Below are 57,671 nucleotides of genomic sequence, written 5' to 3' on the forward strand. Positions count from 1 at the left end.
ACCTCCAATATATGCAATCGTTCCATATCTGTATACCGAAGAGAGTATTCCGATAGTATCTATTATTAACACCTGAGTATCCCCCAAGTCTGTCTCGTTAGGGTTTGTATAAAGCATCGATTTAATGCCAATCTTTGCTCTGAATTTTTCGATATCCTGTGGGTTAATCTCGTGTGGGGCTAAAATCAACTTAAGGTTATGGGGGTTTTTCTTTAAGTACTCTAGTATCACCTCCTCATCCTTTTGCCATGTGCTTCCAGCAACCAGTACTTTAGAATTTAACGCAAACTTCTCAAGTAAAGAAATTGTTTTAGCGGCTTGGGCATTTGCCATTACCCTATCAAATCGGGTATCACCTGCTACAGTTACATTACTAATACCAATACTGGCAAGTAATTCCTGGGATTTTTTATTCTGTACAAATAGATGTTCAAAGTTGGAAAGAAAACTACGATACCACTTCCCGTAGGATTTAAAAAAAACTTGTTCTTCTCTGAAAATAGCAGATATAATATAGGTTGGAATATTCCGCTTCTTAAGTTGATTAAGGTAGTGATACCAAAATTCGTACTTGACAAAAATGGTTGCTATTGGATTTACTATTTCAATAAATTTAATGGCATTTCTCCTTTTATCTAGCGGCAAATAGAATATATAATCGGCTTTAGGGTAGTTTTTTCTGATCTCATAACCAGAAGGTGAGAAAAAAGTAAGAAGTATTTTAATGTCAGAATATTTTTCACGGAAAGCCTCAATCACAGGTCGACCCTGTTCAAACTCCCCAAGCGATGCGCAATGAAACCACACAATCCGATCATCTTTTTTTATCGTTTCTCTGAGACGGCTCTCCCATCTATTCCTCCCTTTTTTCCAGAGTTTTGCTTTTCTATTAAAGGGAGAAACAACTGTAACAATAAGTTGATAGATTAATATTCCTAGGTTGTAAACAAATACCATTTGATAAATATTAGGGTGTAAATTTAATTCCTGTACTTTACATTAACAATAAAACTTTTTAACAAACCGTTAGTATTTATAAAACATTGATAATTAAACAGGTGTAAATTATCTCTCAAACTCATTTATGACTATGATGTTAGGATTTATTTCCTATAAAAAATGGGTGTATTTTCGTATGTTCGTTAATAAAAATTTATATCGCTTGATCCGTATAGCCCAATTAACATTTTTGATTTTAATAAACATCAGTTTATTTGCTCAATCATATACGAATAAGCGAATTATAAAAACTGTTGCCATTTCCGATACGATAAAACTCGATACGCTCAGCATTATTCCCAGTTCATTTTTTATGATCGATAATAATGGTAGAACTATAGATTCTACTTATTATAAACTGATGTATTCCGAATCAATTCTTATTCCATCAACCAAACTTAAAGAACAGTCAAATACATATAGCGCTGTTTATCGCGTATTTCCTTTATCTTTTTCGAAAGAATATTTCAATAAAGATAGGAGTAAGTTTTTCTCCCCTGATAGTTTAATTGGAAAACAAATAATTAAATACACCGTAAATAATACGTATCAAAAGCCATTCGGAGACAATATCGAATCATCAGGTAGCATTTCAAGGGGAATAAGTTTTGGAAATAATCAGGATCCAGTTGTGAATTCTGGGCTTAATTTACAGATTAGCGGTAAATTAGATAATAATATTAGTATTGAAGGAGCTATTTCGGATAAAACCATTCCTTTTCAACCACAAGGGAACACACAACGGTTGAAAGAGTTTGATCGTATTTATCTTAGGGCGTATACTTCAAATTTTGAAATTCAGGCTGGGGATATCGAGGTTAAATCGCAGAACAATGGGTTTCTAAGATATAAAAGAAAGGTTCAAGGACTTTCTTTATCGACTAACCAAGATTATATTTCAGTAGGTGATACTTCTAGTATAAAAGCCTCTATGGCTGTTGCTAAAGGGATATTTTCTAGAAATTCATTTACTGGTATCGAGGGTAACCAAGGACCATACAAATTAAAGGGATCCGAGGGGGAGACCTATATTATTGTAATTGCAGGGAGTGAGCGGGTTTATATTGATGGGAAAGCATTGACAAGAGGGGCAACAAATCAGTATACAATTGATTACAACACAGCTGAGGTTTCGTTTACACCAATGATGCGAATTACTGGGAATAGCAGAATTAGCGTTGAGTTTGAATACACAAATAGAAGTTATGCCCGGTTTGTACTTGCATCTGAAGTTGAGCAAAAAATTAAAAGAACTAATATTAGAGTTAGTGTTTTTTCGGAAAAGGATAGTAAAAACCAGCCTGTCGATCAGGATATATCCAAAGAGCAAATCGGTTTACTCCAAAATATCGGCGATAATATCAGCCAGGCATACATTCCACAAATTGACTCGGTTGACTTTAACCCCGATAAAATACTATATGAAAAACGAGACACGGTAGTAAATAACACAACCTATATAATATATAAGCACTCAATAACGCCTCTATCATCTCATTTTCAGTTGAATTTCACGTACATGGGAGAAGGTAAAGGGAGTTATGTTCCATTGTATAGCAATGCTAATGGTAGGGTATACACATGGGTTGCGCCTGTAAATGGTAAATCGATGGGTAACTATGAACCTGTTAAAACTTTGGTTCCCCCAAAGCAGAAGCAGATGGTAACTGTTTTTGTTGAAAGAAGAATATCTAGCGATGAGTTTATTAGTTCTGAGGTTGCCTTGAGTCGAAATGATATTAATACATTTTCATCGAAAGACAAGGGGAATGACATTGGGCAAGCACTTAGGATTGAGTTTAAGAAAAATATATTTAAAAGAGATACTATTCGAAGCACATGGATATCTGGTAATGGGGCAATAACATCGTATAACTTTTCAAACATTGATAGATACCGAGATGTTGAGTTTGAGCGTGATTGGAATATTAATCGACCTACAACGGGTGGTGATGAGAAAGAGTTTTCAATGGGAATTGGGTTTAAGAGCAAAAAGTGGTTTTTATCCGGCATATCGCAAGGACTTGCCCTTACAGATGATTATTGTGGGTTAAGGAATACTATTAAAGGGCAGTATAGAACAATGAAATTGAGAAATGAGTTTGAGGTTAGTAATCTTTCATCTAAGGACTCACTTAAAACATCTGATTTTAATAGATTAAGAATCGTATCTGATATCAATATTAAAAAAATAGTTTTTGGTTTAAATTTTGAGGGAGAGGATAATAGCCAAAAGGACAAGAATACTAACAAACTACTACAAACAAGTTTCAGATGGTTTCAGTCAGAATTCAATATAGGGTTACCCGATTCATTACCGAGAATGGTTAGTTTAAATTATAAATTTAGGAAGGATTGGAAAACTCCTGAAACACAGTTAAAAACTTATTCTTTTTCACAAGATATAGGTCTAAAGGTGCGATTAGCTAAAAGGCAAAACAGCAGGCTAAATTTTTATGCGGGTTATCGGCTATTCAACCCAATTGATACAACATATGCAAAATCGTTGAAAAAGGAAAACACCCTTTTAAGTAGAGTCGACTATTCGTTTATAATTGTCAAGGGTTTAATGTCTACAAATGTTGGATACGAATTAGGGAATGGCCTTGAACCAAAATATCAATACTACTATGTAGAAGTCCCTGCGGGGCAAGGTGTTTTTACTTGGATTGATTATAATGGCAATGGAATTAAGGAACTTGATGAGTTTGAGATTGCTGCTTTTAAAGATGAGGCAAAGTATATACGTATTAACCTACCATCAAATCAGTATGTCTCAGTAAATAACAACGCTTTTAGTGTTCAAAGCGATTTTCGTCCAGAGAATGCGATTAAAGACACCATTGGTTTAGGCCTATTTATTAGAAAGTTATCAAATCAGTTTGCATTTAGTGCAAGACAAAAGAATAACTATCCTCAATTATCATCAACTATGAACCCTTTCAGAAACAATGTTTACGATTCAAATATTGTGAGTATAAATCAGAATTACAGGAACTCTATAGCATACAACCGGTTTAGTCGGACATTTGGTGTGGAATGGGTAAATAGTAGATCTGAAGCAAAACAGATTCTTGCAAATGGGTATGAAATTTCCAAACTAAGAAATAATCAGTTTGTAGCGTGGATAGGTATTTCACAGGGGTTTAGCATTAGAATAAACTATAATTCAGAAAGTAGAATTCAACTTTCAGAGTTTTTTAACCAACGCAACTTTAATTTAAAGAAAGATATTCCGGCAATTAAAATCAGGTATATCGGGATGTTGGGATTAAATGTTGAGGTTGGCTATGAGTATGAGTATGCAAGAAATAAAATCGGGTCGGAGATGAAGAGAGGGCATACAATATTGTCGGAAATAGGTTATAGCATAAGAAACAAATCCTGGATTAACATATCATCAAATATTTCAAAAATAAGCTATGCGGGTGATTTAGGAACTCCAATAGAATATGAACTTCTCAAAGGGTTTAAACCTGGAAATAACGCAACATGGGAGTTAAAGCTACGAAGAAAGATATCCAATTACTTCGAAATGGATATTAGCTACAACGGTCGATATATTTCAACAGGCACCACGGTTCATACAGGCAGTATGCAAATTAGAGCCGTGTTCTAAATTAGACCAATAGACAACTGAAAAAGGACTCCCGTTTTGATATGAGTTTACTTAAAAAATAATCGAGTCCTATAAAAAACAATCCTCCAGAAGCAATCATCAGAGCATATTTACTTAATGCTAAAAATGATATAATACTTGAAATATTGGGGAGGAAGTCCAATTTAATTTGATAGGTTATACTAGCAAGATTAAGCGCATAAAGCATCAACCAAACCAGCAGTACGCAAGGAACTATCGCTAAGATCCAGAATAATGGCGAATTGCTTAAAGGGTTTGGTTCAACCTCAATCTGCTTTATAACTTTTTGTGTAAAATTTTGAGGCGGTTCAATCTGTATTAATTTAAGGTTATCGGTAAGCCAATCATCATGCAGTTCATCACCTATTTTATCGAAATTATTGAGATCCTGATTCATAGTTATTTGGTATTAAAGTAACATTGCAACCTCTTCTTTAAGCAAAACCTCAAGTTGAGTGTAAAGTTTTTTTCTTCCTCTATAGAGTTTAACCTTAATATTTGATTCGGTTAAATTCGTTATTGTAGCAATTTCGTTTATGTTGTTACTATCAACATAATAAAGAGTTAGTAGTGCAGATTCTTCGGGTTCAAGCATTTCCATCGCCTTGCCAAGGTACTTGCTTCGATCATTTGCCGATAAACTTTCTAGAGCACTCGTTGTTTCGCTTGGAATATCAAATCTAGTTTCAACCTCAACCTGCAAAGGCTTGTACACTCTCGCCTTCGAAATGGCATTGTTGTAACAGATACGGTATAGCCAAGTAGAAAACTTACAATCGAACCGAAATGAATCAAGCGCATTGAAGGCTTTTATAAATGTGTCCTGAGCAGCCTCCTCCGCATCAAGTTGGTTTTTAAGAATACGATATGATAGTGTAAAAACCATCCCCTTATACCTATCAACAAGTGATGTTGTGGCACGAGAATGGTTTTTAACCGCCAAACTAATGAGCTCTTCGTCGGAGAGTTTACTAAACTCCGTCTGGATCATTCTTCTTTACAATAAAGAAATAAACTAACAATCCTAAACCGCCAAATAGAAAAACCATTGCGAATTGAGCACCCTCTTCAAGATCTGTGCTCTTCTCAATCAATGAAGCAAAAAACAGTCCTAATGCAAGACCGATTAAAAGCAAACTCCATTTTAATGCGGCAAGTTTATTTGTTGTTGGTTTTGGGTAAAAAACTTTTGGATCAACCCCCTTCTCCAACATTGCAAGTCGTTGTTTGTTGCGAGTAAATAGGTAGTAAAAAACTAATCCAAACGTTGTACCAAATGTGAATACTATCGCAATTATTGGTATCCATACTTCTTTTGCATCCATGATAATATTTTTTTAAGTTCACAGGATATGACGCAGACAATTCGAAGGTGGTTACAAACTTTTTAAAAAAGCGGTCAATATTCCATTTAATGTTTGAATCTATTTGAAAAAGGAATGATGAATTATTGGATTCTAATTTCTCTCTTCCAATATCCCATCACTCCTACTAAATCTAATGCTGTAATGTTTAAACTTACGAGTTTAGGGGTTCGATTTAACCACTTCTCCTGCAAAAGCATCTATAGTTTTAGAATCAGTAGCGCCATAAAAATCATAATAATACTCAATAAGATACTTTTTAATTGACTCATCATTCATTTTCTGACGTTTAAGTATGGGTAAAATGGTCTTGAATTCATTACGAAGCGTCTCCTTATCTACAAAAACAAGTGTGAGTTTGGTAATCTCCTCGCTTGAACGAGAGGATTTCTCATATAGGTAGACAGTAAGATCAGTCACCTCATTACCATTAATCGGACCTGCTTTAGTTGAGAGAATTTTATCTTTCTCTATCTTAATAGTTTGCTGCTCATAACCAAGCATTTTAGATACAGGGCTGTTATTAACCTTGTAGTGAAATACAATAAATTTATTATCGCTTAGTGGATATTTTGCCGAGTTAAGAGCAATGTCAACATTATCGCCAATAACAGAGAACTTATCTGTTCCGAAATAATTTTTAAGGTCGGTTACTTCCTTTTCATTAGGATTAAAACGAACAGACATTAGGCTTCGCCTTTTAGTAACAAGAGCAATATCCCTAACCATTGCGGTCAATACTCGATTTTGCTTTGCGGCATTTGTCTGTGGAGTGGGTAACTTAAGCATGAATCGAGCCATCTTCTGGTTGATGGTGATAACATACGCCTCAAAGTTTTCGAATTTAACCTGATCGCTAGGGTTAAGCACATCCCCGGGCTTAACTAGTTTTCCTGTCTTAACAAAGGATACATTTCCGTTCACCTTTGTAACATTGTATGTATCCTGAGCTTGAACTCCAAGAACAAGCATCAGAAGCAGGGCAACAATTGAAGTAGTTGATTTCATGGTATGTGGAATTAGCATTTGTCGAATAATGATTTTATGATAATTGAATAATATATAACAAGTAGCATACCAAAAATAGCTAAAAAATGATTAACCTAGCAAAACCTCATTTCTTTTTGCCTTTGGCAATGATGCTAATACCAAATCGTAGGATAAATCTATTAGTTCTTTAATCAAGTTTTCGGGCAAAGATCTATCCATGTAAACGGTATTCCAATGGAGTTTACTCATATGGTATCCAGGTATTATTGCTGAGTATTGCTCCCTTAGCTCAACGGCTTTTTCAGGATTACATTTAAGATTAACGCTTGGCTCACCATCAAGATTGGTTAGGGCAAACATTTTACCCCCAACTTTAAAAACCAGAGTTACCTCATCGAAAGGAAATCCCTCGGTTACCCCTTTTTTTGAGATACAGTATTCCCTTAATTCCTCAATATTCATTTGGGTTTATGTTGATATTTCAACTGATATCTTTTTGTTGGCAAATTAATAATTTTATTGAAGAACTTCATTTTTGTAAGACTTTTGTACTAATAAATACTTTGATTTGAATTAATGCATATCTGCAAAAATTTCAAAGTTCGTTACACTTTTTCCTTAGAAAAATCAATGACCAATTAACCTACGAATAGTATCGGGATATCTGTTTGTACGATTGGTGCTGTACTTAATGATGGCATATTGATTTACATTTCTTAAATAACGTGAGTTCGATGTAAGAAATAATGTATTAACCTATATATCAGTCAATTTAATTTATTTGAATCAATGGAAAACTGGAATAATGGAACCGAGCTTGCGAGTTCGACGAAGTCAAAACTGGAAGATATAAGCAAGAATCTAACCTCTTGTTTTCCAATATTGGCTACGCAGAGTTTCGCTTCGCTCTAGCTCCATTATTCCACCATTCCATTCATAAATATTGTATTTGTAAATAATTGTTTATTATATTGTTAATGTGACTTCTTATATCGAGTCCACGTTAAATATCCTATTTGCCTTAAACGAAATTTTAATAAACCCTTGGCGTTTCTGTAAATTGTCAAATAATCTGAAAAATATTGGCGCATCACAAATTACCAAGCATTATAAAGGAAAAGAATGATAAAATTGACATTTAGCGTATTACGCAAGGAGTAATTGAATTTTGCTTTTATTCAAATAAATTCTATTATCTTTTTACTCATTACAATTTAGTAATATTGCACCATATCATTTCATCAGTAAATTGATGCAAAAGCAATTCAAAAATTTACTAAAAGGAATTTTAATTTATGGTTTTGGCAACGTTTCCATAAAACTTGTTGGACTCGTACTACTTAAACTTTATACCAATCCAAAATACCTTTCAGTTGAGGAATACGGCGTTTTCAGCATGTTGGAGGTTTCTATGATGGTTGTAGTCTCTCTTTTCAGCCTTGCGCTTAATAATGCGTATATCAGATGGTACTGGGATAAAGATTATATAAACCAAAGGAAAAGCATCCTGTTTTCATGTTTAGCAGTACTATTAGGAACGGGAATCATACTCTCCTTTTCGGGTTACTTTAGTTCAAAAACCATTTCTATTGTACTATTCGGTAAGGATACCTTCGCCTTACCCATAACATTGATGGTTATTGGTGCATCCATTCAATTCTTGATCGACCTTGTCCTTGCACAAATGAGGGTTGAGGAGAAACCTACTTTTTATATCTCATCAAACATCCTAAGGTTAACTGTTTCTTTGATTGCCACAATTTACCTGCTAAAATATGCGCATCGTGGAGTGGTCGGTATACAAGAAGCTCTACTACTTGGTAATTTTGCATTTGTTTTCATTACTATTCCATACTTACTAAAACATATCGAGGCGAAATTTAACCTAGCGGTTATTAAAGATATGCTGCATTTCAGTCTACCCTTGGCTATTGGTTCCATTTCGGGTGTTCTGCTAAACGTATTCGATCGATATGTGCTTAACTTTTCATCGACTTTACTCAATGTTGGGTTGTATACCCTTGCATTTAAGATAGCGAATACAACCAAAATATTCATCATCAGTTCAATTCAGATTGCATTAACCCCAACCTATTTTAAGTTGATGAATCATCCAGATCATAAATCCATTTACTCGAGGATTATGACATGGTTTACGATTGTAGTGGTTTACGCTTCGCTATTCATTTCTCTTTTTGGGCTTGAGATTACAAAACTTTTCTCGACAGGAACGATTTACTGGGATGCTTACAAGATTATACCCATTCTCAGTCTTGGGATAATCTTTGCCACGTTAAAAGATACTTCAGTTATCGGACTTCAGGTTGTTAAGAAGACAAAGATTATAGGGATTACACTTTCTGGTATAGCTGTGCTGAGCTTAGGCTTGAACCTTTTATTGGTCCCTTTTTTGGGTCCCATTGGAGGTGCTATTTCATCATTTTTAGCACAGTTTATTTACTTCACAATTATTCATTACTACGCCCAAAAGCACTATCACATACCCTACAGGCTTGATCGCATATTCATAGTTATTCTTGTTGGAATAATCCTTTATATTGCGGGAAGTTTATTTAACAACTACTCCTTGGAGATTAGAATACTCTCAAAATCAATTTCATTATTCCTTTTTCCGTTTTTACTCTTCTTTTTTAGAGTGTTCGATAAGTCTGAGGTTGATGTCTTAAAATCATTTATTACTAGCATTAGGAATATATTCATCAATGCTGCACCCAAAGAAATTGATGAACAAATTTCAGAAGTTGAAGAACCACAATAAATAAAGGAATCTGTTATGAGGATTGGAGTTATTCTTGATAATGAATTCACGATAGATATAAGGGTTTCGAATGAAGTTAACTACCTTAGATCTATTGGTTATGAGATTCATATACTTTGCCCAAACTATAATAATCAAAAGGAGTTTGAGGTCATTAATGATATTTCAATCCATCGCTTTAGATTAAGTAAATCAACAAAAAATAAACTTTTCGGGTTAATGAATACCCTCCCTTTATATGAGATTCTTTGGATAAAGAAAGTGCGTACTTTTGTAAATGATATTAAACCTCAATACCTCCATGCCCATGATTTATATATGGCAAAAATAGCCTACAAAGGAGGGGAAGGGGTTCTGCCTGTCATTCTTGATCTTCACGAAAATTTCCCAGCAGCAATATTATCCTATAAATGGTCCTCCAAATTTCCTTACAATTTATTGAGTAGACCCAAAGCATGGCAAAAGAAAGAGTTTAAATACCTTGAATATGCAAGTAAAATAATTGTTTTGAGTAAATCTTTTAAATCTGCTTTAACCCAAAGATACCCTAAATTAAAACCCCAAAATATTTTTATTTACCCTAACGTTCCTGATGTTAAACAAATGTTTGTGTTTCCAATAAAAGCTGATATATTTCTAAAAAAAGAACGATTTATTCTATTCTACTTTGGAGGAATTAGTGAGCGAAGGGGGATTTTCACCTGCTTTGAGGCCATTAAAATCCTTTCTAATAAGATTCCATCTATCCATCTCCTACTAATAGGACCCATTGATGGACATGAGCAAGCAACATTCGATCAATACATGAACAATCCTACTCTAAAGGAAAGAGTTACACACTACCCTTGGAAAGACATTAGCGAATTCTCTTCGTATGCCATTGCTAGCAATATCTGTCTATCTCCCATTTTTAAAAATGAGCAGCATGAATCGGGGGTGGCAAATAAGGTTTTTCAGTACATGCTTTTCAGTAAACCGCTAATTGTATCGGATTGTACGCCACAAATCGAAATTGTTGAAGGGAGTAACTGTGGATTAGTATTCAGGAGCAACGATGCAATCGATCTAGCCGAAAAAATTAAGTATTTATACGACAATCCAAAACTTTGCGCTGAAATGGGAGTCAGAGGAAATCAATCGGTTTTAGATGAGTATAATCTGATAAAGTGTGGGGAGCAACTAAAAAATCTATACAAAAGCCTTTCTTAATTTCCTTTACTTAATTCCTTTGGCTTTTAGTACTGCAAAGAAGTTAGAACCATATTTCTTTTTATATAATCTAGGAGAAATAATGCGAACAACCCCTTCCGTAAAGTAATATAGTTGCCAGAATAACCTTAGGTGAATTTTTTTAGATTTTACCCTCAACAGCCTATTCTTTGAATAGGTTTTGAAAAATATTTTATCGAAATGGGCATTATCTGTAAAATAGTTGATGATCTCAAAACCTCCTCTGTCAATTAGCTTTTTTGCATCGTTTAAGTCATAATTTCTTAGGTGCCCTGATGGATCTGTTTCACCATATTTACGATTCCGATTGTTGTAACATTTCTCAAGCGGAAGGTTGAGTATAACATATTTTGAAACCTTAGAAACCTCTCTTAAAAATTGTTCATCATCGGGAATGTGTTCAATGATATCGGAAAGAATAACAATATCAAATCTATCAACAGAAAAATAGGTATTCCACTTCTTTTGAATATCCTCGATAGTTCCACATACGAAACCACAATCAGGGTATAACTTTTTTGCATAATCGATATTCTCGGCTGAAATATCGATGCCAAAGCGAACTTTAATCGCTAATTTATCAGCAACACTATTTAGTAGAATTCCGAGAGCACAGCCAACTTCAAGAATATTATCCTTTTTAACTACGGCTGAAATTCCTTTTGCTAAATTTTGAACTTTCCATTGTATGGCAATCTTATATTCGTTAAGTCTATTGGGATCTGAACGAAATGCAACGTAATCATGCTGCTCATCATAAAACTTTGAAAAGTCCATTCTTTGCTACTTTTTTAGAACATAAACAATTGCTCTCCCCTTTTTAGGGCCTCCCATAAAAGGATAGAGAATTGGTAAAATAGTATTTCTAAGAATTGAAAATCTTGATAATTCTAAAAAATGAAATATCGGGATTGCACCTGCAAAACCTTTTTTTAACACCCTTAACTTATTCTGATTAAACATGTTTTCAAGCTGAACATACGAAAGAGGAGTAATATGACCATGCTTCAAATCGGCATTTTCAAAGGCGATAAGGGTGCCTCGCATTAAAAATCGTAACCTTGAGGTAAAGTTGGAAATATTTGGAGTGCTTAATACGATAATGCCGTCATCTTTAAGCAAAGACATACAATCACGAAGATACTTCCATGGATTTTCAAGGTGTTCTATTATTTCAAGAGCAATAAGAATATCGTATTTTTCTGTAAAATTCGAAGATATATCTTTGTTCAGATCAAGTTTTATTCTTCTTTGTACATTGGCTCGAATTTGACTTTCGTCTATATCGCAGGCATCGACTTTCATTCCTGCATCAACTAAGCGCTGGGAGAAGGCTCCTTGTCCGCATCCAAAATCAAGAATGTGTAAATTCTTGCTTAGAAATGGTTGCATTAACTTGAATACATCATCATGCAATCCATATGCTGCCATTTCCTGAATACCATTGTATTCGAGTTGATGTAGCTGTCCTACTTTGATAAACATAAGCGATACAAATTATTTGTTTTAAGCATAAATGGTATTGAGGAGAAACTATTTAAGGCATAGTTTTTAATTTCTTCTGATTTATAACTTTCATAATTGGTATGAATATTAATTATTGCATTCATAAACTGATCAACATTATCTGTATCAACAAGAATTCCGCTGGTATAGTTCACTATATCTACAGGACCCCCACATTTAGTGGCAATTACTGGAATCCCCGAAGCCATAGCTTCAACCAAAACAATTCCGAATGTTTCATATTTTGAAGCTAGTACAAAAACACTTAAATCATTATAAAAACTAGGTATGTCTGGAGACAAAATTTCTCCCAAAAAGCCACATTTATTCTCTATCCCAAGTTCTCGTGATAGATTTCTATAGTATTCTAAATATTTACCAGCTCCTCCAACTCGAATGAAATACTCAAAGGGTAACTCTAGACAAGCTTTTAATAGAATATCAAGTCCTTTATTATGAGAATTCATTGAACCTAAAAATCCTATAACAAACGGATTCGTATTCTGTTTATTTGTTTTAAACCTTTCAATATTGATCACATTGGGAATTACCTCAACATTATTTATACCTACTGCCTTTAATTCCGCTTTTAAGGTATTGCTAACTGCAACAACCCTAAAAGCCCTCTTCATTGCAAAAAGAGAGAGTATTCGATGAAATACAGATCTAAAGGTGGTTTTAATCTTTGTATGTTCTGTTGTAATGAAAGGGATTTTATAAAATTTCTTGATCAGCGAGGCAACTATACCCGAAGGGTATGAGTAATGACAATGTATTAAATCTGGTTTAAAGTCTGATAAAACCTTTATTGTAGCATAACACGCAGCAACAATATAATTAAACTGATTGTAAATAGGAAACGATTTAGCTACTGTTATTCTATACAAGGGATAACCCAAGGTGGTATCTTTTATTAACTTATAGCTAAAAAACGGTTTAAACCTTGTATAATCAACTCGCAATCTTACCACGCACACGTCATGTTCTTTCGCAATTGCACTAACTTGTTCTTTTACAAATATTCCATTCCAACTTTCAAGACGATCAGGAAATGTAGAGGTAAGAACAAGGATTCTCATTGGTTTGATATCGTTATATTGAGAGGTAATGTAAAAAAAACCCCGGTACTCTCCGGGGCTCTTTTTAGGGAGGTTATGCGTTGATAAGCTCCTTGTATTGCTCTGGTGTTAAAAGCTCATTAAGCTGAGCGACATCAGTCATTCTAATTTTCACCATCCAACCATCTCCGTAAGGATCTTTATTAACAACGTCTGGGGAGTCAAGAAGTTTTGGGTTTACCTCAAGAATTTCACCAGCAACAGGCATAAACATATCTGATACGGTTTTCACAGCTTCAATTGTACCAAAAACTTCTTCTTTTGCAAGGGTTTCGCCTTGAGTTTCAATCTCAATAAAAACAACATCACCTAGCTGACCTTGGGCAAAGTCCGTTACACCAATAATAGCATTACTTCCTTCAGCTTTTATCCACTCGTGATCCTTTGTGTACTTTAAATTTGTAGGAACATTCATGATTATAATTTTTTGATTGTTAACGTTTTGTTTATTTTGTTGTCCCAAAATTACTTTTTTTTGTAGATATATAATACTGTAATGATTATTATTTTATTGTTTTATTTAGTTTTTAAATTCTTTATACTTAAATAGTAAGATGATTAAACTTTTCGAGGTAAAAACCTCAAAATCCGATTAATAAAACAGCACAATTATTGAATCATAGTAAAACGAACGCTAAAGCCAAAACTCGTATTTACCATTGGGTAAGATGATCCTGAAACAAGTGGTGTGTTCTTTGCCCAATCGAAGAAAGCCCTGATAGTTACCTGATTACTTATTACATAATCAGCTGATGCTTTAATAGATACTGCCCTTTGACCTGATGTTGTTTGATTAATTTCTTCAACCAACTTATGAAGTATCGTCTCATTTTTTCTTAATGAAAAATCGACTCTGAGACGAAGGTCGCTCTTCAAAGTTTTTTCCTTGCCCTTCTCTGTGCTAAAAATTAAAGGTAGATTTTCGAACCGATAACCTGAGCCTATGACATATTCCCAAGTATCAATTTCTGTAAGCTGATTATTTGCAAAACTCATTGATAGTGAACGCCCAGATTTAATCTCGAATCGACCAGTGAGGTTGTTAATCCAAGTCATATCTAACCCAATTAAAGGTGTAAAGGTTTCGGTTATGGATACATTGGAAATTTCCCTTTTTGAGATAAAATCATTTATTGCATTTGTCACTGTTGTCAACCCATCATCCAGTGCGTCATTATACTTTAGGTTTGAAGTGTAAGCACCAATAGTATAAACAGATCTATACCCATGTGTTAGCGAAAATGTACGCAAAAATTTTTTAAACGGCTGAAGTTTAGCCAATCCATCATAGGTTATTTGCCAATTAGGGAAAGGTATTTTTGGAAAATCATCATACGGGGCTTTCTTTTTTGCATAACTTGTGTAAGTAGCAAGAAAAGATGGAATAAGTACCTCTTGTGATAAATTACTATATCCAACTGGAAATTCACCTGTACCTCGTTGGTAATTCATAGTAGATACATTTTCCCTATAAGTAGCTAATTGTTCTGCGATTTCAAGTCGATTATTTCTGAACTTGTCGAAAACACTATTCGGCGATTTAAAAGCAGTACCTATACTAATAACGCTCATGCTAAAATTACCCGTGGTTAATGGATTACGAGGGTTAAAGTCACCGTTAGCATCGGCATGATAGTATATACTATGATTGCTAGAATAAGTTCTGATGGCACTTAATTCTACCCTAAAACTTGGTATTGGTTCAAAGGTTGTTCGAAAGTTTAGGTTCTCGCTACGCGTGAAAAGTACTGGATTACTTAATGTTGTATCCTTGCTTAGCCACCCATTTTGTATCGCCTTCCAAGCAAACTCGGGATCCTGCCAGCCAGATATAAACTCAAAACCTGGGGCTGTTACCCCATTTATATCATTCATACCAAGGTATCGAGTGGTCGGTTTGTAGCCCGGTAGCATAGTTCCATTATTCTCCGAATATGCTATAGAGATAACTTTTATGCCCATAAGAACTCTCAAGGTTCCTTCTGCAATAAATTTAAGAGGATTAGGCTTTTCAGGTATCTTACCCTCAACCACAACCTTAAGTTTTTCGTACTCTTTATCGGCTTTTATGGTAATACGTTCGTCACTTCTTATTTCTGTAGTAACTTTTATTTCTGCTCCTTTTTCAGTGAAAACTTTTACTGTAACATTCTCGGTTTTTAGTCGATGAAGAATCGATTTTGTAACATTAGCTCTCAATCGCACATCCTTTTCTTCATACTTTAAAGTTTTCATCTTCTGTTGTTGCTTCGATCCACCTTTGGCCATTTGGTCAAATTTCTGGTTTATTCGTTTTAAATACCCTACCTTATTATATAACCCCAACATATTCAGTTGACCTGTAGCTTGAATAGTGTTTGAGTTTTGGATCGTATTGCCCGGATCAAAACGAGAAGTATCGGGGAGTATTGGTCCTGCGGTCCATTTATAGTTTCCAGAATATCTTGTTGATATAGAAGTCCAATCGAGGAGAGGGATTTTGTTAATAGGCAAAGTATAGGTAACATTAAATTGATGATTGTAGTCTGTAGTTCGTCCAAAGTTTAAGATATTATGCCAAACCGAATCCTTCCAATGCTCGTATGAATCTCGATACCGACGATCTACAATTCCACCGGGTTCATCAATTTGAGCAACGTTGTTTGCGTTGAAATCAAACTTAATTGATTGGGCTAAATCCCAGTTAAGCGTATAAACTCTATTCCAAAGAAAATCCTTTGAGTAGGTCGGCAGTAGAATAATATTGGGATTGCTGATATTGCGCAACTGCTGCTCATAGTAATTCCTATTCAGATCTGTACGGAAAGAGAACTGAGAGGGTATTAAATTAAAGTTAAAATCCTTTATTAGTCGTAAATATTTTGAATTTAACCAGTTCACATTTTTAAAGGGGGTAATAGGCCTCGGTTTTGTACCATAGTTATAGGTAAATGCACCCCTAATATTTCTCTGAATTCTATGATCTGTTTTAATATTTCTTGAGAATTGCTCGCTGAAAGAATAACTAACCGAAAAGTTTGAGGGTGAGAAAAGCCATGGCTTTCCATCCATTTTATCAATCTTAACATTGGTTAGGTTAAAACTTTTCCTTCGCATATAGTCCTGAGCTAGTTTTTTAATTTCGTTTCGCTCAGATTTTGTAGAAGCCTTATCTAATGCCGTTTTTAGAGGAATATCGGGATCTAATGGGTTATACTCTGGGTTTGAGAAAGACTCACTATAACCAACGTATAGTGGAATTCTAATACCAGAAGTTGAAGGAAAGAATTTACCCATCTCAAGGGTTGCGCTTAAATCGTATTGGTAGAAATCGTTTGTACTTCTATTGCTCACCTTTGATTCTATTGATCCAAAACCTGGTTTAATTGTAGTTCCTGCAATTGTAATCATACCCAGATCTGCTAACTTTGCCGACATCCGTGCATTTGCAGCCCAGCCTGCTTTATCGTCTGTATTTGATAATCGAAGCTCATCAACCCAAATAATTGCTGATTTGGAAAGTCCATCGCTAGTTGGATCGCTTGAACGGCCAGGGTTACGAATACCTATCATCAATACTTTAACATTGCTAAGGTTCGGATTACCAGTAACCTTGATTTTACGGTTACCATCCATTTTTACATAAATTGTGCTTGTGGTAATAACAGAACCAAGTTTATGCATGGCGTCATTCCGGGCAAGTTTCGTATCAGTTAAGGTTTCAAGGTTAATATCAAGAAGATTCTCACGTGGCCAAACTTTAATTCTATCTGCTTCACTATTATTGTTGTAATTACTGCGCGGCGGGGTTACCTTGAGGGGTACTTCATACTCATAATAATTGTTTGTATAATCCGATCCCATGCGTATGAAGATAGTAAGATCATTATCATTTAGAGTATATCCGGGTATTGCCTCGGCATGAACATCCATCATCAGCCTATGGTATTGGCGAATGTCAAGGTTAAGATTTTTGAAACCCGCACGAGCATCACCCTCTGCTAGGTTAGTAATCTTATACTCCATCGATTGCTCGTTTTGCTCAATAACTTCGTTTAAACTAGGATCAATTGCTCTGCTTAACCCAGGAGGAAGAACATAGTTAACTGGGGTTCTTGAACTGTTGTCCTCCAGATTCACAGAAGATATTTCAAAACTTCCTGATGGAAGATCCATCCCTGGAACACCCTCCTGCCCCTCAATTAACGAGAGACCATACCTTCTCCACTCCCCCCTTACTAGTTGAAGTTTAGCAAATCTGAGAATTAAAGTATCATTGAAACCTTTTAAAAACATTCTAGCAAAACTTATCATTTTAAAGTCCTGTATTGGCCCAACAACCCGCTCATATTCCATAATTGGAACCTTAAATTGATACCAAGCAACCTTTTGCTTTTGTGTGTATGCAGGCATTTTAGTAAACGTTGTTACTTTGTTGGTTATAAAATTATTCCCAACCTGCATATCCTCGGGGCGTAACGAAACACGATACTGAAAATAAGCTTCATTATCGCTCATGGTCTGATCTCTATTAATATCTTCCCCGTCTGGCTCCTGAGTACCCGCTGTTCCACTGTTTTGATCGTTAGTAGGGGAGTTGCCTTCCATGTTGTTGTACTTTTTATACCGATCAAGGATTCCAGCTCCTCGGGTAGAATAATCGGGATCTAAAAAATACTTATAATCATCATTCGATGGGTCATTATATATTTCACTAAATGCATCAGCATTTGTAAAACCTCTAATTTGGTTCAAATAGTCAACAAAAAATGTTTGTTCATCATTTTCACCACCACCCGTTAAATTGTACTTTGAGCTAAGACCATCAAGCCCAATATCCTGATACTTTTGACCATCATTCGGAACAAATACATTGGGTATAGATTTAATTTTAGGGTAGCGTCCCCAATTTGTAGTACCCGTATTTTTAAGATCTCCCGTGGCTGGCAAGCCTCCTTCAAATGTTTTTTGACCATCGCGAAGAATATCCTCAGAGATATTCCCTAAGTTGAAAAATAGATCACCTCCTGCCTTGGTAGAATCGTATACAAATGGATCCATCAACCAAAATTCGATATACTCAATATTTTGAGACTCAAAATCTGATGAACTAATTGGACGCATAATCCCACCCCATCGTGTCTCTGGGTTGGGCAGAAATCCATTAGGATCAAGAATTGGATCAAAGTTGTAGGGCCCTCTTTCGTTCGGATAAAATGCTAAATTTAGTATTGGTAGATTTGTAGGTTGTCCTTGAGGTGTTTTTTTATACGGAAACAGCTCATTCTCATAAACCTCCCTAACCCAATGACTACTCCTTTGTTTATCGGTAAATCTTACAGAAGAATTAATGTTTCGGGGTAGAGATGGATCTATGGAGTACCATGCAATTTGAGCCCTTTTAAAACCATATCTTAAATCATTTCCCTCCGAGAAAATGTCACTTTGCTTTAAAGGTGTACTTGCCAACTTCCAATAGTATGGGCTTTGTAAATCAATTGGCGTTGAACTTCCCTCAAAATCATCGAGATAAACTGTTCCGTTTTTGCCAATTGCTTTGGCATAACCAGGAACAAATTGAGCAAATTCGGCATCGAATGTTATGGTTGATTTCTCTTTTGTTTGAATAAAGGGTAAGAAATCTACCATCTTGGTCAAGAAACTAGATTCCGTTTGAAATGAGGTGTTTAAACCCCATATTGTATTGGAAACCGCCTCATTCCCAAAATTGACCTTCTGAGTAAGGGGTCTTTCGGTTAGATTTAGTGCCGTAGCACCTATATTAAATTTGTCAGATACCTGATAATCTAAGTGTGTGCCAACAAGAGTTTTGGTTTGAAAGTTAAATAGAGCATTATTCTCAAGCGAAACTTTAATTGCAGTTCCCGATTCTATTAAACCGGGTTTAATAATTTTTAATGTACCTAGATTGTAGTCTACTGTATAATCAGTTCCCTCCAATAGTTTTGCCCCAGCAGCTGTAACAACAACAGAGCCTTTAGGAATATTCGCAGCGTTCAGCGATATTTCTGATCCCATTGAGGACTGGTATGTTCCAACTAGCTTAAACTTATTCTTATTAGCAACTTGTCTGGCCCTTGTAAGTGTTGAGTCGTATAACTCTTGATAAACATATTTATCAGATACTCCAGAATTTTTGATTTGATCACTAAGATCTTTTCCAAAGGGCTCGAGTACAGGGAAAATTACCTTGCCTGTTGTAGCATTAATTGTTACACCGTCAATAAAATCGAAAACACCATCAGGGGTGGTATTATTCTGACTGTTAAGGTTATCTAAATTTAAAACCTTAATAAGTGGAATATTTTTAATTCCTCCTTCGTTAATATAGTTTAAGGCTGTCCCAGCAGCATCATTCTGATAAAGAATATCTAGTCTAAACTCATCTTTACTAACCTGATAAGCCCCAAGTGAGTAAATATTCTTCATCATCAGTTTCCATGTGGGCGTTTTCGGAGTTAGGTTTTTACCCTTAAGAAGTTTCAGAATTAATGCTTTGGGAGCAGCAATTCCATCTGTTGACAATTCTCCTACTTTAAAATTTTGCCCCCCAACTGTGTACTCGTATGCAACAGCCAAAACCTCATCTGTAAGTAACGAGTTATTTAGCGATACATAACCCATTTTGGGGTTAAACGTATATTCATTGGGTTGAAGTTTGCGTGCATTTTCTATTTTTTCATAGTCTTGACCTTCGCTAAATCCGGATCCTTCAAGTGGCGATAGGTTTTGATTTACACCAGCAATATCCCTAACATCATAAGCAGAGGTCATCAAGCTAAAAAGATTATTTAACTGATTATCTGGGTACAAGCCTGAACCTGTTTGTGAAAAATTCGTTTTTGAATAGATGTTTTTAGTTGATTCCGCTAAATCGATAAAAGCAACAATATCTCTTGAATTTTCATAGTTTGCCTGTTTGTTAGTAACCCAAACCTCTATTTTGGTGATGTTTACTCCAGTATTAATTATTGGTAGATTTCGAAGCGTGGTATTGTAATTGTCTCTAAAATACTGTGAAAGAAAAAAGTGTCGGTTAGCCTCGTATTCATCGGCACTAATAGAAAAATCCTTAGTTTGTGCGCCTCCTTTGACTTCAATGACCTGAGTTTGTCCGTTCTGCTTGGAGAAAACGGTTGTAATATTCAACTTTCCAAACTTTAGCTGTGTTTTAAAGCCGAACAAACTCTGACTCCCTGTTATAAGAGTTCCGGGTAGTGGTAACGAAACATTACCTGCTTCGATCTTCTGAATTATTTCATCCTCAAACCCATTGTATTCAACCTTAACGTTGTTTTCAAAATCAAAAGTTGCCTCGGTATTATACTGAACATTCATTTTAAGCTTTTGACCTATCTTTCCATCAACATTCATCTGAATCTTCGATTTAAAATCGAAAGTTGTGCTCCTGCGCTGATCAAGCGGAAGAAATGGGCTATTTGTTGTTGAACTATTTATTCCAAAACTCAACTCCGCATTTCCTTGTGGAATAATCTCAATGGTATTACTTCCAAAAACTCTATCGAATGTCTCTCCTCCCAATTTTATGTGGGATAGCAACATAGAGCCTAAACCTGCAGATTGTCCAGAACTTTGCTTCCTCCAGTACTCTCGTAAAGAATTCTCAAATCGATAACCTCGATACTCCTCCTCTGTCATTACCCGGGGAGGTTTAATATTATACTTTCCTACCTTTTCGTAAATTGTATACTGTTTTGTAACAGGATCATAGTCAACCGTGATGGTTATATTCGATGGTGATTCTAAATTGAAAGATGATCGTTTTTTATTTTCAGAGGCAAAAGGATCATCTGGTTTAAGAGGGTATGGGAGTTTAAGTGTGTCGGTTTGGAGAAATGTACTTTCTTCTGTTAGTAAAGTTTTTTCCGATTTACCCTTATAATAGGAATTAACTATAAACGAATTTGCCTTTGATGTTTCAGCAAAACCAACAAAGGCAGCAATTAGAAATCCTGCTATCTGATATTTATATGAATACTTCAAACTCTAGTTTCTCTTGCTATTCTACAATTGTTTAAGTGCCAATTTAATTAATCCTTCTACGCTTTGGTTACTCTCAACTTTAAGCAATTGATCAAGAACCTTTTCTGCTGCTGCTTTATTGAAACCAAGCATAACTAAAGCAGATAACGCTTCTTGTCGGGTTGTATTGTTTATAGATGTAAATAATTGGGCAGATTCTAAATCTTTACCAGATACCTTATCCTTTAAATCAACAACTATACGCTGAGCTGTTTTTAAACCAATCCCTTTTATTTGCTTTAGTGCATTAACATCAGCTTGCATAATCACCTTTTGTATTTCTATGGCTGACATGGATGAAAGGATAACCCGCGCTGTATTGGCTCCAACCCCAGAAACGCTAATTAAAAGCCTGAATAAATCCCTTTCTTCTTTACTGGCAAAACCAAAGAGAAGGTGTGCATCCTCCCTTATAACCTGATGGAGGTAGACCAAAGTATCCTTTTTCCCTTCAATACTGCTATATGTTTGTAGCGAGATATTAACGTAGTAACCGAGGCCACCACAATCAACAATAACATAAGTTGGTGTTAAATCTGCTATTGAACCCTTGATATATTCAAACATATTCCAAAAATTATTATCAATAATATATCCTAAATCGCTTCAGGGTCAACATGTCGTAAAGGATTGGTGGTTAATTCTTTGTGTATTTGGCGATTTTTGAAAAGGTCTACTGCAAGGTATAAAGCCTGCCTGAATGAGTTTGGAGAGGCTTCTCCTTTCCCTGCAATTTCATAGGCAGTTCCGTGTGCAGGAGAAGTCCTAATAATAGGTAATCCAGCTGTATAGTTAACACCTGTATCGAAGTTTACAGTTTTAAATGGAGCAAGTCCTTGATCGTGGTACATTGCCAGTATTGCATCAAACTTAACAAAGTTCTCGGATCCAAAGAAACCATCTGCTGGATATGGACCAAGTGCTACAATGCCCTCGTTATTAGCCTCGTTTATGGCTGGGATAATAATTTGTTGCTCCTCTGCCCCAATAACACCCAAATCACCAGCATGTGGGTTTAGCCCTAATACTGCAATCCTTGGTCTGCGAATGGCAAAATCCTGAATCAATGATCGATTTAGAATACGCAGTTTGGAGAGTATCGATTCTTTTGTTACCAAGGATGGAACCTGAGAAATTGGAACATGTCCAGTAACAACGCCAACCTTCATAACTTCGCTTACCATAAGCATCAATACCTCGTTGCAATCGAAACTGTTAGCAAGAAATTCTGTATGACCTGGAAAATGAAAATCTTGCCCTTGAATATTATGCTTATTGATAGGTGCAGTAAGAAGAACATCTATTTTTTGGGCTTTTATATCAACAATTGCTGCTTTTAAGGCTTGCAAAGATCCCATTCCACCGTACTCCGTGGATTTGCCAAGCTCAACACGAACATTTTCGTCCATGCAGTTGACAATATTTGCACGTTTGGGATTGGCTTCGCTTGCATCCTTAATTTGATTGAAACTGAAATTCTCAACATTTAGTGCTTTCCTATGATAGGCAGCAACTTTAGGGGAACCATATATGATTGGAATACAGAATTCACCAACCCTTGGATCGGAAAAAGTTTTTATTATCACCTCATATCCTATCCCGTTGATATCACCCTGTGTAATTCCAACTCTAATTTTTTCTTCGCTCATATTCAACCTTTTTTTATTTATAAGGTTTATCGTACAAAAGTATAAAAAAACAGCAAGGTTCAAAGAGTTAGTATAATAGTAGTTTATGTGTTTTTTGGTTTTTCATAAGCAACAAGAGTAAACCCTTAAATTCATTGAATGAATTACTGTTTATTCTCTTTAAAATTAATTTTAATTGCAAAACTTAAATTTTAGTACTTTTATAGCTTCTTAATCAAATTGAATGGAACTGAAACAGCTATACGATAAAGCACTTGATCTTATTCCTCTATCAAAGGAGGAGGGCGTTTTCCTTTACCTAAATGCTCCAACCAGCGAACTAATATTTTTAGGTTCCGAGCTAAGAAAGATGCATGTTCCAAACAATTTAGTTACATGGCAAATAGATAGAAATGTAAACATTACAAATGTTTGCGTATCCGGGTGTAAGTTTTGTAATTTTCATTGTAATCTTGCCGATGATGGTGCTTTTATCACCTCCGTTGCAGAATACAAAATAAAAATTGAAGAACTTCAGCGTTATGGAGGCGATCAATTATTGCTTCAGGGTGGCTTGCATCCAAAATTAGGGTTAAACTTCTATACCTCACTATTTAGGGAAATTAAGGGTTTATTCCCAAATATCAAACTACATGCGCTTGGCCCTCCTGAGGTTGCTTTTTTGGCAAAGGTTGAAAAGAAATCTTATAGAGATGTTCTTGTTGATTTAATTGACGCAGGACTTGATAGCCTCCCCGGTGCTGGTGCTGAAATTCTTGTTGATAGAGTTAGAAAATATATATCCCCAGGGAAACCCAACTCTCAGGCTTGGCTTGATGTGATGGCAGAAGCACACGCCCTAAATCTGGTTACTTCCGCAACAATGATGATTGGTCATTACGAAACCATGGAGGAACGTATTGAGCACTTGATTAAAATTCGTGATCTTCAAGCAAGTAAACCAAAAAAAGCAACAGGGTTTTTAAATTTTATTGTTTGGACCTTTCAGGACAAGGGTACTAAACTTGAAGAACTTGGAATAAAAAGTATGGTAACCCCCGAGGAGTACATACGAACCATTGCCATTAGCAGGATAATGCTAAATAATATTAAGCATATACAAGCATCATGGCTAACAGTGGGCAAAGATACTGCACAAATATGCTTACATGCTGGTGCTAACGATTTTGGTTCTATAATGATAGAGGAAAATGTTGTCTCCTCCGCAGGAGCAAATAATAGGATGGATTCATACGGCATCCAAAAAGCAATTGTAGATGCGGGGTATGAACCTCAACTTCGAAACCAGCGTTATGAATATATTGTTTTACCCGAATGTGAGTTTAGCAAGATTTTAACTTTGGAAGAGCTGAAAAAGAGACCCGAAATCTAGTATTCACCCTTAAAATCGATGCTTACAAATTATTTTTCGGCTAATTGTACCTTATAGGTGTCCTGTAAATAGTTTAACTCTAGTAAAATCAGTTCAAACTCTTTTCCATCGAAAGTGAATGTCCATTTTTGACCCGGGCTCACATTATTTATATCAACCGATGAAGCCTTTGGCAGAGTAATACTTCCCGATGCTAACCTATCATAGCTGATATGCCTAATACCAAAGGTAAGTCCAGTAATCGAGTCGATAAAAACTTGTCCCGTTCCAATCGGATTACTCTGTATAAAATACTTTTGATCATCCATAAATTCTAAAATAAAATCAACCAAAGATATAAAAAACTATTGCCGGATAAAAGTTTTACAAGAAGCACCCTCTCAATAATTAGATTTACAGATGGATATGAGTTTGTTTTTTATTTATAAATTTTTGTGACTGAATATAAAGAGTGTGTTTATTGCATTGAATATCAATATTTATTTTTAAATTCACATGTGATTCTTTTATCCATTGGTTATTAGAAACTACGATAAATTAGGTTTTCATGAATGAAGAAAAATCTCAGAAAGGATTAACATTCTTTGATATCGTTATTGTTATTCTTTCAATGTATGTCCTCGTTGCACTTTTAATTGACAGCTATTTTAGACTATCTCCCGAAGTTTCTAAATTACTCTACTTAATAGATAACATTATCTGTGTCTTCTTCTTGTTCGATTTTTTCTATAGATTTATTAAAGCACCCTCGAAAAAAGAATTTATTAAATGGGGTTGGATAGATTTAATATCAAGTTTACCATCATTCGAATTTTTACGGTATGGTAGATTAATAAGGCTGTTCAGATTATTGAGGGTCATGAGAGCATTTCGATCAGTAAAGTATTTAACAAAACATTTATTTAAAAACAGAACTCAGGGAACTTTTGCAACAGTTTCCCTTATTGCTGTTCTAATGATAATATTCGGTTCAATTTCGATTTTACAAGTTGAAGTCGACGTTAATTCAAATATTAAAACAGCAGAAGATGCCATTTGGTGGGCATTTGTAACAATAACAACAGTTGGGTATGGCGATAAATATCCAGTAACAACAGAAGGTAGAGTAATTGCTGCTTTTCTAATGGTTACAGGAGTTGGGCTTTTTGGAACATTTACCGGATTTGTTGCGGCGTGGTTTATGGGTGATAAAACAAAGGAAAACGAAGTTTTAAACGAAAATAATAACTAAGCAATATGAAAAAATTTGTGTTGCTATTTCTAGTTGGGACTTTTCTCCCTCTATTCCTTTTCGCTCAACAAAAGGTGACAAAAAATAATTCTGAAGATATCCCTGTTTATATTACCAAAACAGGGAAAAAATATCATTCAGCCAATTGTTTTTATTTAAAAGGAGGAGGAATACCCAAAAAATTATCGGAGGTTAAAGATAGTTATTCTCCATGTAGCAAGTGTAATCCACAAACAACTCAGATTGAAAAAGATAATAATAAACAACAGCAAGCTACAACACAACAACAAACTTCAACAGAAACAACATCTAAAGGACAGCCAATTTATACTGGTCCACGTGGTGGAAAATATCATTATAGTAAATCAGGGAAAAAGGTTTATGAACGAAAAAAAAAGAAATAGATTATAGAAATCCATCGTCACTTCAGATTTGTAATCCTTATAAAACAAAATACCAATTTGTAGATCCGTTTCTTCATGGGATTTCTACCCTTTTAATGTCAAAACCACAGCCAGACATTAAAATAATGGTTTTTTAATGTCTGTGTTATATTTGTCCCAAATTTTAATGTCAAATTCAATAGCAAACATTAATTTTTTGCTTTTTTAATGTTTGGTAGTGAAGTTTTAAGTACTTTTGATGTCAGAATTTAAACAAACATTAAATATCGGATTATTTGATGCCAGAAATATTATATCCTATCAACCCCGACAGAAATGTTCCTTGGAACGATCTTCCTCCATTGCCAATTAGAAAGGAACTCTACCAAACAATAGAAATATTGGAGAAACTTGGAGATGCAAAAGCAGCCTTGGCAAGGCTTCATGGTCGTAGCGTGGTGATTCCAAATCAGGGGTTATTAATTAATTCAATAAGTTTACAGGAAGCAAAGAGTTCAAGTGCTATTGAGAATATATTCACAACGGATGATGAGCTATACAAGGCATATAGCGATCAAAACAAAGAGCCAAACGGATCGTCCAAGGAAGTTCTAAGATACAGAGAAGCACTTTGGTCGGGTCACAACTATTTACAAAAAACCAAAAAGTTTGATCAAAACTACTTTATTCAGGTATTTCATGAAATAAAGCAAACAACTGATGGCATTCGTCCTGATTTTTCGAATACAACTATAAAGCAGAGTGGCTCTGGCTCAAAAGCAGGACAAGTTATCTATACTCCGCCAAGAGGTTTGCCCATAATTCAGGATAAATTAGACAACTTAATAACGTTCCTAAATGACGATGAGCAATATAAATTGGATCATTTACTAAAAATGGCTATTGCTCATTTTCAGTTTGAGGCCATTCACCCATTCCGTGATGGAAATGGCAGAACAGGACGTATATTCAACATCCACTATTTAACAAATAAAGGATTACTGGATGTTCCGATACTATTCCTTAGTAGATACATTTTGGACCACAAGGATGATTATTACTCTGGGTTAATGGGTGTATCGCAAAGAGGTAATTGGAAGGATTGGTTACTATTTATGCTAAGAGCCATTGAAAATACCTCAAATATGACCTTCCACAAAATCAACGATATTGTTTCTACCAAAGATTCAATTCTGGAATACGTAAAAAAAGATGATAGAAAATTTCGAAACCCCGAAAGTTTAGTAGAATTCTTATTTACTCAACCTTTTACCAAAGTAAAACACCTTGTTAATGCAGGAATTTATGCCGAAAACACTGCAAAAGATTATCTAAATAAATTGTGTGATATGCAAGTGCTTGAAAAAAGAGAAATTGACGGTCATCACTACTATTTAAACCTTGAGTTGTATCGTATTCTTTCTGAGTAACGATTAAGTTTGGTTAAAATCTGAAAAAATCACAAATTTTAGGCGGATTAGAAATTCATTTAAAAGCAAAGAACCTGATCACAAATCCGACTCAACAAGTAAACCGCAGAAATATTCACACCACAACTATCTCAAAAAAGATACGAGCCCTGTTTGGTAATCTGTAGAATTAAACCTACATTTATATAGTATGACTTTATCATACAATAAGTCCCAAAATGGATGAATACAGACAATTTGGATAAAATAGTTGAAACACATTCCAATAATATTCTGCGAAATTTATTACAATTGTTATCTTTGTTTTAATAATTTAAAAATAAAAGTTTGTATACTGATAGTTTCATACAAGAATTGTTGGCTTGTGAAAAACAAATAATTGATCCACCTTCAAAAGATTTTAAAGAAGATAGGGGACAATTGAAAAAGATTTTTACACTTCAATCTATTGATGGAAAGTATGCATTTAATGCTTTTATAAGAGGGAATACGCATTTCAAGGAAAATTTCTCAATTGGATTAGATTAAAATCCAAGAGAAGAGAAAGGCACTATTTGTTTGTTGCGCTGTAATGGTGCTCATGGTGAAAATATTATGTATCCGCATCATTCATATTTTCACATTCATAGAGCAAATGCTTACTCAATTAATAGTGGATTGAAACCTGAAAGTAATATTCAAAAAACAGATGATTATGCTTCTCTTGAAGATGCTATACAATATTTTATTAAATACATAAATATTTGTATTACTGACAGGCGAAAGCATTTCCCCGCTCCCAATACTCAAACAAAGCTAGATTTATTTAGTCATGAATGATATTTTAGATTATATAAGAGGAAGTTTTAATAACAGAATAAATATCCGAGAGAAAAGACCTGGTGTTTATCAACTTATTTTACCCCTTTATCATGAGGATGGTGATATGGTTGATATTTTTATTGAAGAGAAAAACGGTGATTTGGTTTTAAGTGATTATGGAATGACATTGATGAGATTGTCATACTCATATGAAATTGACACACCTAATAAAGAATCAATATTTCAACGTATATTATCAGAAAATAGATTAGAAGAAGAAAATGGAAATATTAAATATCATTCTAAGAAAGAAACGATTTATTCTGATATAATGCATGTCACTCAAACATACATGAAGATTGGTAGCATGAGATTTTTCAAAAGAGAAGTAATCGAAAGTCTATTTTATGATCTTCTGAATGAAACCATAACAAAGGAACTTATAGATTTTAAACCGAAAGCGAATGTGTTACCAATCCCTGAAAGAGATGATCTTGAGGTTGACTATGAATTTAGGCCAAATGGACATCCCATATATTTATTCGGGGTAAAAGATGCTGCCAAAGCAAGATTAGCGACTATAAGTTGTCTTGAATACCAAAAAGCTAACTTAAATTTTAGAAGTTTCATTGTACATGATGATTTTGAAAAACTTTCAAGAAAAGATAGGTCTAGGTTAACAAATGCCTGCGATAAGCAATTTACTTCATTAGATGATTTTAAAATAAATGCTAAATCATTTTTAGAGCGAGAGAAAAGGTAAAATTAATTACTTATTCGTCACCTCCTATTTGTAATAATTATAACCTTTATAAAAGCAAAAAGCCGCATTAATTGCGGCTTCTTTGTTGTCCTGCCAGGGGTCGAACCTGGACTCTTCTGATCCAGAATCAGACGTGTTGCCAATTACACTACAGGACAATTTTCAGGCTGCAAATATAGTTTAAGTGTTTGGAATATTCCAAACGTTTTGCTACAAAAATGACAAGTTATAAGCAGCTGGCGACAATTTTACTATTAGCTAGCAGCTTACAACTGTTAACTAATTTATTGTCCTGAGATTTTAGCCCAAGTATCCTTTAATGTAGTGGTACGATTAAACACCAACTTACCCGGTTTTGAATCGTAATCAACGCTAAAATATCCCATCCGCTCAAATTGGAACTTATCAAGCGATTTAGCCTCAGCAAGTGCAGGTTCTAAATACGCTTCAATCACTTTTAAAGAATCGGGATTAAGGGATGATTTCCAATCCTCGCCCTCAGCAACATCATCGGGGTTGGCTTTGGTAAATAAGCGATCGAACAAACGAACCTCAGTTTTGATAGCCTGTTGAGCCGATACCCAGTGAATTGTTCCCTGTACCTTTCTGCCATCAGGAGAATTTCCTCCCTTTGATGCAGGATCAATTGTACAGCGTAGCTCAGTGATATTACCAGCAGAATCTTTAATCACCTCATTACACCTCATAAAATAAGCGTAACGTAACCGAACCTCTTGCCCAGGTGCAAGGCGGAAGAATTTCTTTGGAGGGTTTTCCATAAAATCTTCCTGCTCAATATATAACTCCTTTGAGAATGGCACTAGCCTCTTGCCTGCCGATTCATCTTCGGGATTATTTACGGCCTCCAGCTGCTCTACTTGCCCATCGGGGTAGTTGGTAATAACCACTTTAAGTGGGTTTAGAACTGCCATGCGGCGTGGCGCACGTCTATTCAAATCTTCTCTCAAACAAAATTCTAGTAAGGATAGGTCAATTACATTATCGCGCTTTGCGATACCCACTTTTTCGGTGAAAAATCTGATTGATTCAGGAGTATACCCACGACGACGTAATCCACAGATAGTTGGCATGCGAGGATCGTCCCAGCCCATTACCACTTTTTCTTGAACGAGTTGGAGTAGTTTGCGCTTGCTCATCATGGTATATGTCATGTTCAACCGTGCAAACTCGTATTGGTGCGATGGGAATATCTCAAGTTTCTCAATAAACCAGTCGTAAAGCGGACGGTGTACATCAAACTCAAGGGTGCAAATTGAGTGTGTTATCTTTTCAATTGAATCGCTCTGCCCATGGGCATAGTCGTACATTGGGTAGATACACCATTTATCCCCAGTGCGATGATGTTCGGTGTGGATTATCCTATATAGAATTGGATCGCGCAGCAACATGTTGGGATGTGCCATGTCGACTTTTGCACGTAGCACCTTTTCGCCATCCTTAAATTCACCATTGCGCATGCGCTTGAAGAGATCAACATTCTCATCAACAGAGCGATTTCTCCAAGGGCTATCTTTACCTGCTTGGTTTATTGTTCCTCGTGTTATGCGAATCTCCTCTTGGGTTTGATCATCAACGTAGGCAAGCCCTTTTTTTATTAAAACAATTGCCCATTCGTAGAGCTGTTCAAAATAATCGGACGCGTAGTATTCTCCCGCCCAGTCGAATCCTAACCAATGAACATCTTCTTTAATAGAATCAACGTATTCAACATCCTCTTTGGTTGGGTTGGTATCATCAAATCTGAGATTTGTTTTGCCACCGTAACGCTGGGCAAGACCAAAATTTAAGCAAATGGATTTGGCATGACCAATGTGTAAGTACCCATTGGGTTCTGGAGGGAAACGGGTAAGCACTCTACCTGAGTGTTTTCCTGTTCGAATATCCTCTTCAATAATCTCCTCAAGAAAGTTTTTTGATTTCTCCTCCAAACTTTCATTTCTTAAATTTTCACTTGACATCTGCAAAATTTTAGTTCTTAAAAATATAGAATGGCAAAATTAGAATTTTTTGGCGATATGTGTATATTAAGATTGGGGAGTAATTTGAAAACACTGTTTTTAAAAGATGCTGAAATGAGTTCTAAAATTAAAGCTAATTCTGGTTGCTGAGTGATATGTGAAAAAACCTGCTACTTTACTGTTTCCAAGTAGCAGGTATTCCGAAATCCTAACCTAATCAATGATTTATTGTATTGTAAAACTAAGATCGTATGATGTAAAGCTGATTTCGCATTTAGCATTCGAATCAGTAGTGCCCTCAAATTTCGTTATTTCATTGTTTTCAATAAGGGTTGTTGGTTTTTTCAAAAAACGTTCCTTGGGAAAGGTTATATCACCATAAGTGTTCTCGAATGATAAACTATAGTTAAGGGTTGGATCAATAGTCATACTTACCGAGCCATACTTGAAATCTCCTTTAAAACTTAAGAAATTGGCACCAAGTTTACTGATCTTAAATTCGGAATCGTAGGTATTGGGAAGATTAATTGAAGATTGAACAACACCAATATTCACCTTATTATACTTAGATTCTTTGCTTGAAAAATCGCTAACCTCTTTTAAGTCGTAAGTATCATTATAGCTCGTTTCGATAGCGAATGTAGCAACCTTATTCGCAGTGAATCCTGTGTACTTTGAATTATATTCAATTTTTGTAAAATCCTCTAGTTCAATACTACAATCGTAAAGATCAAATTTTCCGAGATTTGAATTTCCTTTCGCTTTCAGCGTTGTATACTTAGCACTCATATCAATACCATTAAGATTATCGATACTAAACTCATCATTATAGGATTCCAACGCTAACAGAGTAATTGCCTTGCTTGTGAGTTTTGAATACTTCGAATTAATTATCACCTTTTTAAGCTCATCGGTAAAAATCTTACAATCATAAATATCAAACTTAACATTCTGCCCTTTGCCAATATGAATGGTTGAGTATTTTGCATCAAAGTTGCTATTATCTCCAAAATCACCCATCTCGATATTTGCATTATATAGTTCAAAATTGAGTTTGCCTAGTAAATTTGGGGCTTTAACATTATTGTATTTGCTAAGAAGCTTAAAGGCAATACTTTCGGGAATCCAAATTGTATAGTTTGATTTAATTGATGATACAGAAGCCCACTCGCCATTCGAAAGTTTTGTTTTTTTGTAGAATCCCATGATTTGGATTGCGCCCTCACTAAAAACTGTATTGATTCCTATTTTTCCTGCCTCTTGAGTAACCTCAGGATTTTTAAAAACATTGAGAATCTTATCAATATCCTCCTTACCTCCACCTGAAATTAAAATCTCGCCGGCGAGTTTAATCTCGTTACTGCTCCATGTGTTTATTTGAAGATCGGAGTCGTACATGTTAAGTTCAAGTATATCGGATTGAGATACTTTAAAGGTTTTCTCAAATTTATCCTTAATCTCATCGCTATTTGCGAATGAATAATTTGCAAAGCAAAGTACGAATGCGAATAGTATGAGAATTCTAAATATTGATTTTACGTTGTCCATGATCTTTACTTTTTTCAATTTCGTTTAACATTCGCTCTAAGAGCATTATCTTTTTTTGGTATAAATCCATCAACGAGTTCACTAATTTTGGATTTGGTCCATTCTGCTTTAAATCTTTTGAGTAGTAGTTAATTAAATCGTTGATATACTGAATCTCCCTGCTCCCCGTTACAACTTGACTTGCATCGTAGGATGATTGCTTTATCAACTTAGAATAGGCTTCAATTTGACCTGTTAGCTGAATCTCTTGGTTGGCAAGGGATGGGTTAATATTTGCAAATAATAACGTTTGCTTATCACTCTTATTAAAGAAATAGACGAAAGTGAACGTTAGTATTAGTAGAACAGAAGCGGCAGCAACAATTCTAAATAGCAAAATATGCTTGCTTTTTTTACCAACATTTAACTCCTGCGAAATGCCTTTCCATAGATATTCCTCGTCAGGTTTCTCCACATCTAAGCTATTTCGATTCTCCCTTATGTACGATTCTAAATTCATGCCTAAACTTTTAATTCTCTTGATTTGCTCACAAATTCATCGCCTTTAAGCTTTTCTTGAAGAAGTTTCCTTGCCCGTTGGTACTGCGATTTAGAGGTTGACTCCGAAATACCAAGCATCTCGGCAATCTCTTTATGCATGTAACCTTCTAACAAGTAGAGGTTTAAAATCACTCTGGCTTTCTCTGGTAAAGATTTAATTGCCTCGTGAATAGCCTCTGGTGTAACTTCGGGGATTTCTTCATCATCGGTTTCCTCATACGCTATGTGTAAATTGTCTAAATTGGTAAAAGCCTGCTTTTTTTGCCTTAAATGGTTTAGCGATTTGTTTATTACAATCCGTTTTAACCATATACCAAATGACGATTCTCCCTTATAAAAATCCAAACTCTTAAATGCGCTAACAAACGATTCCTGAAGAATATCCTCAGCATCGTACTGATTAACCACAATTCGAACACAGGTGTTGTACATTGCTTGCACGTGCGATTTATATAGCCTGTACATTGCCTGCTGATCGCCTTGTCGCGCTCGTTCAATCAGCCTTTTATTGATATCAATTGTTTCGATGTCCAAATCCTGTTTTATACTATAAGAGACACAAGTAAATGAAAAAGACGGAATATTTCTATACTTTTATTTTTATTTGAAAAACTTTGGGCAAATTCGTACCCTAATTTATTTCTTAAAAATCGATTATTTATGGCAATCATCGAAATAGAGAATGTTGAGTTCCACGCTAACCACGGGCACTTCGCAGAGGAGCAAGTAATTGGTAATATTTTTTTAGTTGACCTAAGAATAGAATACAATTCCATTAAAGCCCAAGAAAGTGATAATTTAAAGGATACTGTAAACTATCAAAAAGCCTTTGAAATAGTTAAAAGGGAGATGGCTATAAAATCACATTTGCTAGAACATGTTGGCAATAGAATACTCGAATCTCTTACTAATGAACTAGTTGGCATTGAAATTGCAACAGTAAAAATATCAAAGGTAAATCCTCCTATGGGTGGCAAAATAGAAAAGGTTAGTATTACTCTTAGTAAAGTGGTAAAATAAAAGTGATAGGGTTTGCTAGAAAGATTTTTTTAGTATCTTTGCTTCCCAATTGCCTAAAACGGTATCGTGGCCGAGTGGCTAGGCAGCGGTCTGCAAAACCGCGTACAGCGGTTCGACTCCGCTCGATACCTCAAAAAGCCCCAGTTTTGGGGCTTTTGTTATTTTTCACGTTTATGTAATCCGCATTCTTTGCTATCCGCATTCTCCCACCACCATCTTCCGGCTCTTATATCTTCACCAGGAAAGATTTCGCGCGTGCATGGCTGACAGCCAATACTAGGATAACCTCTATCGTGAAGAGTATTATATGGTACACTATTCTCCTTGATATAATCCCACACCTGCTTTTCTGTCCAGTCTATAAGTGGATTTAACTTAATCATGCCGTTGGCATCGTCCCATTCAACCATTTGTGCCTCCGATCGAGTAATAGACTGATCCTTGCGGAGCCCGCAAATCCAGATTTCAGCACCGTTAAAGGCTCTTTTTAGAGGTACTATCTTTCGGATATTACAGCACTCTTTTCTGTTTTCGGTGCTGTGATAAAAAAGATTGATCCCTTTTTGAGCCACCATCGCCTCTACCTGCTCGCTGTTTGGGGAATACACCTCCATTTTAATCTTATACCTTAAACAGGTTTTCTCAATTAACTCGTAGGTTTCATAAAAAAGACGTCCAGTGTCAAGTGTAAATATTCTCGTTTGGGAAGCAATCTTCACAACCATATCGGTAAGCACCTGATCCTCTGCCCCAAGACTTGACGATAAAACAATTCTACCTTTAAACTCGTATAAAAACCACCTAAGAATTTCATCATTGGTTTTACCCTTGAGTTTTAGAATTAATTCATTAAAAACATTTTTATCCATGGTACAATTTATGTAAGTATAATCAGCAAAAATATCAGCTTTCGAAATTAAACAATAAATTAATATTTGTGTTCTATCAAAAACATTGGCATTTTATTCATAAAAATCATAACTTTCGCTTTGCAATTTTGTTTTATAGTTTAAATTTGAGTTTTAGTAATTAATTTTGTGTTCTTATAAAACAATGAAATTATGAAAAAGATTTTTACACTAATATTAAGTTTAGCCTTTGCGCAAGCATTTGGGCAGACCCCTGCAATTGTTATGCAGGTAGTTTCTTCATCTGGTGGTTACTATAAAGATGTAGCATCAGGGTTAAATATTAGTTGGACCATTGGGGAACCAGTAATCGAAACTATTAAAAATACTGATGGATCTGTTGTCCTAACTCAAGGCTTCCAGCAAGGTAATCTTTTTACTACCGATGTCCCTAATACCGATTTACCTTCACTCAATTTTAGGATGTACCCTAACCCAACTATTAATAAAGTTTGGTTTGAGGTAAACAATCAAAAGGCAAAAGGTGATTTTTTGGTTGAGGTGTATGATATTACTGGCCGAAAAATGATTACTCAAAATCTTGGTCAATTCGAAGATCAAGCAATAAAGGAATTGTCGGTTGCATCTTTAAGGTCAGGAATTTACCTTGTTAAGGTTAGAATTGGTAATTACAATAGCGATGTAATTAAACTTATTAAAGAATAATCCATAACCTTAATCTTCTTTTTAAGGCAGATAAATGTTAATCATTTATCTGCTTTTGGTTTTTGTAATTTTTTTTAAACTCTCTAACCCTATTTATTCCGACTTTACCAGATTCACTTATTCCTGTGAGTTTGTTCCAAATTATAAATTGAGGTTAGAAACTGAATTTGAATTTTACTATGAAACATAATTTAGGTAATTTTTGTTTTATGGCTACCTGTTTTTATTTCGTCACCCAACTAAACCTAATCACTATGAAAGTAACTAATACCTTTTTTAAACCAATTATCTTTATTTTTTTACTTTTTACCCAAATTATTGGGTATTCACAAGTACCACATGGGTTTAATTACCAAGCTGTTATTCGCGATGGTAACGGAACACCTATTGCTAATAAAGTGATAGGGTTGAGGATTTCTCTCCAAGACGCAGCATCAAAAGTACTGTACGCTGAAACACAATCGCCCTTGACCAACACTAATGGTGTTATTTCAATAACCATCGGTTCCGGAACTCAGATTAGTGATAGTTCATTTACTAGTATCCCATGGAAAACAGGAGAAATTCTTGTTAAAATTGAGATAGACCCGGCTGGTGGTACTACTTATGTCCAAATGGGTAGTCCAACCAAATTACAAGCCGTCCCCTACGCATATTATGCAGAAAATGTTAAAGAAATTACAAGCCAACCAAATGCACTTAACGATGATCCTATCTTCGAGGTTAAGAATAAGAGCGGGCAGGTGGTATTCGGCGTGTATCAGGAAGGTGTTCGGGTTTATGTGGCTGATACTCAAATCAAAGGAGCTAAGGGAGGATTCGCTGTAGGCGGGCTATCCAATCAGGCTAAAGCAGGACAGCAGGAGTACTTCCGTATTACCCCCGATAGTGCAAGAATTTGGGTTAAGGAGGTGCCATCAATTAAGGGCGCAAAAGGAGGGTTTGCTGTGGGTGGTTTATCCAATCAGGCAAAAACAATAAGATCTCGAAATTTAATGCTAATTGCAACTGATAGTGCACGTATTTGGGTAAACGATGCAGTAAAAGGTGCAAAGGGTGGGTTTGCTGTGGGTGGTTTATCCAATCAGGCAAAAGGCTCATCATCGAGGTTTCTAAGTTTAACCCCACAAAATTCATTTATAGGACAAGATGCCGGTAAATCTATTACAACCGGTTTATACAACTCTTTTATTGGTTACCAAGCTGGGTTATCGAATACTGCGGGTAGAAGTAATATTTTTATAGGATATCAGTCAGGCTATAGTAATATTGGTGATGTGTTTGGGAGTTATGGTCACCTCAATATTTTTGTTGGAAATCAAAGTGGTTACTCAAATACTACTGGTCTCGGGAATATTTTCTTAGGAGAAAAAAGTGGCTACCAAAACACCGAAGGTTCAAGGGATGTATTTATTGGTGTGCAAAGCGGACAGGCCAACCTAACGGGTCTATACAATGTCTTTATAGGTTATCAAAGCGGTTGTTTTAACACCACAGGTTCACGAAACGTTCTTTTAGGGAATGCTGCTGGTTTTCATAATACTACAGGACAATCGAATATAATGATTGGAGATGGGGCTGGCTGGAATAATGCTAACGGTAGTAATAATATTTTTCTGGGGGGAAACACTGGAGCAAATAATACAACGGGAAACAGCAATGTGTTTTTAGGTGTTGAGTCGGGATATAATAACATTGGAGGATATAGCAATACTTTTATAGGGCAATCAAGCGGTACTTCTAATACCGAAGGATTTTCGAATATCTATATTGGTGCTCATAGTGCCGAAAGAACGGCTACTGGTACTAATAATGTTATTCTTGGTTCTTATGCAGGTAGCTATTACGCCATAGGTAATACTAACGTAATGATAGGTTCAAATGCAGGTCTATATAATAAAGGGAACAATAATGTTTTTATTGGTTCAAATGCGGGATATTTAGAGGCGGGAAGCAATAAACTTTATATTACAAATACCTCAGATTCAACACCATTAATTTTTGGTGATTTTAGTAAGGATTCTCTGGCGATTAATGGAAAACTATGTGTTTATGGATTCTCTGGCGGTACAACTGGCTGGAACTCCCTAAGCGATGCAACTCTTAAAACAAATATTGCTACACTTTCAAATTCACTAGAATCGGTTCTTCAACTTCGAGGGGTAAAGTATGAATGGAAGGATAAATCTACCTTCGATAGTCGACAACATATCGGATTTATTGCCCAAGAAGTTAATGAAATCGTCCCCGAAGTTGTTAGTCAGATCAATGGTAAATTCGCTATAGATTATGCGCCCTTAACAGCAATACTAGTTGAAGCCATCAAAGAGCAGCAGCAACAAATTGAAAAGCAAAAAAGTGAATTGGATTACCTTAAAGCCAAAATTTTAGAAATTGAGGCAATGCTCAAGAAGTAAAAAAGGCTTCTTTATTTTACTCTTTAATATGAAACTAAAAAAGGATAAAGTCAGTAAGATTCAGAAGTTGAGTTGCACTTTTTCTGGTTTTGTTGTGCTTTAATCCCATTAGCATTGGATCTATGGGTGACAAGGATATGTGTAAGAACGTATTAATTCTTTTTCAAAGTACTGTCTATTTATAGATAAACAAGGGAAAAAGCATTTTTGCATAATTTATTTTGATTCTATGAAATTTTTGTAATTTGTAATGTTTTTTGCAACCACCTATTTAGCAAAATGTCTCACTAAATTAAAGACTATGAAATTTCGAATTTTACAATTTATCATTCTCCCTTTTGCATTTTTATTTATTTGCCAAGTTGCAAACTCGCAGATTCCAAAAGGGTTCAGCTACCAAACTGTAATACGTAATTCCAGCGGACAGCCATTAGCTAGTCAAGATGTATCTATTCGTATAACGCTTACAAATGACACTGGAACCCCAGTTTATTACAGCGAAATACATTCGAAAACTACTACTCCTCAAGGAATTGTTAATTTAACAATTGGGGCAGGAGTTGCTCAAAATCAAGGAGATATTAATAATGTAGTGTGGAAAGATGGAAATATTTGGGTTAAAGTAGAGGTTGATAAAAAGGATGGTGCGGGATATATTTCTATGGGTTTGACCCAACTCCAATCTGTTCCTTACGCCCAATATGCTGTTGATGGTACATGGGTCTCAGCACATTCAGTAACCAGTAGCATTACGGCTGGTCCTGATGATCCAATCTTCGAGGTTAAGAATAAGGATGGGAATGTTGTATTTGGAGTATATCAAGGAGGTGTAAGGGTTTACGTTGAAGATGCTATTATCAAGGGAGCAAAAGGAGGGTTTGCTGTGGGCGGCCTCTCAAATCAAGCAAAAGCCTCAACCGAATACTTCCGTATTACCCCCGATAGTGCACGTATTTGGATAAAAGAAGTTCCTTCTATAAAAGGAGCAAAAGGAGGATTTGCTGTGGGTGGACTTTCAAATAAAAAAGTAACTAATAGTGATTATTTTAATGTCACTCCCGTTAGTACACCTCTCATAATTAATGATAATGCTCAACTATTATGGTACCCATTGAAAGAGGCATTTTTAGTTGGTCGAGTCCAAGTACTTGATCCTGCTGATGTAGGATTTAATTCCTTTTCTTCAGGTTACCACTCTAAAGCAAAAGGGGACTATTCACAGGCTATGGGATATAACACCATCGCATCCAATACTTATGCTACAGCCATAGGTGAATCATGTCTTGCTAGTGGACTTTATTCCTTCGCCTTTGGTTCGCAGGCTCAAGCTACTAATACAAATAACATAGCAATTGGCTATCAAACAGAATCTTCAGGAACTTCAGACTGTTATGCTTTTGGAAAACTAGCCAAAGTTTTATCGAATTCTTCCAACAGCTATGCTTTTGGAAATTCTGCACAGGTACTTTCTTATTCTACAAACAGCTATGCTTTAGGCAATACATCATTAGTTACGGGATCAACAGATTGTTACGCTTTTGGAACAAACTCATCAGTTTCAGGGGGTCTTAACAGCTATGCTATAGGAAGCAATTCAAAAGTTGCGTATGGTTCTAATACAGCCTGGGGAAGCTATGCTATTGGTGATCATGCAGAATGTTATGGTCAGCGTGCATATGCATTGGGCAGCCATGCCAGAGCTTTGAATAACGATGCTATAGCTTTTGGTACAAATACGAAATCAACAGCCTATGTCTCAATTGCCATTGGAGCAAACGGTTCTAATGCTGACACAACATACGCTACAGGGCAAGCTTCAATTGCAATGGGGTATGCTGCTAACTCTGGAGGACTAAGTTCTATTTCTTTAGGTACTCGAAGTATAGCAAGTTCCAATTATTCTGTAGCTATAGGTAATCAGGCTGAAGCCACAGCAATCAATGCTACGGCTATAGGTAATGGTGCTATTGCAAATACCAATAATAAAGTTCGGATTGGAAATACTGCCGTTTCTGTTATTGAAGGTCAAGTAGCCTTTACTTCTGCATCGGATATGCGATTGAAAAAGAATATCAAAGATTTAAACAGTGGCTTAGATTTTATACTGAAACTTCGTCCTGTTGAATTCCAGATGAAACAAGGTGACGATAAAATAAATTATGGTTTCATTGCTCAGGATATTGAAAAACTAATTGGTACTAATAATAGTATGCTGACCATTGGTGGTGATGCTGACCGTACCCTTGGTCTTCGATATACTGATTTTATTGCGCCTTTAGTAAAAGCATTACAGGAACAGCAGGCACAAATTGATGCTTTAAAAGCCGAAAATACTCAACTCAAAAACGACGCTAAAGAGATTCAAAACCTCAAGGCTGAACTTGAAGCAATCAAGAAAATGCTTAAAAAATAAAATGCAATTCACATTTTAATATAGTCCCATCAAAAACTTGATGGGGCTTTTTTGAAAAATCCCATAGATGCTTGCTGTCATTTTCATAGACTGAAATTTGATAAATAACCAATGTGTATTATAACATTTTAACAAATAGTTTGTTTTTTTATCTTAAACACTCGTTTAATTTTTATTAACCAAAAATCCTTATGAGAGTACATGTTTCTATTTATAGACTTATCTCTATTTTTTCGATACTCTTACTCCAAATTGCGGCATTCTCACAGGTTCCTCAGGGAATTTCCTACCAAGCGGTTATCCGCGATGGCAACGGAAAACCCATTGCCACTAAAAGTATTGGGGTTCGAATTACCCTTGAGAATGCTTCGGGTGTAGCCTACTACACCGAAACACAAACCCCTACCTCTAGCAGCGAAGGCGTTATTACCCTAAATATTGGGAGCGGAATAAAGGTAGGAGTTAATACTTTCTCGAGTATCCCCTGGATGAATGGTGATGTATACATCAAACTTGAAATTGATCCTGCAGGGGGTAATGCTTATACCTCTATGGGTAACCATACTCAATTACAATCAGTTCCATATGCTTTATATGCAGAGAACGCAAAGGAGATAGTCAGCGCACCCACCGCTCTTGACGATGATCCTATTTTCGAGGTGAAAAATAAGAGTGGTCAGGTAGTGTTCGGCGTATACCAAGGAGGTGTACGGGTTTACGTAGAGGATGCTCAGATCAAAGGGGCTAAAGGGGGATTCGCTGTTGGTGGACTTTCAAATCAAGCAAAGGCAGGACAGGCAGAATATTTCCGTATTACCCCAGATAGTGCTCGTGTATGGGTTAAAGAAGTTCCAACGGTTAAAGGAGCCAAGGGGGGATTCGCTGTTGGTGGACTTTCAAATCAGGCTAAAGCGGTTGTCTCCAGAAATATGATGTTCGTTGCACCAGATAGCGCAAGAATCTATGTAAACCAAACTGTAGCAAAAGGTGCTAAGGGAGGATTTGCCATTGGCGGGCTATCAAATCAAGCTAAGGGTTCAGCGGATCAATTCCTCCGACTTACTTTGGATAACTACCTCATCGGGCATCAAGCGGGAAAGAACTTAACTACAGGACTTTATAATTCGTTCATGGGCTACCAGAGCGGACAGGCAACAACAATAGGTTCCAGCAACGTGTTTCTAGGCTTTCAAAGTGGCTATACCAATACAACTGGAACTAGTAATGTGTTTATTGGCTATCTAGCCGGTTATAACAATAATGCTAGCTACAATTCTTTCATCGGTTATCAAGCAGGTAAAGCCAATACCACTGGGTTATACAACGCATTTATAGGTTACAATGCAGGGCAATCCAATACCATAGGATCTAGTAACGTGTTTATAGGAAACCAGAGCGGTACTAACAGTACGAATGGTTCTAGCAACGTCTTTATTGGCGATAGCGTAGGGACAGCTAATACATCAGGGGACAAAAATGTATTTCTAGGGAATTTTGCTGGTAAAAACAATATTTTTGGAGCAGATAACATATATATCGGCTTTAAGTCAGGCTATTTAGGGCAATATGGAGGACAAAATATTTGCATTGGAGATTATTCCGGATATAATAATACAACCAGTCAGAATTTATTTATTGGAGAATATGCTGGTGAAAAAAATACTTCCGGTGGCAGAAATTCTTTTGTTGGTTTCTTTGCCGGGCAGGATAATCAAACCGGGCAGCTAAATTCCTATTTTGGTCAGTTTGCTGGGATGAATAATACCCAAAGCTATAATACTTTTATTGGATACTGGGCCGGTGGAAGCAATGTTAACGGAGAAAAAGATACATACTTAGGTTGGCGAGCTGGTCAGGGAAGTAGCGGGTCAAATAACGTATTTTTGGGCTACCAAGCAGGAGAGGGAAACACCGGAGGAAGTAATGTGCTAATTGGTTACCAGGCAGGTTATTATTCAGGGAATAAGTCTAATGCCTTATACATCTCCAATTCTTCAACAACAACCCCGTTAATTGGTGGAGATTTTAGTGCAGCAAGGGTTGGTATCAACCGTATGCCAACTACCTATACTCTTGAAGTTGGTGGTACAATTTGGGCTAATGGTAGCACTATTTCTGCAGGTGCTTCTACATGGTCGGACTCCCGTTTTAAAACAAATATTGTAACAATAACAGGTGCTCTTTTTAATATTTGCAGTTTACGAGGCGTCACATACGATTGGGATAATAGAAAAAGTAGTACCCTTAATTTCCCAAAAGGAAAACAAATTGGTGTAATTGCTCAGGAGGTTGAAAAAATATTTCCAGAATTAGTTATCACTGGAGATGATGGATATAAATCTGTGGCATATGAAAAAATGTCAGCAATATTTATTGAGGCATTTAAAGAACAGCAATTACAAATCAAAAATCAACAAACTGAAATTGAAACACTTAAAAATGAAATAACTGCAATTAAAGCTTTACTAAAAAAGTAAATTAATAGAAATAACCATCAACCCTATTCGGTTTTTAAAACCTGATAGGGTTTTTTTATTGTGTTTGTTATCTATTTTGAAAAAAAAACGGACTTGAAAACAATTTAATAATATATTTGTTTTACATTAAACACTTGTTTAGCTTTTTTTAACCCTATAATCTTATTCTACTATGAGCGCAAATGGTACCATTTCCAGACTTATTGCCGTTTTCTTGGTATTATGTTTTCAAATGACAGCATTCTCTCAGGCACCTCAGGGAATTAATTACCAAGCTGTAATCCGCGATGCATCGGGCACTCTAATTGCCAACCATCAAGTTGGACTTAGAATTACATTACAGAATTCAACTCCGGTGGTCTACTTTACTGAGAATAAAACCCTGACTACAAATGGTCAAGGAATAATCAATCACATCATTGGAAGTGGAACCGTAACATTTGGCGTTTTCTCAAGTATTCCTTGGAGTTTAGGTGATATCTACATTAAGGTGGAAATTGACCCTGCAGGAGGAAATGTTTACTCTCAAATGGGCGAACCAACCAAATTTCAATCAGTTCCATACGCACTGTATGCTGCAAATAGTCAACAAGGGCCAGCCGGTATTGACGGCGTTTCAATTCAATGGCTAGGTACTTTTTCAACAGCACCAAGTTCTCCAACAAAAAACCAAGCATACTATAATTCTACTGATAAGAAGTCATACGTGTATGACGGCTTGTCGTGGTCAATTATCACTCAAGATGGGAGTCAGGGTTCTGCTGGACCACTTGTCTCAGGAATAGATGGGCAAACCCTTCGTAATAACGGCACAACTTGGGAGGCAAGCAGTTTGCTTTTTAGCGATAAAACCAATAGTAGAATTGGTATTAATACAGCTTTTCCTAGTACAACTTTGGATATCAACGGATCTTTGCATTTGGGTGGACATCTTTTCGATTCAGGAAATTCTTCGGGTTCTGCTGGAAATGTTTTGACTCAAACCTCTGGTGGTATAGCATGGCAAGTCCCTGCTGGCAATATCACTGGGACCGGAACTATCGGGAGTATGGCTCTTTGGAGCGGTACCTCTACATTGAGCAGCCTACCTAATCTCACATTCTCCAATAGTCTATCGGTCACCGGTATAGCAACCGTTAACCCCGATGACCCAATTTTTGAAGTTAAGAATAGCGCAGGAGAAGTATTATTTGGCGTTTACCAAGAAGGGGTAAGAATAAACATTAAGGATGGCGTTATCGCCAAAGGGGCAAAAGGTGGTTTCGCAGTAGGAGGGCTCTCCAACCAAGCAAAAGGCAATCCCGTGGAGTACATGAGAATAACACCCGACAGTGCTCGGATATGGGTAAAGGAGGTTCCTTCGGTAAAGGGTGCAAAGGGTGGTTTTGCAGTGGGTGGACTTTCGAACCAAGCAAAGACAACCGTTTCAAGCCAGTTAATCCAACTTACCCCTAATAACTATTTTATTGGTTACCTGAGCGGCAGCTCAATAACTTCAGGTTTGTACAATTCTGTGTTTGGTTATACTGCGGGCAAAGCATTGAGTTCCGGTAGTAAGAATACATTTTTAGGAAATCTGGCTGGTGTGAATACTACGACAGGTTACTCCAACGTCTTTCTTGGTAATTTAGCTGGTAGCTCAAATATTTCTGGTTTTCAAAATATTGTAATTGGAGAATCCTCCGGACTATTTAATAATGGTTCTAACAATATTCTTATTGGAACCGAAGCAGGCAAAGCATCCACCAATGCAAATAGTGTTGTATTTATTGGTAACGGTGCTGGTTCTAGTGATAATAGTGGCTTCCCAAATACCTTTATTGGAAATAAAGCGGGTTATCAAAATACAACTGGCGGTCAAAATGCTTTTATGGGTAATTACAGTGGCTATAGCAATACCACTGGCTATAGCAACGTATTTATCGGTAACATGTCAGCATATAGCAATATTGATGGAGCGCAGAATATAGTGATAGGGGAACAAGCGGGTTCGAGTAATGCACATGGTAATGGAAATGTTTTCATAGGATATAATTCAGCCCAAACAGGTACATCCGGCGGTGCGAATACTTTTCTGGGAAATTATTCTGGCGTCCAAAATACAGGTAGTTATAATACTTTCCTTGGAAATGGTACAGGAACTTTAAGTACTTCTGGAACAAACAATGTATTCATTGGATATATTTCAGGACAAAACAATGGCTCGGGGACTGGGAATATTTTTGTTGGAAGTAATTCTGCTACTAATATATCTGGTGGAAATAGTAATATCTTTTTAGGTGTTTACACAGCAGGAATGAAAACTGCGGGGAACGACAACCTCTTTCTGGGAAATTACACGGGTTTATATAATTATACGGGTAGTGGAAACGTATTTATAGGTAGCAATGCTGGTTACTATGAAAGTGGTTCAAATAAATTGTTTATTGATAATCAAGATAGGGGTAGTGAAGCATTGTCAAAAACTAATTCATTAGTTTATGGTGAATTTGATACAAAGATTGTTAGGATAAATAGCAAACTAGGGATTGGAACAGCTTCAAATCCTGTTGAAGCATTGGAAGTCACAGGTAATGCTAAAACATCCGGCACCTTAACGGCAGCTGGATCATTCGCATTGCCGATTACCACAATAGCCGCAAATACAATTCTTGATGCAACTCACTATACGGTTCTTGTAAATGCGAATTCCGTTACCATCACATTACCGGCAGCGAATACCTGTTCAGGAAGAATCTATATTATAAAGAAAATAATAGCAGCAGCGGGTACTGTGACAATTGATGGGAATGCAAGCGAAACTATTGATGGTGCTTTAACACAACCATTAACTGTCCAATACCAGAAAATGGTAATTCAATCTGATGGCTCAACCTGGTTTGTAATAAATTAAACCTATCTGCCTTAATTGAAAGATTCTTTATTGTATTACAAAACCATAAAATTTGCGATCCTTATTTTAATTAAAAAAGAGAGTGGAACTTATAAAAAAGTTGTGTTCTCTTTTTTATTTGACCCCTCCCGCCCTTTATCAAAAATAATCCTTATCACTTTACACCAATCTACCTATTCTACAATTTTCTCTTATCAAACTAAAAAATAATATTCTAAAAACATTTCAAAACCTAATTGAACTAAATTCAGTTAGTTTTTGTATTGTTTTTGCCCTAAATCCAGTGTTTCTTAATATTTTCTCTCTTTTAATCAAAAAGAGGAAACAAGTATAAACTTCTTTTTGTTATTGATATATCTTTCCAACCTACATAAAATTCATTTGAATATGAAAACGAATTGGATTGCCTGCAAAATTGTGCTTATTTTCTTTGCGCTTTGCATGCAAATAATAGGATTCTCACAGGTTCCACAAGGAATCTCTTACCAAGCAATTATCCGCGATGGCAGCGGAAAACCGATTGCAAGTAAAAGTATCGGAGTGCAGATTACTCTTGAGAATGCCTCGGGTGTGGCCTACTACACCGAAACGCAAACCCCTACCTCAAGCGGGGAGGGTGTTATCACCCTGAATATCGGAAGCGGAACTAAGGTGGGAGTTAATACATTTTCAAGCGTTCCATGGATGAATGGGGATGTATATATCAAACTTGAAATTGATCCTGCTGGTGGTAGCGTCTATACCCCAATGGGTAATCATACTCAATTACAGTCTGTTCCTTATGCTCTCTATGCAGAGAACGCTAAGGAGATAGTTAGTGCTCCCACTGCACTTGACAGTGATCCCATCTTTGAAGTTAAGAATAAGAACGGTCAGGTGGTGTTCGGCGTATACCAAGGAGGTGTGAGGGTGTACGTGGAAGATACGCAGATCAAAGGAGCAAAGGGAGGGTTCGCCGTGGGCGGGCTTTCAAATCAGGCTAAAGCGGGACAGGCAGAATATTTCCGTATTACACCCGATAGTGCCCGTGTATGGGTTAAAGAAGTCCCTACTGTTAAAGGAGCAAAGGGAGGATTCGCTGTTGGAGGACTTTCAAACCAAGCCAAGACGGTTGTCTCTAGGAATATGATGTTCGTTGCGCCAGATAGCGCAAGAATCTACGTTAACCAATCTATTGTTAAAGGGGCTAAGGGAGGATTTGCCGTTGGAGGACTTTCAAACCAAGCCAAGGGTTCAGGGGATCCGTTTCTACGACTCACTCCTGATAATTACTTTATTGGACATCAGGCTGGAAAAAGCATTACCACAGGACTCTATAACTCATTTATGGGCTATCAGAGCGGACAGGCAACTACAACAGGCTCTAGCGATGTGTTTTTAGGTTTCCAAAGCGGATTTAGTAATGCTGACGGTAAACGCAATACTTTTCTTGGTCATAAATCTGGATATATGAATACTAGCGGATTTAGCAATGTGTTCATTGGTGATAGTACAGGGTTCGGCAACTTAACTGGGCAGTTTAATGTTTTTGTAGGATCTAATACTGGTGTTATGAATACAACAGGTATCTACAATTCATTTATTGGATACCAAGCAGGGTTTAGCAACTCTGCTGGGGCAAATAACGTATTCTTAGGATACCAGACAGGGTATTCCAACCTTACAGGTATGAATAACGTTGCGGTAGGTAACCTCGCAGGGTTCTTAGGTACTACTGGTGCTAGCAATGTCTTCCTTGGTGACTCCGCAGGGTATGGAAATACCAACAGCTACAACGTTTTCCTAGGAAAAGGGAGCGGTAAGGCAAACACTGGTCTATACAACGCATTTATGGGCTATCAGGCTGGACTGATGAATACTAGCGGGGCAAGTAACGTATTTATTGGCAACCAAACGGGGAGAAATAATACAAATGGAAACTACAACACCTTTTTAGGCTATCAATCTGGGCACTCAAGCAACTCAAGTTACAATACCTTCTTGGGATATCAAACCGGGTACTCCAGTTCTGCAAACTATAACTCCTTTGTTGGGTATCAAGCTGGGTTAAGCAATACAACGGGTACCAACAATGTATTTCTTGGCTATCAAACAGGATACTCCAACTTGATAGGTACGAATAACGTTGCGGTAGGTAACCTCGCAGGGTTCTTAGGTACTACTGGTGCTAGCAATGTCTTCCTTGGTGACTCCGCAGGATATGGAAATACCAACAGCTATAACGTTTTCCTAGGAAAAGGGAGCGGTAAGGCAAACACTGGTCTATACAACGCATTTATGGGCTATCAGGCCGGGTTGATGAATACTAGCGGGGCAAGCAACGTGTTTATTGGCAACCAAACGGGGAGAAATAATACAACTGGAAACTACAACACCTTTTTGGGCTATCAATCTGGGTACTCAAGCAACTCAAGTTACAATACCTTCTTGGGATACCAAACCGGGTACTCCAGTTCTGCAAACTATAACTCCTTTGTTGGGTATCAAGCTGGGTTAAGTAATACAACGGGTACCAACAATGTATTTCTTGGTTATCAAACAGGATACTCCAACTTGATAGGTACGAATAACGTTGCGGTAGGTAATCTTGCTGGGTATCTAGGAGCTAATGGGGCAAGTAATGTTTTTATAGGCGACCTTGCTGGATATGGCAACACCAGTAGTTACAACGTGTTTATTGGAAAGGAAAGCGGGAAGATGAATACTGGGCAGTATAATGCATTTATGGGTTATCAAGCAGGGCTTAATAACACTAGTGGAACAAACAATGTGTTTATTGGAAATCAAACTGGTTTTAGCAATACAACCGGAGGTTATAACACTTTCTTAGGCTATCAAGCTGGTTTCAGTAATAATGCGAGTTTTAACTCTTTCATTGGTTATCAAACTGGAAAGGCTAATACTTCCGGTCAATATAATTCCTTTATTGGTTATAATGCAGGTCTCTCAAATTCAACTGGTGCAAACAATGTATTTATTGGAAATGAAAGCGGTAGAACCAACACTGTTGGTGCTAGCAATGTATACCTCGGTAATCTAGCGGGTTATACAAGCAACGCAGATAACAATGTTTTTATTGGTAACGAGAGCGGAAGGTATAATACTTCTGGTGCTGATAATGCATTTATGGGCTACTTTGCTGGACGTGCAAATACTACAGGATACAGTAACGTTTTTATAGGAAAATCGAGCGGAACAAGTAATACCACTGGCTATTCTAACCTTTTTATTGGCGATGAAAGTGGTTTTAGTACCACAACAGGTTTCTCAAACCTTTTCCTTGGCGAGAATTCAGGGTATAGTAACCAAACCGGGCAACACAACGTTTTTATTGGACGCTTTGCTGGTTATTCTGGAACAGCTCTTAAGAACAATATTTTTATTGGAGATAGCGCTGGATACTTATCAAATGCTGCATTTGCAACCAATAACGTATTTATTGGATATGCTGCAGGTAAGAAAACTCAGAGCTATAACAATATCTTTATTGGCAACCTAGCTGGTTGGAATAATGCAAGTGGGCAAAACAATATCGCAATTGGCGATAAAGCTGGTTATGCCAATACCACCAGCCAAAATATCTTTATTGGTACCGAAGCGGGTTTAGTAAATACAAGTGGGTATTTTAATATTATGATGGGACGTTTTGCTGGTCATAGCAATACCACTGGCTTTCAACAAATATTAATAGGAGGATCCGCAGGAGGTTCACTCACAACTGGTAGCGAAAACGTTATGATTGGAAATACTGCCGGATCAGTTAATGCTACTGGAGTAGGGAATGTATACTTAGGAACTGCTGCGGGATGGAGTAATACTGGATCCTACAACGTAATTATTGGTTATAAGGTTGGTTATGGAGCATTTCAAACGGTTTCCAACAGGCTTATAATTGATGGTGGAGCAGTTACAACACCTCTTGTTTGGGGCGAGTTTGATAATAGAAGAGTGGTTATTAATGGTGTGAATACTGATAATCCTTCAAACTATACCTTCTATGCTAACGGAACTGCTGGTGGTGATTTTGCATGGAATAACTTAAGCGACTTAAGATTAAAGAAAAATATCAATACAATATCGGATGCGTTAGGAAGAGTAATGCAACTCAGAGGTGTTAACTTTGAGTGGAAGGATCCAAATTCTCTGGAAAAAGGTGTAAGAATGGGCTTCATAGCGCAGGAAGCCGAAAAGGTTATCCCCGAAGTAGTGAATAAAGAGGGTGAATTCTACTCAATGCAATATGCTCCAATAACGGCACTTCTTGTTGAAGCATTAAAAGATCAACAGAAAATTATTGATGAGCAGAAAAAAACTATCGAGAATCTTTCTGCAAAACAATCAACTACGGATCAAAAACTTGAAACTCTTGAAAAAGAGCTTGAACAGATAAAACTTTTGTTGAAAAAGTAAATTTCGATAAAAAACATAAAACCTGACAGAATCCAAATATCTGTCAGGTTTTTTTATTTCCATGATTTCAGTAGGGCTTTTGAATACGTCGGATTGACTCTACAATTCGTCAGATTGACCCAGCAATGCATCGGATCGTTCCTGCAATACGTTAGATCGTCCCTGCAATACGTTAAATCGATCCTGCAATACGTTAAATCGATCCTGCAATACGTTAAATCGTCCCTTAAGCTCGCAAATTGCGATAGTAACATCGCAAGATGTAAGATTAAGCTCGCAGGATGCGATATGAAGTTCGCAAGATGCGATAGTAAACTTGCCGGAAGGACTCTGCAATTTGCTAAATCGATCCCGAAAAGAGTTCCGAACTTTTAAAAAGTTCGGAACTCTAGGGTATAACTCACCAAATCAACCCTTAAGTTCGTTAAATCAAATCTGCAATACGCCGAACGAACCATTAAGCTAGCCAAACGAACGCTGCAAATTGCCAAACCGATCCGGAAAGATTTCCGAACCCTTAAAAAGTTCGGAACTCTTGGATATAACTCACCAAACCAACCCTCAACTTTATAGGAACGGGGAGCGTTTAGCAAGCAGTGCTATTCATACAATTAGTTCAAAGAACAACTTATACCAAAACAGGCAAAAACTAAGCGTATACAAGTTATTATATAAAAAACCTAGTAACCCATATAACAAAACTTCGTACAAAACAAAACTATTATATATTGTTAATATAAATTATATCTTTGATAAACAATTCCTGCGTGGCGAAATTGGTTAAAAGCAAGCCTTGCTGAGCTGGAGGAGAAACCAAAAGATATACAATATTTCTCATTTTGGATGTATAAATGAAATTTGGGTATATGCAAGGCTAAAACCACGGTGCAAATATTTAATTGATTAGAAAAGTATAAAATGTACATATCAAAAATTACAATCAAAGGATTTAGAGCATTTGATTCCAAAGGTGTTTCGATAGACTTAAAAAATAAATTAAATGCATTTATCGGATTAAATAGTACAGGAAAAACTGCGGCTTTAGAAGCATTGACAAAGGTTTTTGGTATTACAAAAGCAGAAAGAGATATTTTACGTCAGGATTTTCATGTTGCTTATGAAGAGGATGTAGACTCAATTGATGAGCGTTTCCTAACTATTGAAATAAAAATGAACTTTCATGATTCTGAAAAGGAATCAATTCCTCATTTTTTTACTCATATGCTTGTGGACGATGAAGGTGCTGAACCTTATATTCGAATTAGACTTGAAAGCAAATGGTATAAAAGCGAATATTCTGATGAAGGAGATGTTGAAACAACAATCTTTTTTATTACAGTTCCTGAAGGCGAAAATGAAGATGAGGATACTAAACGTATATTTCCAAAGCATTTGAAAGGATTAATTCAGGTTTTATATATCCCCGCCATTCGTAAACCAAGTGACCAGATTAGATATGTTTCAGGTTCAATATTGTATCGTGTATTACGACTTTTAAATTTTGACGATAAATTCAAAGGTAGCTTTAATGATAAAATCGAGGAAATAAATGATTTGTTTAAAGGACTTGATGAATTTAATGAAATTCAATCCTCATTAACATCATTTTGGGCTAAATTTCATAAAGACGAAAGGTATAAACAATCTAACTTAGGATTTGGGAATAGTGATTTAGATTCAATTCTAAAAAAGTTAGAAGTATCCTTTAGTCCTACTGAAACAAAAAGGTCTTTTCAAATAAATGATTTAGGAGAAGGTTACAGGTCTCTTTTTTATTTAACTCTAGTTTGTGCGTTATTAGAAGTAGAAGAAAAAATAACAAATGAAGATGAGGACAAAGTAAAACCGTTATTAACTATCCTAGCAGTAGAAGAACCAGAAAATCACATTGCTCCACAATTACTTGGAAGGGTTGTTAGTATTTTATCAAGTATATCTAAACAAGTTAAAACACAAGTATTCTTATCATCTCATACTCCCGCAATTATTAAACGGATTGACCCTGAATCCATTTTTCATTTCAGAATAGATAAACATTATAAATCAGAAGTTAATGCAATTTTGCTACCTGATGAAGCGGATGAAGCATATAAGTTTGTAAAAGAAGCTGTAAAAAACTATCCCGAAATATATTTCGCCAAGCTTGCTGTAATTGGGGAGGGTGATAGTGAAGAGGTGCTTTTTAATCGATTAATGGAAACAAACAAGGTTGATTTTGACGATAATATTATAACATTTGTTCCACTTGGACATCGCTTTGTTAATCATATTTGGAGGTTATTAAAAATTTTGAATATACCATATGTAACACTCTTAGATTTAGACATTGAACGTAATGGTGGAGGATGGGGTCGAATAAAATATATTCTTCAACAATTATTAGAAATTGGCTATAAAAAGGAGGTTATATTGAAAATTGAAGGTGGTGTACTATCAGATAAACGATTTTCTGAAATGCACACATGGGGTCATTCAGACAATAAACTAGATAGTGTATTGACATGGGTTAATTTTTTGGAAAGCTATAATGTTTACTATTCACAGCCATTAGATTTAGATTTTTTAATGCTAGAACATTATTCAGAAAAGTATAAAAAAGCAATACCTAAAGGCGGTGGTCCTCAAATTCCAGATAAAGTGAAAGAACAAGCAAAGTTTAAATTAAAATTAGATGGAGCAATACAAGCTACTTTAAAATCGGAAGAAGCTAAAGCATTAACATATACTGAAGAGCAAAAAGAATTAATGATTTGGTATAATTATCATTTTCTTGGAAGAGGAAAACCAACAACTCATATTTCTGCATTGTCTATTATGACAGATGAAGAACTAATTGAAAACATGCCTCCTGTTTTCGATAAAATGTTTGAAAAAATCAAAAAACTTATTTCATGAGGTATAAGAAAATAGAAGAATGGGTGCCTTCTGATAATTTGATTTTAGAAGATAATGCATTAATTACGGCTAAATCAGATTATAATACACTAGTTGTTGCAGGTCCAGGTGCAGGCAAAACTGAACTATTGGCACAACGAGCAAGTTTTTTACTGGAAACAAATGAGTGTATTTATCCCAAACGAATATTAGCAATAAGTTTTAAACGTGATGCAGCTTATAATTTAAAAAATAGAGTAGAAAAAAGGTGCGTAGAAAAGCTTTCTAAACGGTTTGATTCATTAACATTTGATGCATTTTCAAAATTAATTCTTGACCAGTTTTATCGCGGGTTACCAGTTGGTTATAAAGTACATTATCCTTACGATGTTATCCTTAATGAGAATGAAATACTTGAGATATATAAAGCAATAGACATCAATTTTCATAGTACTCATATTAAAAATGAACTCTTAGACTTTCATTACGAGATATTGCCAATTGAAAACTCTAGCGAAGCTAATAAAATTAGATTAAAAGCTTGGAAGCAACTTCTTGAAAAGAAAAGTTCTATCCTTAGTTTTAAAATGATAATGAGATTATCTCAACTAATCATTAATTCAAACTCGAAATTAAAGACTTATCTTCAAGAAACATACAGCCATATTTTTTTAGACGAATTTCAAGACACAACATTTCTACAATTTGAATTTTTAAACTCATGTTTTAAAGGTAGTCAAACTGTGTTTACTGCAGTTGGTGATGATAAGCAAAGAATAATGCTATGGGCAGGGGCTAAGCCAGATATTTTTGAAGCTTACAATAAAGAATACAATGCCAAAAATTTATTCTTAGAAATGAACTTTAGGTCAGCTCCTAGATTAGTAGAGTTGCAAAACCATCTCATATCAAAACTATTGAACAAGACAGACTTGGTAAAAGCTTCTACCAAATGGGATAAAAATAAGGGTGCAGCTTATGTATGGATATATGAAAGCCAGCAAAAAGAAACAGAGCATCTATTCAAAGTCGTCAAAAGTTGGATTGAAAATGATGCCTTAAAACCAAGAGACATATGTGTTCTTGTCAAACAACAACTAGGGGTTTATGCTGGAGAAATTATAGAATATTTTAACCACAATGGCATAAAAGCGAGAGATGAAAATCAGTTACAAGATCTATTGTCAGATGACTTAATTGTATTTATTTTAAATACTTTATCTCTTTTATCTGATTTAAAAAGTCTAAATGAAAAAACGCAAGCTTTAAATTTTCTTATTAATACCTCCTCTGTATATGAGGATATTGAGATAGTTAAACTAGAAAATAAATTTAACAAGTTTACACAACAACTTAGTAAAAAGAATTTAGAGCCAAAAGAGCTTGTAAGTGAAATAATTGATTTCGTTACAATTGATAGAATTAAGGCTAATTTTCCAAATTATAGAAATCCCAAGTTTTTAAAGGATATGTTAAATCAACTGACGGAATCATTGGAAAAATATAAAGAAGAAAGTGAAAATATTTATGAAGCTGTTCAAAAATTATTAGGAAAAGACTCTGTTCCTATCATGACGATTCATAAAAGCAAAGGGTTAGAGTATAATTCTATCATTTTTGTTGGTTTGGAAGATGGTGCGTTTTGGAGTTTTGAACAACAACCGGATGAAGACAAATGTGCCTTTTTTGTTGCACTTTCAAGAGCAAAAGAAAGAGTTGTCTTCACATTTAGCAAAACTAGAGCTGACAAATACGGTCGAGTAAAGAATCAAGGAATTGACAAAATTAAAGTGATTTTTGAGGAATTAAAGAATTCGAAAATAGTTGAATTTAAGCAAATTAAAGATGAGGTATAAAGTCCCCGTTAGCCCAAAACTTTAATTAAATAGTAGTAGTCACTCGGTTTGGAGTAGGTTAGCGAAGCGTACCTGCGTCAACTTATTCTTGCAGGCTTTGCCTGCATATTACTCACTGTTTAGGGAGTTCGGAATTCTAAACCACTTTGCGAGTTCGCTAAAAGTAAACCCCTATTAAATTAGGGCACATTAAAACGCTCGGAATCTTTATCTCATCAAAATACTGTATATTTGGTTAAAATTCTGTTTAATGACTGTCGAAAATACTAATATTGACATAGAAAAAATTGTTAATCATTGGATTGATACCTCAGAGGAGGATTTTCAAACGATGCTGAGCTTATATGATTCAAAATCTTATGGGTGGGCTCTGTTTCTTGGACATATTTCAGTGGAAAAGTTACTAAAAGCTGTTTATGTAAGTAAACTTAAAAAGCATGCTCCATTTCTACATAATTTATACAGATTAGCAGAGTTAAGCGGTATAAGCATGACCGATGAACAATCCGATTGGCTAGACAAAGTAACATCATTCAACCTAAATGCTAGATACGATGATTATAAAAGAGAATTTTATTCATTATGCACAGCAGAATTCACAAGAGAATGGATTGATAAAATAAAAATTCTAAGATCATGGATAAAACAGATGCTCTAAACGTTGCCAAAATATATGCCAGAGCAATCAATCAAAATTACAGCAATATAAAAGTCTTTCTTTTTGGATCCTATGCAAAAGGTAATTACACCGATGATAGCGATATTGACATTGCCGTGGTATTCAACGATTATAATAACCTTATGGATATACAATTAGAATTAATGAGATTAAGACGAAAGATTGATAGTAGAATAGAACCACATCCATTTAGGGCAAAAGATTTTGAATTGTCGAATCCACTTGTCAATGAAATATTACGATACGGGCAAGAAATAATAATTAACGCCGCCTAATAATAGGTTTTCGCTCGGCATTCTAAGACATAAGCAAATAAAATAGAATAACTATTCTTGCATTACCAAACAACCACCACCAACCAAAGCTAAACCAAAAATTACCTAGGCGTAATCTCCGCTAACTGCGTCAACTACCAAAACGCTAAATCCTATTGCTATACACCACAATCGCAAAATGCGTTAATATGAAACACCCCTGTATCTCAGCTATCGCATTTTGCGATAGTTTTATCATCCACCCTAAGTTCACCATTATACCAACGTTCCCCTCCTCTTTCTTGGTGTAACAACGCCTTAATTCATTACACAAAATAGCACAAAACAGCACACAGAGTTTTTTATGCAACCCTAGTTCAATTGATGAAAAATCAAAAATTCCAACAGGTCGCAAAACTATTTTTTAATATTTTATCAAAATTTGATACCGTATTTTGTTGTTTTTTGCTTTTTATCATATCTTTCTACTATTCAAAAGTTAATCTAAATTGATTATGAAACACCCATGTAATTGAGATCACATAAATACCGATGAACAAAATATGGGTGTTCCATCCGCTCAAGAATAGGTGTTAAAATCAATATCGTAAATTATTAAATATTAATAAACTAAATATTTAGTACGGATGAAAACAAGATCTTTTACATTCACATTGATGCTAATTATATTAGCACTCTGTGCAAACCTCGTGTACTCACAAGCCCCACAAGGTATCTCCTATCAAACAGTAATTCGCGATGGCAGCGGACAACCTTTAGCAAACCGTAATATCGGAATAAAAATTACCTTAGAAAATGCTTCGGAAGTTGCCTACTATGCCGAAACACATTCTAAAACATCCACAGGAGAAGGAGTTGTTACTTTAACAATCGGAGGGGGAACAAAAGAGGGCGTTAATACCTTTTCTAGCATTCCGTGGCAGAATGGGGATGTTTATGTCAAATTAGAAATTGATCCTAATGGTGGTAGCACTTACACCCCTATGGGACCTCATACGAAACTGCAATCAGTTCCATATGCGCTTTATGCTGCAAGCGGGCAACAAGGCCCTGCGGGGACCAATGGTATTTCGATTGAATGGCTAGGTTCCTTTAGTTCTGCGCCTGTATCACCCACATTAAACCAGGCTTACTACAACTCCACCGATAAAAAATCATACATATATAGTAGCACTGGCTGGACGGTTCTTGCACTGGATGGAACGGAAGGAATTCAAGGTCCTGAAGGGCCTCTTGTTTCGGGAACAACTGGACAAACTCTATATAATAATGGAACAACATGGACTGCAACATCATCATTAATCAACGATGGGGTGAATGTTGGAATTGGCACAACCCCAACCCAAAACCTTGATGTAAACGGGAACATGCGCTTACGGAGTACACTGTACGACTATAATAATACTTCGGGAACGCTG

41 protein-coding genes and 2 tRNA genes (2 of these 43 cut by a window edge) are annotated in these 57,671 nt (G+C 35.9%); 22 read left to right on the forward strand and 21 right to left on the reverse strand.

The genetic code is table 11. The annotated features are described in order from the left end of the window. A protein-coding gene (locus HOO91_13175) for a 3-deoxy-D-manno-octulosonic acid transferase (protein NOU18502.1) crosses the window boundary here: on the reverse strand, positions 1-957 show its 5' portion. The gene continues 282 nt to the left of window position 1, outside the view; the window shows 957 of its 1,239 coding nt (coding positions 1-957); the start codon lies at positions 955-957; the stop codon falls past the left edge of the window. Between the two features lie 205 nt (positions 958-1,162). Between HOO91_13175 and HOO91_13180 the strand changes: the two genes are divergently transcribed. Next, the gene (locus HOO91_13180; protein ID NOU18503.1) at positions 1,163-4,618 is read left to right on the forward strand and encodes a hypothetical protein; all 3,456 of its coding nucleotides are present in this window, start codon (positions 1,163-1,165) and stop codon (positions 4,616-4,618) included. 1 nt (position 4,619) lies between these two features. Here the strand turns inward: HOO91_13180 and HOO91_13185 are convergent, their stop codons facing one another. From HOO91_13185 to HOO91_13205, 5 genes are all read right to left on the reverse strand, one after another. Next, positions 4,620-5,036: a hypothetical protein gene (locus HOO91_13185; GenBank protein NOU18504.1), complete on the reverse strand. Its 417-nt coding sequence runs from the start codon at positions 5,034-5,036 to the stop codon at positions 4,620-4,622. 12 nt (positions 5,037-5,048) lie between these two features. Then, positions 5,049-5,630, reverse strand: a complete 582-nt coding sequence (locus HOO91_13190) for a sigma-70 family RNA polymerase sigma factor (GenBank protein ID NOU18505.1) — start codon at positions 5,628-5,630, stop codon at positions 5,049-5,051. Beyond that, positions 5,611-5,964: a hypothetical protein gene (locus HOO91_13195; protein NOU18506.1), complete on the reverse strand. Its 354-nt coding sequence runs from the start codon at positions 5,962-5,964 to the stop codon at positions 5,611-5,613. The genes HOO91_13190 and HOO91_13195 overlap by 20 nt, the downstream gene beginning before the upstream one ends. 201 nt (positions 5,965-6,165) lie before the next feature. After that, on the reverse strand, positions 6,166-7,011 hold the full coding sequence (locus tag HOO91_13200) for a hypothetical protein (GenBank protein ID NOU18507.1): 846 nt from the start codon (positions 7,009-7,011) through the stop codon (positions 6,166-6,168). Positions 7,012-7,101: 90 nt separating this feature from the next. Beyond that, entirely contained in the window at positions 7,102-7,455 is a 354-nt protein-coding gene (locus HOO91_13205; protein NOU18508.1) for an MmcQ/YjbR family DNA-binding protein, read from the reverse strand. Positions 7,456-8,245: 790 nt separating this feature from the next. Here HOO91_13205 and HOO91_13210 point away from each other — a divergent pair. Both HOO91_13210 and HOO91_13215 read left to right on the forward strand, forming a co-directional pair. Next, positions 8,246-9,772 carry an oligosaccharide flippase family protein gene (locus HOO91_13210; protein ID NOU18509.1) on the forward strand — a complete coding sequence of 509 codons (1,527 nt, stop codon included), beginning with the start codon at positions 8,246-8,248 and terminating at the stop codon, positions 9,770-9,772. Between the two features lie 15 nt (positions 9,773-9,787). Further along, positions 9,788-10,981 (forward strand): glycosyltransferase family 4 protein, encoded by a 1,194-nt coding sequence (locus HOO91_13215; GenBank protein ID NOU18510.1) that lies wholly within the window; start codon positions 9,788-9,790, stop codon positions 10,979-10,981. A 6-nt stretch (positions 10,982-10,987) separates the two neighbouring features. Here HOO91_13215 and HOO91_13220 read toward each other — a convergent pair whose 3' ends face one another. The 7 genes from HOO91_13220 to pdxA form a co-directional block, all read right to left on the reverse strand. Further along, complete coding sequence (locus HOO91_13220) at positions 10,988-11,779, reverse strand: class I SAM-dependent methyltransferase (protein NOU18511.1); 792 nt, start codon at positions 11,777-11,779, stop codon at positions 10,988-10,990. Between the two features lie 6 nt (positions 11,780-11,785). After that, positions 11,786-12,487: a methyltransferase domain-containing protein gene (locus tag HOO91_13225; protein ID NOU18512.1), complete on the reverse strand. Its 702-nt coding sequence runs from the start codon at positions 12,485-12,487 to the stop codon at positions 11,786-11,788. Next, the gene (locus HOO91_13230) at positions 12,472-13,587 is read right to left on the reverse strand and encodes a glycosyltransferase (protein ID NOU18513.1); all 1,116 of its coding nucleotides are present in this window, start codon (positions 13,585-13,587) and stop codon (positions 12,472-12,474) included. The genes HOO91_13225 and HOO91_13230 overlap by 16 nt, the downstream gene beginning before the upstream one ends. 73 nt (positions 13,588-13,660) lie before the next feature. Then, positions 13,661-14,041 carry a glycine cleavage system protein GcvH gene (gcvH, locus tag HOO91_13235; GenBank protein NOU18514.1) on the reverse strand — a complete coding sequence of 127 codons (381 nt, stop codon included), beginning with the start codon at positions 14,039-14,041 and terminating at the stop codon, positions 13,661-13,663. 194 nt (positions 14,042-14,235) lie between these two features. Next, the gene (sprA, locus tag HOO91_13240) at positions 14,236-21,630 is read right to left on the reverse strand and encodes a cell surface protein SprA (GenBank protein ID NOU18515.1); all 7,395 of its coding nucleotides are present in this window, start codon (positions 21,628-21,630) and stop codon (positions 14,236-14,238) included. 21 nt (positions 21,631-21,651) lie between these two features. Then, the gene (ruvA, locus tag HOO91_13245) at positions 21,652-22,236 is read right to left on the reverse strand and encodes a Holliday junction branch migration protein RuvA (GenBank protein NOU18516.1); all 585 of its coding nucleotides are present in this window, start codon (positions 22,234-22,236) and stop codon (positions 21,652-21,654) included. 29 nt (positions 22,237-22,265) lie between these two features. Further along, a complete protein-coding gene (pdxA, locus tag HOO91_13250; protein NOU18517.1) occupies positions 22,266-23,318 on the reverse strand; it encodes a 4-hydroxythreonine-4-phosphate dehydrogenase PdxA in 1,053 nt (350 codons plus the stop codon). Between the two features lie 223 nt (positions 23,319-23,541). Here pdxA and HOO91_13255 point away from each other — a divergent pair, with 223 nt between their 5' ends. Then, positions 23,542-24,690 carry a CofH family radical SAM protein gene (locus tag HOO91_13255; GenBank protein NOU18518.1) on the forward strand — a complete coding sequence of 383 codons (1,149 nt, stop codon included), beginning with the start codon at positions 23,542-23,544 and terminating at the stop codon, positions 24,688-24,690. A 29-nt stretch (positions 24,691-24,719) separates the two neighbouring features. Here HOO91_13255 and HOO91_13260 read toward each other — a convergent pair whose 3' ends face one another. Then, the gene (locus HOO91_13260) at positions 24,720-24,998 is read right to left on the reverse strand and encodes a hypothetical protein (GenBank protein NOU18519.1); all 279 of its coding nucleotides are present in this window, start codon (positions 24,996-24,998) and stop codon (positions 24,720-24,722) included. A gap of 239 nt (positions 24,999-25,237) precedes the next feature. Between HOO91_13260 and HOO91_13265 the strand changes: the two genes are divergently transcribed. The 5 genes from HOO91_13265 (at position 25,238) to HOO91_13285 (ending at position 29,298) form a co-directional block, all read left to right on the forward strand. Beyond that, positions 25,238-25,921, forward strand: coding sequence for a potassium channel family protein (locus HOO91_13265; protein NOU18520.1), 684 nt, complete (start codon positions 25,238-25,240; stop codon positions 25,919-25,921). A gap of 5 nt (positions 25,922-25,926) precedes the next feature. Then, a complete protein-coding gene (locus tag HOO91_13270) occupies positions 25,927-26,325 on the forward strand; it encodes a hypothetical protein (GenBank protein NOU18521.1) in 399 nt (132 codons plus the stop codon). Positions 26,326-26,603: 278 nt separating this feature from the next. After that, entirely contained in the window at positions 26,604-27,734 is a 1,131-nt protein-coding gene (locus tag HOO91_13275) for a Fic family protein (GenBank protein NOU18522.1), read from the forward strand. Positions 27,735-28,061: 327 nt separating this feature from the next. Then, positions 28,062-28,262, forward strand: coding sequence for a hypothetical protein (locus HOO91_13280; protein NOU18523.1), 201 nt, complete (start codon positions 28,062-28,064; stop codon positions 28,260-28,262). Positions 28,263-28,545: 283 nt separating this feature from the next. Continuing rightward, positions 28,546-29,298, forward strand: coding sequence for a DUF1828 domain-containing protein (locus tag HOO91_13285; GenBank protein ID NOU18524.1), 753 nt, complete (start codon positions 28,546-28,548; stop codon positions 29,296-29,298). 85 nt (positions 29,299-29,383) lie between these two features. Here the strand turns inward: HOO91_13285 and HOO91_13290 are convergent. The 5 genes from HOO91_13290 to HOO91_13310 form a co-directional block, all read right to left on the reverse strand. Next, positions 29,384-29,456: transfer RNA gene (locus HOO91_13290), tRNA-Gln, on the reverse strand. Between the two features lie 126 nt (positions 29,457-29,582). Beyond that, entirely contained in the window at positions 29,583-31,277 is a 1,695-nt protein-coding gene (locus tag HOO91_13295) for a glutamine--tRNA ligase/YqeY domain fusion protein (GenBank protein NOU18525.1), read from the reverse strand. Between the two features lie 225 nt (positions 31,278-31,502). Next, complete coding sequence (locus HOO91_13300) at positions 31,503-32,825, reverse strand: hypothetical protein (protein NOU18526.1); 1,323 nt, start codon at positions 32,823-32,825, stop codon at positions 31,503-31,505. Further along, positions 32,800-33,324: a hypothetical protein gene (locus tag HOO91_13305; GenBank protein NOU18527.1), complete on the reverse strand. Its 525-nt coding sequence runs from the start codon at positions 33,322-33,324 to the stop codon at positions 32,800-32,802. The genes HOO91_13300 and HOO91_13305 overlap by 26 nt, the downstream gene beginning before the upstream one ends. 2 nt (positions 33,325-33,326) lie before the next feature. Beyond that, positions 33,327-33,830: an RNA polymerase sigma factor gene (locus tag HOO91_13310; GenBank protein NOU18528.1), complete on the reverse strand. Its 504-nt coding sequence runs from the start codon at positions 33,828-33,830 to the stop codon at positions 33,327-33,329. 195 nt (positions 33,831-34,025) lie between these two features. Here HOO91_13310 and folB point away from each other — a divergent pair, with 195 nt between their 5' ends. Beyond that, positions 34,026-34,385, forward strand: coding sequence for a dihydroneopterin aldolase (gene folB / locus HOO91_13315; protein NOU18529.1), 360 nt, complete (start codon positions 34,026-34,028; stop codon positions 34,383-34,385). A gap of 60 nt (positions 34,386-34,445) precedes the next feature. Continuing rightward, positions 34,446-34,516, forward strand: a tRNA-Cys gene (locus HOO91_13320). A gap of 27 nt (positions 34,517-34,543) precedes the next feature. On the opposite strand, the gene HOO91_13325 is transcribed toward HOO91_13320, so the two are convergent. Beyond that, a complete protein-coding gene (locus HOO91_13325) occupies positions 34,544-35,254 on the reverse strand; it encodes a phosphoadenylyl-sulfate reductase (protein ID NOU18530.1) in 711 nt (236 codons plus the stop codon). 192 nt (positions 35,255-35,446) lie between these two features. Between HOO91_13325 and HOO91_13330 the strand changes: the two genes are divergently transcribed. The 6 genes from HOO91_13330 (at position 35,447) to HOO91_13355 (ending at position 50,569) form a co-directional block, all read left to right on the forward strand. Next, the gene (locus tag HOO91_13330; protein ID NOU18531.1) at positions 35,447-35,959 is read left to right on the forward strand and encodes a T9SS type A sorting domain-containing protein; all 513 of its coding nucleotides are present in this window, start codon (positions 35,447-35,449) and stop codon (positions 35,957-35,959) included. 254 nt (positions 35,960-36,213) lie between these two features. Continuing rightward, positions 36,214-38,376 (forward strand): tail fiber domain-containing protein, encoded by a 2,163-nt coding sequence (locus HOO91_13335; GenBank protein ID NOU18532.1) that lies wholly within the window; start codon positions 36,214-36,216, stop codon positions 38,374-38,376. Positions 38,377-38,677: 301 nt separating this feature from the next. Further along, positions 38,678-40,789, forward strand: coding sequence for a hypothetical protein (locus tag HOO91_13340; protein NOU18533.1), 2,112 nt, complete (start codon positions 38,678-38,680; stop codon positions 40,787-40,789). A gap of 191 nt (positions 40,790-40,980) precedes the next feature. After that, a complete protein-coding gene (locus tag HOO91_13345; protein ID NOU18534.1) occupies positions 40,981-43,266 on the forward strand; it encodes a tail fiber domain-containing protein in 2,286 nt (761 codons plus the stop codon). 172 nt (positions 43,267-43,438) lie between these two features. After that, a complete protein-coding gene (locus HOO91_13350) occupies positions 43,439-46,159 on the forward strand; it encodes a hypothetical protein (protein NOU18535.1) in 2,721 nt (906 codons plus the stop codon). A 387-nt stretch (positions 46,160-46,546) separates the two neighbouring features. Beyond that, positions 46,547-50,569, forward strand: coding sequence for a hypothetical protein (locus tag HOO91_13355; protein ID NOU18536.1), 4,023 nt, complete (start codon positions 46,547-46,549; stop codon positions 50,567-50,569). Positions 50,570-50,668: 99 nt separating this feature from the next. Here the strand turns inward: HOO91_13355 and HOO91_13360 are convergent, their stop codons facing one another. Beyond that, positions 50,669-50,905, reverse strand: coding sequence for a hypothetical protein (locus HOO91_13360; protein NOU18537.1), 237 nt, complete (start codon positions 50,903-50,905; stop codon positions 50,669-50,671). A gap of 582 nt (positions 50,906-51,487) precedes the next feature. Here HOO91_13360 and HOO91_13365 point away from each other — a divergent pair. The 5 genes from HOO91_13365 to HOO91_13385 form a co-directional block, all read left to right on the forward strand. Beyond that, a complete protein-coding gene (locus tag HOO91_13365; protein ID NOU18538.1) occupies positions 51,488-53,464 on the forward strand; it encodes an AAA family ATPase in 1,977 nt (658 codons plus the stop codon). Continuing rightward, positions 53,461-55,299, forward strand: a complete 1,839-nt coding sequence (locus HOO91_13370) for an ATP-dependent helicase (GenBank protein NOU18539.1) — start codon at positions 53,461-53,463, stop codon at positions 55,297-55,299. The genes HOO91_13365 and HOO91_13370 overlap by 4 nt, the downstream gene beginning before the upstream one ends. Before the next feature lie 271 nt (positions 55,300-55,570). Then, positions 55,571-55,957, forward strand: a complete 387-nt coding sequence (locus HOO91_13375) for a HEPN domain-containing protein (GenBank protein ID NOU18540.1) — start codon at positions 55,571-55,573, stop codon at positions 55,955-55,957. Beyond that, on the forward strand, positions 55,936-56,253 hold the full coding sequence (locus HOO91_13380) for a nucleotidyltransferase domain-containing protein (protein NOU18541.1): 318 nt from the start codon (positions 55,936-55,938) through the stop codon (positions 56,251-56,253). Before HOO91_13375 ends, HOO91_13380 begins: the two co-directional genes overlap by 22 nt. Before the next feature lie 626 nt (positions 56,254-56,879). Further along, positions 56,880-57,671, forward strand: partial view of a hypothetical protein gene (locus tag HOO91_13385; protein NOU18542.1) — the 5' portion only. 2,325 nt of this gene lie beyond the right edge of the window; only the first 792 of its 3,117 coding nucleotides appear in the window; the start codon lies at positions 56,880-56,882; the stop codon falls past the right edge of the window.

It is taken from the genome of Bacteroidales bacterium (assembly GCA_013141385.1).
Classification (GTDB): Bacteria; Bacteroidota; Bacteroidia; order Bacteroidales; family Tenuifilaceae; genus UBA8529.

What these genes read in the sequence shown, in the direction of transcription:
- HOO91_13185 (NOU18504.1), bottom strand. Translation starts at nt 5,036, where the DNA reads ATGAATCAGGATCTCAATAATTTCGATAAAATAGGTGATGAACTGCAT.
- HOO91_13190 (NOU18505.1), bottom strand. Translation starts at nt 5,630, where the DNA reads ATGATCCAGACGGAGTTTAGTAAACTCTCCGACGAAGAGCTCATTAGT.
- HOO91_13195 (NOU18506.1), bottom strand. Translation starts at nt 5,964, where the DNA reads ATGGATGCAAAAGAAGTATGGATACCAATAATTGCGATAGTATTCACA.
- HOO91_13200 (NOU18507.1), bottom strand. Translation starts at nt 7,011, where the DNA reads ATGAAATCAACTACTTCAATTGTTGCCCTGCTTCTGATGCTTGTTCTT.
- HOO91_13205 (NOU18508.1), bottom strand. Translation starts at nt 7,455, where the DNA reads ATGAATATTGAGGAATTAAGGGAATACTGTATCTCAAAAAAAGGGGTA.
- HOO91_13210 (NOU18509.1), top strand. Translation starts at nt 8,246, where the DNA reads ATGCAAAAGCAATTCAAAAATTTACTAAAAGGAATTTTAATTTATGGT.
- HOO91_13215 (NOU18510.1), top strand. Translation starts at nt 9,788, where the DNA reads ATGAGGATTGGAGTTATTCTTGATAATGAATTCACGATAGATATAAGG.
- HOO91_13220 (NOU18511.1), bottom strand. Translation starts at nt 11,779, where the DNA reads ATGGACTTTTCAAAGTTTTATGATGAGCAGCATGATTACGTTGCATTT.
- HOO91_13225 (NOU18512.1), bottom strand. Translation starts at nt 12,487, where the DNA reads ATGTTTATCAAAGTAGGACAGCTACATCAACTCGAATACAATGGTATT.
- HOO91_13230 (NOU18513.1), bottom strand. Translation starts at nt 13,587, where the DNA reads ATGAGAATCCTTGTTCTTACCTCTACATTTCCTGATCGTCTTGAAAGT.
- gcvH (NOU18514.1), bottom strand. Translation starts at nt 14,041, where the DNA reads ATGAATGTTCCTACAAATTTAAAGTACACAAAGGATCACGAGTGGATA.
- ruvA (NOU18516.1), bottom strand. Translation starts at nt 22,236, where the DNA reads ATGTTTGAATATATCAAGGGTTCAATAGCAGATTTAACACCAACTTAT.
- pdxA (NOU18517.1), bottom strand. Translation starts at nt 23,318, where the DNA reads ATGAGCGAAGAAAAAATTAGAGTTGGAATTACACAGGGTGATATCAAC.
- HOO91_13255 (NOU18518.1), top strand. Translation starts at nt 23,542, where the DNA reads ATGGAACTGAAACAGCTATACGATAAAGCACTTGATCTTATTCCTCTA.
- HOO91_13260 (NOU18519.1), bottom strand. Translation starts at nt 24,998, where the DNA reads ATGGATGATCAAAAGTATTTTATACAGAGTAATCCGATTGGAACGGGA.
- HOO91_13265 (NOU18520.1), top strand. Translation starts at nt 25,238, where the DNA reads ATGAATGAAGAAAAATCTCAGAAAGGATTAACATTCTTTGATATCGTT.
- HOO91_13270 (NOU18521.1), top strand. Translation starts at nt 25,927, where the DNA reads ATGAAAAAATTTGTGTTGCTATTTCTAGTTGGGACTTTTCTCCCTCTA.
- HOO91_13275 (NOU18522.1), top strand. Translation starts at nt 26,604, where the DNA reads ATGCCAGAAATATTATATCCTATCAACCCCGACAGAAATGTTCCTTGG.
- HOO91_13285 (NOU18524.1), top strand. Translation starts at nt 28,546, where the DNA reads ATGAATGATATTTTAGATTATATAAGAGGAAGTTTTAATAACAGAATA.
- HOO91_13295 (NOU18525.1), bottom strand. Translation starts at nt 31,277, where the DNA reads ATGTCAAGTGAAAATTTAAGAAATGAAAGTTTGGAGGAGAAATCAAAA.
- HOO91_13300 (NOU18526.1), bottom strand. Translation starts at nt 32,825, where the DNA reads ATGGACAACGTAAAATCAATATTTAGAATTCTCATACTATTCGCATTC.
- HOO91_13305 (NOU18527.1), bottom strand. Translation starts at nt 33,324, where the DNA reads ATGAATTTAGAATCGTACATAAGGGAGAATCGAAATAGCTTAGATGTG.
- HOO91_13310 (NOU18528.1), bottom strand. Translation starts at nt 33,830, where the DNA reads ATGTACAGGCTATATAAATCGCACGTGCAAGCAATGTACAACACCTGT.
- folB (NOU18529.1), top strand. Translation starts at nt 34,026, where the DNA reads ATGGCAATCATCGAAATAGAGAATGTTGAGTTCCACGCTAACCACGGG.
- HOO91_13325 (NOU18530.1), bottom strand. Translation starts at nt 35,254, where the DNA reads ATGGATAAAAATGTTTTTAATGAATTAATTCTAAAACTCAAGGGTAAA.
- HOO91_13330 (NOU18531.1), top strand. Translation starts at nt 35,447, where the DNA reads ATGAAAAAGATTTTTACACTAATATTAAGTTTAGCCTTTGCGCAAGCA.
- HOO91_13335 (NOU18532.1), top strand. Translation starts at nt 36,214, where the DNA reads ATGAAAGTAACTAATACCTTTTTTAAACCAATTATCTTTATTTTTTTA.
- HOO91_13340 (NOU18533.1), top strand. Translation starts at nt 38,678, where the DNA reads ATGAAATTTCGAATTTTACAATTTATCATTCTCCCTTTTGCATTTTTA.
- HOO91_13345 (NOU18534.1), top strand. Translation starts at nt 40,981, where the DNA reads ATGAGAGTACATGTTTCTATTTATAGACTTATCTCTATTTTTTCGATA.
- HOO91_13350 (NOU18535.1), top strand. Translation starts at nt 43,439, where the DNA reads ATGAGCGCAAATGGTACCATTTCCAGACTTATTGCCGTTTTCTTGGTA.
- HOO91_13355 (NOU18536.1), top strand. Translation starts at nt 46,547, where the DNA reads ATGAAAACGAATTGGATTGCCTGCAAAATTGTGCTTATTTTCTTTGCG.
- HOO91_13365 (NOU18538.1), top strand. Translation starts at nt 51,488, where the DNA reads ATGTACATATCAAAAATTACAATCAAAGGATTTAGAGCATTTGATTCC.
- HOO91_13370 (NOU18539.1), top strand. Translation starts at nt 53,461, where the DNA reads ATGAGGTATAAGAAAATAGAAGAATGGGTGCCTTCTGATAATTTGATT.
- HOO91_13380 (NOU18541.1), top strand. Translation starts at nt 55,936, where the DNA reads ATGGATAAAACAGATGCTCTAAACGTTGCCAAAATATATGCCAGAGCA.